The sequence below is a fragment of the Xenorhabdus siamensis genome (genome assembly GCF_037996745.1).
In the GTDB taxonomy this organism is placed as follows: Bacteria; Pseudomonadota; Gammaproteobacteria; order Enterobacterales; family Enterobacteriaceae; genus Xenorhabdus; species Xenorhabdus indica.
Genome location: NZ_JBBMXE010000005.1, coordinates 1 through 57,671, shown reverse-complemented (window position 1 = coordinate 57,671; position 57,671 = coordinate 1). Strand labels below are relative to the sequence as shown.

Genomic DNA, 57,671 nt, shown 5'->3' with positions numbered 1-57,671 from the left:
GGAGGTGGATTTCTCTTTGCACTTTCCTATTCAATGATTAATCTGGTATTTGCACAATCGCTTTGGCCACGAGCGATGGCATTAATTTCAGGGGTATGGGGGGGGTCAACCCTGATCGGGCCAGCTATTGGCGGTATTTTTGCTGAAATGAATGTGTGGCGTTATGCGTTTGGCATTATGTTGCCTATTATTTTGTTGTATGCCTTGTTCACTTATCGGATTCTTCCCCAGAAACAGGTAGATAATACAACGAAAACAGCGTTACCCGTTGTGCAGCTTATTCTGCTATCCGCTGCTGTACTCGCAGTTTCCTCCGGGAGTTTGTCACAAGATGTGCGTATCAATATTCTTGGCATTGTTACAGCAGTAATATTGGTATCCTTATTGGTTATCTATGAATCCCGAACTTCAGCAAAATTATTTCCAGAAAATGCGTTGAATTGGCACTCTCCTCATCTGATCTTATTCGCTACTATCTCGCTTTTAGTGATCGGGCTGGCGGGTGATGTTTTTGTTCCCTATTTTCTGCAAATTCTGCACGGGCAATCTCCTTTAGCTTCTGGTTATATGGTCGCTACTGCGGCAATTGGTTGGACGATTGGGGAAATACTCAGTGCTAGTTGGCAGGGTGAGAAAATTCGCTTTGCGATTGTAAGTGGTCCTGCCTTCATGTTTATTGGTATGTTGATATTGCTTGTAATGTTGCCCTATCAGTCAGCGGGAGAGTGGCAAATAATACTACCGATAATTTTGGGCCTGGGGCTATTTGGTTTTGGTGTCGGTTTTGGTTGGCCTCATTTGTTGACCCGCATTTTGCAGGTTTCCAGTGATACTGATAAAAACATTGCCGGTTCATCTATTACTACCGTTCAGCTATTTGCCACAGCATTTGGCTCTGCATTAGCTGGCATGGTCACCAACATATTTGGATTTTATCAACCCGGCGGCATTGAGGGCGCAGTTTCTTCTTCCCATTGGTTATTTTTACTTTTCGCTATTGCACCAATATTGGCGTTATTGACTGCATGGAAATCAGCAAGGATTACAGTAGAACAGCAGTAAAATAGGCAAATGGTATAATCTGTGCATTGGCTTTCTATGGAAAACCAATGCATAAAAAGTATTGGTTTTTGCAGAATATTTGCCATATTAAATTCTTTAATACCCATCAATTCATTTAAATAATTACGATATTAGACGTAACAAGATAGGTAAATATAATATGATGTGGAAAGATGTTATAAAATAAAACTAAGGATATTTGATGTTCATGATTTCCAATCTACCAATGGATGATTTAAGTACCAGCATAAAACATGCCCAAAGGTACAGCCGCTCAATAATAAAACATGTTTTGATACTACTTATGCTCTTCTTTAGCGTAGGCAGTGTATCAGCAAAAGAGAACCGACAAGAGACGACGCTCGTTGAAGTTCCGGCACTTACCCAGAGTGTAACGGATGTATCCAATGTCCTAACCAAGAATGAACACCAACGCTTGACTCGCAAACTGAAAAAATTGCAATCAGAACACAAAGTTCAAATGGCGGTTTTGATTATTCCGACGACAGGGAGTGATAGTATTGAAACCTTTGCTTCCCGCGTATTCACTGAATGGAAACTAGGCAGTAAACAACGTAATGATGGCATCCTATTTTTGGTGGCATCAGATGATCATAAGATGCGTATTGCCGTTGGTTCCGGGCTTAAAAAGCAGCTAACGGAAACTCAACTGGCAAATATTTTACGTAAGGATGCGAAGCTTGCTTTCAAAGAGGATGACTATTATGAAGGTCTCAATAATAGCATTGAGTCCCTTGAATCCTTGGTAAAACAACCCTGGCAAGAGAAAGCGTCGCAAGAAACGTCGAAGATTACGCAGGCTTTTGAAGACGACAACAGTGATTCTTCCGACAACATATCAGACAAAGATTTTTCGAATCTGCTGATTTTTTGGTTGATCGGTCTGATATCTTTACCACTGCTGGTTTTCCGCAAAGGTGGTCGGTTTAAGCGTTTCCTCAAGAGTGCATCAACGGTGGCTGTCTGTACTTTTGTACTTAGTTTGGTTGGCATTTTTCCTACTATCCCGCTGGGATACTATCTGATGATTTTCTTCTTACCCGTAATTCTGATACTTGTTGTGCTCTTTTTCGGTGCATCGTTACTGGGCAGTTTATTCAGTAGTCTCTTTGGTGGGTTATTTGGTGGTTCCGGTTCAGAATCTCCTACTACTGCTACTGAGCGTACGGCAAACCCTAACGATGACAGTTTTTCCGGTGGTGGCGGAAAAAGTGACAATGACGGTGCATCAGGGGATTGGTAACCTGTTTGGTTAGAACCTGATTGTTAAGCAGACATACTTTTTATATGTAATATAAGAACATGTCTGCTTTTTTCATTTTATTTTGTACGCTTAACTAAAATATCTTCTCCATTTGGTCGATAGAGTTTTAATCGTGAAGGGTTGGCATAATTATTTTCCTATATTTTAGTTTCTTATATGGCATATCGATATTTCCAACATTGAGTATTCAGGATTTTAAAATTTTATTGAAGGCGAAATCTGACCGGTTTTGTTGGTAATTCACACAACGTATTGCTATTTTTACTATTTGAATAATTCAAATCAAACCAAATAATTGAAATAGAATATTGTTAAAATACGCGATATGAGACTTCAGAAAGGAGTTATTCATATCGCGGTATCCATAGATCATCCACTTAATGATTTTGATCCAATTCTTTGTGCCCTTCATTGTTAATAAAGTAGGACAGACAAAGCACCATTGTTGCCAGAACCAGGCAATAAGCGACAATTGGCCAGGTAGTCGCATTGGATAAAAATGTAATGGTGAGCGTTCCGCCTATTCCCAACAATAACCCTCCCAGACAAGAGTAGAGTGCTGTTACAGTGCCGGCCATATGATCAAAACCTTGTAGTGCGCCATTAGGTGCAACAGAAATCGCCATAGAAACTCCAACACCGACGAACCACATTGGGACGATGAAGCCAAATACCGACTTAGGTATGAGCGTTTCTCCAACAGACAGCAATAATGCTCCTGTTATCACTTTGGTTGTTCAGGCCATACGATATCAGGGGCAATTGAGCAATCCACCCGACTGAGCAACACCCGGTATTTACGCCATGCAGTGAGTGCAGATTTTTCGGCATCAGTGGCAATACCTAAATCGACGGCATCCTGTAGTGGAGCAATCCGATGAAACACCTCAATCAGCAATTGCTGTTTCTGAGATTTTGCCTGCTGCACTTCATGTTGATGCTGTGCTTCAATATCCGTCACCCACTGTGTACCATTCCATTTATCAAAGGGAGTTTTCGGCTCCAGTAGCGTGAGTTCTGTGGGAAGATCCCCAATTTCCATTATCTCAATATGTTCACGAGTCTTAATATGGTATGCCTTTTTACCCCGGTAATCTGGGACATACTCCCATGATTTGCCGTCAACTGTCCGGCAAATCACTTTATTCGGCGCTTTAGACAGTTTGGGTTCATCCAGATACGACCCCGCAGATAAAGTAACACCAATAAAGGTTCGTTCCAGTTTTGTTCCGATGTATTCCCGGTTTACCGCATTCGTGCAATAAACCTGTATCCAGCCATAGGACAGGGCAAATCCATTTTCATCAAATTGTACCGGTGGTTCTGTTGGCTGAGTCATTACCTTCCCCTTACTAAAAATATCACTGCAACGTTTTTCATCCTATTTTCAGCCGATGTCGGGACAACGGAAGAAGCACGAAATTCTCGATCCTCATAAACGTAGCCATTGTCCCCAAATGCGCCACTGTAAACGTGACTTCCTATACCTTGGTCAATGGTGGAAAATACTCCAGTTGTATGATCGGAAATCTCATCTGTTTTTCGACTACCTGTCCTAATTACTCCTGTGATATCTCTGATAGTATCATCCTGAAATGATCCCAGTACCCTCCCAGTCTCTGGGTCAACACTTCCGGTTTTATCCCATCCACGAGGCACATAACCCCGCCAATCTGGCAGATTTCCTGAAGGGTAGTGTTTGAGTAATTCAGGATATTTATTAGGGTCAATTTTCCCGCCTTCCATCGGCAGGAAGTTATTGGGATGCGGCAGATCACTGCACCACATTAAAATTCCACCGATGGGAACTGCCAATAATTCAGCGTCTTCTTTTTTGATGAGCTCACTGATCAGCATAGTTGTCACATTTTGGCTCATCACAAGGTCATTAGATACTCCAGTTTGTTGAACAATAGCTGATTTTTGCAAGGCATTTTCCGCCTGATTGACTGTATCTCGTAATCCGAGATTATTTACAAAAGTGTCTTTATCAGGAATATCAGCTCCGTTCTGGTCTTTCGCTAAGCGGGTATTGGCATTGTTATTCGCGTTGTTGGCGTTTTGGTTGGCTGTATTGGCTAGGTCATAGGCTACTTTCACTGCTTTTGGTGTTGCTGCGTTAGCCTCGCTATCACTGCTGACATCATTGCTCAGGGTAACAAATCCTTTATCACGTAACGTTGCATCTGGATGGTTGCGACTTAGGGCGTGTTTTTCTACCGCTTCTTTGATTGAATCTTTGACATATTCCGGTGTTGTAACGATCACAAGACCGCTATCATCTAATGTTCTTGTCTCAGGTTTTTTATCTTGCATATTTATTCCCTCATTTCATCAACAATACATATTGCTAAATAACATGAAGGCGGTGGGAGACTTCTCCGCCTGTGAACATAAATAAGCTGGTTCATCAATACTGGAGAGTACGGCATGGCTAAATTTAGTCGGTCAATATTTGGTGAGCTGCATGTTTTGATGGCAGGATGACTTAAAATAACAGATAGAGAAATAACAAAATTCATCTTGCTGCGGATTAAAATTATACAATAAGAAGACCGCACAGATTGTTGAATTATCAGCTATGGGAATTCTCATAATGCAATAAATTTCAATGGCTAAAATAAATAGAGCCAGATAATTAATACTCTATGTTCAATAAAAAGTATTCACGCTCAATATTAATAGGGAGTTGGTAACTATAAAATAGAAACGCCGCCTTCATTTCTTAATCATCAAACTGTACCTCTTATCAAATATGAATGAGATATATCGATTGCATAGCTTCTGGCATTATTTGATATTGGCTCTAACAGTTTCTGTTCTACTAAATAGCTTATGTATTTGATATGTTATTTTCGCTGGTTTAAGTTTAGGTAAAACCTCTTTGTCGTTACCGGATTAGTAATATTCAATATTTTCTAAGGGTACATCCTTGGGTATACGTTAAATCGAGGTGTTCACTCATCCTCATAAAAAGTAAGTTGTGATTATGTCTTACAGCTTGGATAAGCATAGTCCACTAATTCGCGCAGGTGCTGCGCCAACTGACCAACGGTTTTCTCACCCGTAGCTGCATCTACCGTTAAGTTTTCCAATGTATTATCGTTATCACGGATCTTGATACTGTTGCGGTAAAGAAAAGTCATGGTAACGAAAAATGCCGTGCGCTTATTGCCATCATTGAAGATATGACCGCGAGCAATAGCAACCCAGTAGGTGGCTGCAAGTTCAAAAATGTCTGTTATGCCTTCGTAGTGGGTTCGGTTTTGCACCCGATAGATGAGTGCTTCGGCTCTGCCAGAGTCGGGCATTCCGGCAACGCCGGGAAGCCGCTGCAATATACGGTCATGAAAAGCGATAACTTCCAGTGCACTGACCCATATCATCGGTTTGTCAGTGCCTCTACCGTATGCCCGTGACGCTGCATAATCGAATTGAACTCTGCATCCAGTTTGGCGTTCTGGTATGCCTCGAATTCTGCTTTACTGATAACGACTGCTGAGCTGCCGTCCCGACGAGTGATTTCAACAGGTTCGCCGTGGGTAGCCGCATCCAACACTTCTGAAATATTGGCTCGTGCTTGGGTTGAGGTGTATGTACGCATAATATATCTCCAAAGATGTACATATGAATTGTACATCTTTTGGGTGTTTATTCAACGATAGGGATCTAGATACGGATTACCTTTAAGTGCGACTTTTTTATGTTCTCATACAACACAATCAGCCTCACGCTAAACCACGTCAGTGTCACCTAAGTGTACCCAATAATCATGCGCTACTGTGATTTACTCTGCAATGCTCTGATAACAAAAAAGCCAGAGATAACAATGTAAATACTGGCTTTGTGATTTGTTGTGAATCGCTAAGAAATGTTATTCAATATTGAATCTCTTCATTGAGTATCAGGCTTAAATCCGCATGAATACTGAGTTTGTATTACTTAACCTGTATATGGATACCGACTTAATTCAAGTGGGTGGGTGAATTTTTCTGACAGCGTAGTCGCAAACATATATTCGGCTTCAGAGAGTCGGTACTACCTGTCAATGACATCAACTTATGGACTTTTGCTACATAAAGGGTTACTCATCGCGCTTCATAACTCAATTGTTGGTTGACCAGTGCCCACGCTATTCGGGCATTTTTATTTGCCAGCGCTACTGCTGCCTTATTGAGTCCGCTACGGGTTATCACGCCTTTTAACCAACGCTGCAATCCATTACATCGTTCGTCGGGGAGTTTTTGCACCCGATAAGCCACTGAGCGGGCACCGTGGATCAGTATTCCACACAAATAGCTATCTCCACGTTTCGTGATATATTCAGCATGGCTCACTGAAGCCGTTTAGGGGTGGTGTCCATTTCATTAATTCAGGCTCAATAACAACGCCCCCAAACGACCTGCGATCCGAATACGGTCATGGCAGGTTTTATGGCTGCCGCCACCTTGCCAGGAAAAAAATTTTAATTCTTTAATCAATCGACTCATTAGATTCTTCTTGTTGATGCCTGACAACAGCAATCTCTGGCGCGCGTCAGTGCGACAAAACAGAAAGCACCGGTTTTGCCCTTGACGAATATCTGTGCGCCAGAGTGAACGCAAGTTGAGGTATTGCGGGGCATCGGTTGAGTACACGGTACTGCCACCTGTATGAACAGGTCATCCCCACCGGCATAAAGCCAGCCTCGATATCGTCAATCTCTCCTTTTTCAATCTATAAAAAGCAGTGTCAGATTCACTGCGTGGTTAAGCAGGCTTGGGCCTGTCAGGGTTGCGTGGTGCTTTGGCTGTGGCGTCACTTTCAGCGATAAATCCGCAAAAAGTGACGCCCTTGAGTTCTGTAAACAGTTAGCAAAAATCGTGCGAACATTGAAGTGCCATCAGGCATAGCAAAACGCCTTAAGGTTAAATGTCAAACGGTAGTTATGTTAATGGATTAGCTGTAGAAAAATTGTTTGTTGAATAATTCAAACAGAGATAGATAAATGTATGAACGGATGAGCAAAAGTTATCCCTTTGCTCATTGAAGATAAACAGGATTTATGTTGATTCGAAACACCAGTGTATGAACCCACGTTCACTACACTTTGGTAACAAGATAAAGATATCCTTTTGGGTTATCTATTAGTTTAAGAGACCTTCATTGCCAGACGATGGTTTAGGTGTCTTGACAATATCTGCTCCCAAAGGTGGGCAGATGTACCGCAATTCTTGCTCTCTCTTTCAGGCTACGAGAGTTTTGTTTCGCCGTTAAATATTGATCCTTGCAGGCGATGGATCACTGATGTAAATAAGATATTAACGGCTGTGGTAGGCAGGGTCAACTAATTATGCTTGGTGTAGTATTGAAATCCAATCTGTTAATTCTGATTAACTTATGTACCAGAGCGAGGGTGTGAACATTTTATGAACATAACTGGAGCAAAAACAACCCTTAGATAGATTAAATTTAAAGCAACTCAACACATGCTGTCATCACAATAGCTTAGATATTGTTCGTGTTATTTTTAATTTAAGCACTCACGCTCTCGCCCTGACTTATGTACCCGATTTGGTACAGAGGCAATACATATTGGCTCATAAACTATTCTTATTGAACACTATCCAGAAGAAACTTCTCACCCAAATAGAAAAAATGCTTAATTGCGCGCTTTACATCAGTTTTTTTATTTGCTATTCAAGTCTATAGTTGTTTAATAGACATCATATTTTTTATAGGTGAATAATTTGCATATCAAAAAACTGACAATAAAAAACTTCAATCTGAAAGCTTTGACTTTAACAAGAAGGTTAATATCCTTGTTGGAGATAACGATTCTGGAAAAACGACAATCCTAGAGGCACTAGAACTGGTAGCCAACAGCAGTTACAGAGGTAAAGCATTAAGTACTTCTCTATTACCTGAATTATTTAATAATGAAGTGGTCAAAAATTTTCTAGATGGTGACAAATCCGAGCAAACATTACCTGAAATACTCATCGAAATCTATCTATACGATTGCCCCGAATATCGAGGAAAAAATAATAGCTCAAACCAAGATGAAGACGGTGTTTTCATTAGAATTTGCTTTGATGATGAACTGACAAGCACCTATCAGGAATTTGTTAATAGAGCAGTTTCAATTGATAGCATTCCAACTGAATTCTACAAAATAGAATGGTTTAGTTTTGCATGGGAATCCATTAAGTTTCTTAACCGAAAAATTAAAGGTTTGCTGATAGACCCAACCAAGCTTCATCCCACTTATGGTAAGACACAGTATCTTTCAAACATCATTAATTCATCTCTTACTAAAGAGCAGCAGGCTCTACTGAACTTAAATTACCGTCAGTTAAGAAATACATTTGGGCAGCAGGCACAGATAGAACAGTTAAACAAAAATCTTGACTCTACAAATCAAGTAACTGAACAAAGTTTATCTATAATAGCAGATACAAGCTCAGTTAAGCAGGGCTTCAACTAGCGGTAGATGACATTTCTTTCTCACATATTGGAAAAGGGGAACAAAACAAAATACAAATAAAATTAGCACTATTGAATAAGGGAGGTAATGTTAATTTTGTAATGATCCCAGAAAATCACCTTTCACACACAAACTTAAGTGAACTAATTAAATTCATATCTGACAACAATAAAAATCAAGTTTTCATAACTACTCATAGCTCCTACGTACTTAATAAGTTAAGCCTAAACAATTTGTGCCTTCTTTCACAAAAGTACTTGAGACTTAGTGATATTGATAAAAAAACATCCAAAACACTTCAAAGATTACCAGGACATGACACTTTACGGATAGTACTATCTAAAAAAGTGATTCTTGTTGAAGGTTCATCTGATGAATTGATATTAAAGAAAATATATCTTCAGAAGAACAATAAATTGCCGGAAGAAGATGGAATAGACATAATTGTTGTTCATGGCCTTGGTTTTAAACATTATCTTAATATTGCTACACATATCAAGACTCAGGTTCATGTGGTCAAGGATAATGATGGATCTTACAAATCGAATATCGAAAATTACGAAAATAAATTCAAGTTCGACAACGACAATATAATTTTCTTTTCAGAAAAAGATGATTCATTAAAATCACTCGAGCCATCTTTAATTGCAGCTAATGCTAAAGATATTAGTTCGTTAGACGCACTAGCCAAAATTTCCTTATCTCCTAAAGCATATGAAAAATTTAATAGAATATCCGATTTAGATACGAAAAAAGCTTACTTTGTATCAATTTACATCGGTGAAAAAGGTGATAAGAACTATGGTTCAAAGAAAGTTGATTCAGCAATACGAATCTTTGATAGCAAAGAAACTATTAAGTATCCAAAATACTTATTGGAGGCATTGAAATTTGACTAAGCAACTCTTTATTGCCTGCGCTGGAGCTGGGAAAACCACGAAAATAGTAAAAGAAGCAATAGAGTTAACAAATAATAATTTTAAGGTACTTATTATAACTTATACTCGAAGCAATCAAAATGAATTAATTCATAAGTTCAAAGAGTTAGGTGGAGTTAGGAGAGAGCTTTTTATTGTTAAAGGTTGGTACTCATTTATTTTAGAAGATATAGTAAGACCTTATCAAGGCTGTATATTTCCCAATAGAATTACTGGAATAAATCTTAATAGTAGCAATCCTCACATAAAAAACAGATACATGATAAGTGGAAGGAAAGAAAAAAATGGTAACACGTATAATCCAAGGCACTTCTTCGATGCTAAGGGGCAAGCTCATACAGAATTTATATCCAAACTTGCCTGTCGCATAATTACAGAATCTGAAGCTGATATTGCTAGCAGGATAAAATCTATTTATCAACGAGTTTATCTTGATGAAACACAAGACTTAGCTGGATGGGATTTTGATCTTCTAAAACATATCGTTAAGGCTAAAGAATTCGAATTCCATGCAGTTGGTGATTTCAGACAAACTATTTATCATACTTCTTCAAATCCCAAAAAACCTTCAACAAGTGCTGATAAATTAGCTGAATATACCAAAATGGGGTTTGAGGTAAAATATATGAACGACTGCTGGCGATCCATTGATCTTATTTGCAAGTTGGCGGATACAGTTCACGAGGGAGAAAATTATGTGCCAACAATATCAAAGATTAGACCTCCGAAAGATATAGAACATCAAGGTATCTTCTACATTTCCCCAAACAATATCGCAAGTTACATTGAGCTGTATCAACCAATGATTCTCAGGTACTCCTCAGCCTCGGGTAAAGAATATGAGCAGTATAGCAACCTGAAAACCTTTGGTAACGCCAAAGGTCAAACAGCAGCACATGTCTTAATTCATCCTACTGAATCTATAATTAATTTTCTAAAAGGAAAGAAAAATGTATTTGCTAAAAATTCCACAGCTACAGTTCAAAATAAACTCTACGTAGCAATAACAAGAGCTAGATATAGTGTTGCTTTTATTGTGGATGACAAGTATTTTGCTAGAGATTTATGGCAACCACCTAAAGATTATTAGTTTTTCAAAATTCTATAATTTAATTGCCTAAAATTTTCTAACTGATCGAAGTACTAAAGCGCCTATTTAGTCGCTTTAGTATAATTAATGAATCACTTATTATTTATTACTATTCTTCTTTCGGGGTATAATTCCAACCAGACGAACCACCAAAAGTAGCACCACCGTAACCACTACTTTGAGTGCCTAACGTACCCGAAGATTTAGCACCAACACCAAGTACTCCTTGCACTTTTCCCGCTCCATTTAAAGGAACTAATCCTTTAGTATTCCTCATCTGCTGCTTAAAACTCCATGTAACATCAGTGATAATCATGCTTTTCTTAAGTGTATCAATATCATCCATATATATTCGCAATGAATACGGGATCGTAAAATCCTCAGTATAATTGATAGAAAATATATTTTTTCTTTTAAAAACTGCGCTGCCCGCGAAATTAAGTGCTTTAACGGAGTGAGTTGTACAGTTCACTCCAGTTACATCATAAGTATCAATTATTTTTCCAAATCTTTGAGTGGATTTGGGAGCGGAAGTTCTACCTATATTTTTACCTGTGTACCATAGCCCTTTAAAATACCTAGTTATTGCAAAAATATCAGCATCTCTAATATTATAAACTTGAGCTTCCATTCTATAAAGCTCGGTTGACATATATTCTATTGCTTCATTACCTTGCAACCAAATTAAAACACCATCACCAGTTATTCCTAATGGCCCAGTATCAGCGTAACGACCATAGGTAAATACATTTATCCCACTTTCTGCATGAACAGAAATAAATGTGTGGCCTGTTCCCTTTGTTTATGTGTTCTTCCTAGCAAGAATATAAATAATAATCATTGAGATAGGAAATGATATTAATATAAAATATATGTCATTGTCCTTAATGAATTTAAAAAAAATCGAAAAATTTAAGACGTAGAGAAATGTAAAGACATTATTTAATAAGGTAATTAAAAATATAAAAAAAATCATTTTCAAACTGTATTTTAATTTTTTTCTGAACAAGAGCATGGCAGCACACAAAATAAAGAAAAAATTATTAGCCAGCATTACGTAATCAACGGCATTAATAAAAAAAGATAATTCAGATGAGGTGTACTCATTACTTGTCCATAGGGTTATTACTTCTTTTGTAGTCAAATCAATAGAGATAAATCCTATATTACAAAAAATAAATAAAATTATTACTATCAGTATATTAAATAATGATTTAATCCACATTTAACCCTTCCTATCATTTTTGCCAGTTCTAAAACCAATCTAGCTGAAAAATTCTTTATCTTGCCCATGATAATTGCATGTTTTTGATACACCGCTGGACAGGATACACCAGAATTATTTATATATCCTAGTATAGGTGACAATAAAGCGGAAATATCGTGATTAATGTCGTATATTAAACAAATAGATATGGTTACCTGTGTTACATTTCGTTTAAGACGACAGATTAAGACCACACTGACGCGCTACGCTTGTCTTCTCCGAGTTACCGGGTTAATAAATTACCCCAGTAACTCGGAGAGCTGAAAGATCACCTGCCAGAGAAAACATTTTTACCTCCCCCCTCCCTATTAAAGAATTGTGGATAAAACTGTTCACCCTGTTCACCTTTGAGTATTTTTATTTAAATTCATGTTGTTAAAGGATGATGAGTTGAAATTAAACTCTTCACCCTATAATACATTGATATATATGGTTTAAATTATAGAGTGAACACTTTTTTATATTTCTTTGAAAACTTACTGTAATCAGAGAAAAATTATTCTTCTGGCAGGCTATTCCTTGTCAATTTCGGCATCCATTCGATTGCAGTATCAAGATTCAGGCTCAGATTGCTACGAATGCCCTGTTTGCTTTTCTTGCGTAAATATTGCTGATTGTACTCTGCCAGTGCGCTTGGCATATCCATGCCAAAATGAGTCACGGAAACAGGTTTATTCAGGTTATTGCCTTTCATATAAGCAAGGTAGGCGTGATAGCGATATTTGCGAGGATTGAACGGCATAATTTCCGCATTGCCAATTAACAGACCGTCAACTTCATAGGAAGCAATAAGATAACCGCAAAAGTCGACCAGTGGATCTGTACCGCGTTTGATATCCAGCGCCTCCGCAGATTTCTGTTGCTCCGCCTGTAATCGCCTTGATACCGGAACCATCGCCTACATAGCGGGTTTGGTCTGGCAGGATAATCAGCGAATAGCCGACAATCAATGCCCTTTCCCGTGGGTTTTCCAGTGCTGCCATACTTGCGGAAACGGTATTGCCTTTACCTGCCAGCATGGAACAAATTTCGGCAAAGATGCTTTTGCCACTGCCTCCAGCTCCGGTGACTTGGCAGGAAGACTTATTGCAAAAAGTTTTAAATTATTTAGCAAAAATGATGATCCTTTTTTACACCATGGCAAGTTAGTTTATTTTTATGTTTCGTCTTATTTAGAATCAAAACCTAAACTTTATTTACTACCATCATTAAATGAGAAAACTCAAAAAGATACTGTCGAATTTATCGAGCAACAAGCACAGTCGAAGACAGATCAGTTCAGGCAGCAAGAAATAAGTTCTCTATACCCAGATAATAATGAAAACTCTACTGATAAAGGGGGATTAGGAGCTTTAGATCATAGTAGTACCTTATATTCACGTTATATTGACCAGAGATTAAGAGAACTATGTGCACTTCCCCAGATAAAAAATTTCAAACACCTAATGAAGACTTATCATTTTTAGAAAGTGAACCAGCCTCCATTCGGGCAATGCTGGATAGGAAAAAGGTTAGAAAACATTATTTTTTAATGGAAATAGATAATCAGCTAGCAAGTACGCTAGAAGTTACTCGAAATGATAAAATAGGTTCAGTAGCCTTGCAACGTTATTCTGAAAAACGATAAAAAATAATGAGGGCTTATAGAAATGGCAATGAAATTTATGCTACTAACATTATTACCACTAACGCTGTGTTTGACCGGATGTGACTTTTTCGAGTATTATCTCGGAATCTTGGCATTCTTATAGAGATAATGCTAACCCATTCTTTCCGCCCCAAGAAAATAAATGGATCACAGTTGAAGGTATTGTTCCACCAAATACAAAACCGAGCTTAAAAGGAGGTTATACCTCAGTTAAGTGTCTTTCTGCTCATCATACCGCGGGTGGTACGCTTTATCATGAACCTAATCATCATTGGAATAAATTTAATATATTAGTTGATCCAAAGACAGGTTACTTTAAGGAGAAAATACCTTCATATGGAGGTGGATGGTGCCAATGGAGAATAGATACTATTACAATATCTCTTTCGTATATAAATGTTGAACATATAATGAAAGGAGCTATTCCCTACACTGGAACTGGTATAAAAGCGTTCATTAATGGAGCAAAAAAACCTGAAAGTATGAAGGAAATGCTAAATACGATTGATTACCGACCAACTATTTATCCTTTTTTAAGAAAAGATTACGATGTTCCTAATCAAATAGGTTTGTATGGTAAATCTGGTGGGTTAACATATTTTGGGTTAAAACTCATAGATGGAAACGAGTGAAAAATTATCTATAAACCTATTTTAGATGAAACTAAAATGCCTAAGATCATTATTCCTTCTGGTGATGAACCATCCAGAGTTGAATATCCTGATGGTAAGGTTGATTTAGGCAGGGATTCTATTGATTATTGGAAAATAAATAATACATCCCAATGGGAATAGTTATAAGTATCTATTAAACCATCTCAACATCAGAAGCTAATATAATTTATTTATAGTTTCTGATGTTGGTTTTGATATCAATTATTAAACACCGATTTTTTAGAAACAGGATTAAATATGGCAAAAAAGCCGTTATTTTATTAAATGACACAACCGATCACGGTGGAAAAGTGATTACTGCTGTGGGTGGCTACACTTATAAAGGTATTCCTGTTGCTGGAGAGACGGATTTAGTCGAATGCCCCAAATGTGAGGGTGTTTTTCCTATTGTTGAGGGCAGTGAGAATTCAAAAACCAAAGGAAAATCTATCGCCGTTGAAGGGATGCGCACAGCCTGTGGCGCAAAACTGATTGCCAGCCAGAAAGAGTTTCTCGCTTAATGGGATGACAAATTATTTTGGTTTGTTTGGCGTAATTCTGACGCGCTGCGCTTGTCTTCTCCATGTTACCGAGCTAATACATTAACCCGGTAACATGGAGAGCCAAAAAAATACCTGCCAGAAAGAATGTTTCCTCACCGTCTCCTCATTTTTTAATTTTCATTATTTCGGTTAACAATGGTGAGTTTCTGCCCGTTACGGGTAATCAGCCCGTCTTGCTCTAACTTGGTTAACCAGCGGCTGAAATTCTTCACATTCACACCCATATCTTTTGAATCATTTTCATCAGCCCCACCAAAACAGCGGGCGAGGGTATCCAGAATAATCAGGCGGACAGGTTTACCTGTTTCACATTTAACCTGTTGGGCGGTAATCACCAGTTTATGCACTTCAGCAGGCGAGACCGGAAATACTGGTTATTGATCAGATACATATTTTCAACCGTCTTAATCCATACCTAACTCAATCAGAGTTGTATTGGTGTGTTCTAAATAAGAAAGGTGCTCAAGCTGAAACTCGCTCATAGCATCACGGGGATCGCCAATAATGCTATGTTGTTGCTCCCACTGTTTAGCTGTCAATCCAGCCAGAACAATACGGCTCAGCATATTTGATTTATTGGTGTAATGGCGTGGCAATGTCGTTTTTCCCAGCTCGATACGTGCCATTTCCAACGCTGAACACATGGGCTTAAATGTATTAGTTCAGATTAGTTCTGACAGTGCGTCTAAGATCATGAATTGTGAAGTTAGGGATGCTAGCAGGTAATGTACGTCTTACTTTGGCAAGTGCAACGGGTAGGGTGGTTTCCTGGATATGTGGAATCATGCGGTGTTGCATTTCTTGCTGGTAGAACGTATTGGCTACCACAAGCCATTGGTCATGTTCCCAATGGTTAGATCGGTGATGAGATGTAGTATTCACGCTCAATGAACGTACCTATCACTTTGTCGTGCATTTCTTCGGATTTGGAATAACCTATTGTCTTTCTATTCAACCTCTTTATCCGGATACGAAGCGTAAGATTCGTTCTCTCGATACGTTGGGTAAATTTCTTTCCCGTGAGGTGTTTTTTCTTAGGCAGGTAATCGTAAACGGCATAATCATCTGTACAGTAAAACCGGATAGTAAAAAGAGATAGGAGTGCCAGCAGCTTTTTCTTCCTGCTGCGATCCCCAAACACATGTGCCACTACCCGTTTCCTATTCGGCTCCCACGCATACCAGAGCCAGCGCTGATTTCTTTTATTACCGACAAATGACCACTGCTCGTCTATTTCACAGACAATATGAATTTCACTGCCCGAAAGCGGCAGCGTAGTTACTTGTCTTGGCGTGAGTTTTTTAATGTGCGAATGACCGTGTTAATACCGACTTTCAGAACCCGAGCCGTGTCCCTGACACCAGCGTTATTCATGGACATATCAATAATTCGTTCTTTCATGCCGGGGTGGCAGGCTTGGTAGGTATAGTTCAGTTGGAAGGTTTTACGGCAAGCATAACAGTGATAGCGGGGGTGCCCAGTACGCCCTTTTCCATGCCCTTTAACCTCGTCTGTTTTATGACAGTAACGACAAACCACATCAACTTTAGCCATATCTCACCCAGAATAAAAAGTAAGGAGTTTATCACAATATCTAACCATTGGGAGCATGACCTCTTCAATATTCATATCACCAATGCGTGGGTTAATATCCTTATCGATACGTCTGCGCAATATGTCGGGGTGCTTCCAGCGAGGAAGTATCTGGCGCTCAAAGTATTCGGTTGCTAGATCTGAAACTTTGATAGTGTTCTTTTCAGCTTCAATTTTTGCCAGTGCTTCGGCTTTGCGTTCCTGTTTCTCCATCGCAACGTCATAGCCTAGTGACACACGGGCAGATAATTCTTTTGTTATCTCTCTGGCTTTAGCAAGGGATATATCAACATACGAACCAAGCAATACGGATCTGCGTTTACCCGCAAATTTATACCTGAAACGCCATACAGGAATAGTTTTCTCTATAACTCAGATATAAGCCATTCCCGTCTGTTCTACCTTCGAATCTTTCCCCTGACTTTATCCATGCCCTGATCTGCTTATCTGTGAGTTTTGGCATTGAGTTATCTCCCATTACTAAGTCGGGTACACCTAAAATAATTTCTAACATCCAAGGTGTACACCTAGGTGTACCCAATAATCATGCGCTATTGTGATTCGCTCTGCAATGCTCTGATAGTAAAAAAGCCAGATATAACAATATATATCTGGCTTTATGATTTTCTCTGAATTGCTAAGAAACACTATTCAATATTTTGAATCTGTTCCCTCATCTGCTCAATCAACACTTTTAATTCAATTGCAGAATTAGTCACATCCGCATTAATTGATTTTGACGCCAATGTATTCGATTCGCGGTTAAATTCCTGCATCATAAAATCGAGGCGACGGCCGACAGCTTCTTTCTTTTTCAGAATATTACGAGTTTCTTTGACATGAGCATCCAAGCGATCCAGCTCTTCTGCTACATCAATACGTTGAGCCAATAAGATCAACTCCTGCTCAAGACGGTTATTTTCCAACTGGATCTGGGCTTCTTCCAGCTTGGTTTGTAACCGTTCGCGTTGCCATTGCAAGATGGCTGGCATCTGTACACGGACTTTGCTGACTTCCTCAGTTACGGCATCCAAACGTTGTTCAATCAGTGCCTTAAGCGCTTGGCCTTCAGTTTCTCGGCTTTGGATAAAGGCATCCAGCGCCATATCGAGTTCTGCAAGCAATTGTGTGCTGATGGCATCCAGATCTTGTTCTTCGGCAGCCATTACACCCGGCCAGCGCAGAATATCTACAGGGTTAATTTCCCCTTCATTGCTCTGTTGTTTAATCCAGCCTGCTGCTTCAACAAGTTGTTTGGCCAGATTTTCATTAAGAATCAGTGTGCCCTGAGCGCGGATATCCAGCTCAAAACGTAGGTTACATTCCACTTTGCCGCGAGTCAGGCGGGAACGGATACGCTCACGGATGACTGGTTCCAGACTTCTGAATTGCTCTGGCAGACGAATATAAGTTTCCAGGTAACGTTGATTGACAGAGCGCAATTCCCAGGCTGCATTCCCCCAATCTCCCTTGATATCTCGCCGCGCAAAAGCGGTCATGCTACGGATCATAACTCATTCCCAATTTATAAAATGATGAATGATTATAACGCTCCAGGCAGATGCAGGATAGGCATTCGCCGCGTTAGGCCGTATAATGCGCCCCCAATAAAGTATTAACAGCGGAGAGAACACTATGAGCCTGGTAGGAAAGCGTCTGGCAGAAAGAGCGGCAGGGCAGGTTCGTCCTATTAAAATAACCCGTCATTACACTAAACACGCGGAAGGTTCTGTGCTGGTTGAGTTCGGGGATACCAAAGTGTTATGTAATGCCTCCGTTGAAGAAGGAATTCCACGTTTTCTGAAAGGTCAGGGGCAGGGTTGGATCACGGCAGAATATGGTATGTTGCCTCGAGCGACAAATACCCGTAACGCCCGTGAAGCCGCTAAAGGCAAGCAAACTGGCCGTACGATGGAAATTCAGCGTCTGATTGCCCGCTCACTGCGCGCTGCCGTAGATTTGAAAAAACTAGGTGAATATACCATCACGTTAGATTGTGATGTCATTCAGGCAGATGGAGGCACGCGTACTGCCGCTATCTCCGGCGCATGTGTAGCTCTGGTAGATGCGCTGGATAAGCTGGTTGCTAGTGGCAAACTGAAAGAAAGCCCATTGAAATCAATGGTAGCCGCAGTTTCTGTTGGTATCGTTGATGGCGAGGGGCGTTGTGATCTAGAGTATACAGAAGACTCCGCGGCTGAGACTGATATGAATGTCGTCATGATGGATGATGGACGAATGATTGAAGTTCAGGGCACGGCAGAAGGTGAACCGTTTAGCCATGATGAATTGCTGTCATTACTCTCCCTGGCGAAAGAAGGATTGGCAACTATTTTTGCCGCGCAGCAAGATGCGCTAACGCAATGTTTTCCAAAAGAAGATTATCTAAAACAAGATGAATTGAAAAAATAAATGGATCAGGCGGCTGAAGAGTCGCCTTTTTTATGTCTGAGATAATGGCGATAAGAATCAAATGATGCACAAGAGGAGAACCCCATGAAAACCTATCAGCGCGAATTTATTGAACTGGCACTGGAAAAACAGGTGCTGAAATTTGGCGAATTTACGCTGAAATCCGGTCGCCAGAGTCCGTATTTTTTCAACGCAGGGTTATTTAACACCGGACGTGATTTGGCATTGCTTGGCCGTTTTTATGCTGCGGCATTGCAGGATAGCGGTATTCCATGTGATTTGCTGTTTGGGCCAGCTTATAAAGGTATTCCAATCGCAACTACAACCGCAGTGGCGTTGGCGGAACATCACGATATTGATATGCCTTATTGTTTTAACCGTAAGGAAGTAAAAGATCATGGGGAAGGAGGAACGTTGGTTGGCAGCCCATTACAAGGAAGAGTTGTGGTAGTTGATGATGTGATCACAGCAGGAACCGCTATTCGTGAATCTATGGAAATTATCAAACAACATGGTGCAACGTTGTCTGGCGTTATTTTGTGTCTGGATCGTCAGGAGCGTGGACGGGAAACACTTTCGGCTATCCAGGAAGTTGAGCGTGATTATCACTGCAAGGTATTTTCTATCATTACTTTGAATGATTTGATTACCTATCTGCGTGAAAACCCAGAAATGCAGTCTTATTTAGAAGCGGTGGAAACTTACCGCAGAGAATACGGTATTTGATCGTTCGTTCTGGTTGATTGCTCTGTAGAAATGACAGACTAAAAAAAATCCCTCGCCCAATGGTGGGCGGGGTGAGTAGTAGAAATGACATCCCGCAGATAATGTGGAAGGAATGTCATTACTGAGCGATTGGGTAGTCAACTCAGCTAGCCAAAACATGTTAACACAAATTTATACAAAAAACGTTAGGGAAAAACGCATGTTATTATTTCCATATCCTGTAATGAAAAGATCCCCAGAATAAAAAATGGGCGTAACAGATTTGGGAAATTTATTGTAGTTGGTTCAATATCAAGGGCCAGCGTATTTCAAATTCTTTCGTTGGTCGATAGCGGAATTCAGAGCGAACAAAACGAGAGAGCATGCCTTCACAAAAAGCCAGTAATTGAGATGCTAATATCGTTTCGTCATAACTGAATCCTTGTCCATCCCGTATTTTTTTCTCTTTTAAGATTTGGCGAAGCTGTACCTCAATACGCTCAAACAGTTGATTGATACGGTTTTGTAATCTGTCTTGTTCAAACATCAGGGCATGGCCTGTCATAATACGGGTTAAACCTGGATTTTTTTCTGCAAAGCCCAAAATAAGGATCAGGATTAACCGAATTCGAGGAATGGTCTCTTTTTCATCTTGCAAAATCAGGTTGATGCGAGAAATTAAAGAGTCTTCAATAAACTCAATCAGGCTATCAAACATCCGGGTTTTGCTTGGAAAATGACGATAAAGTGCAGCTTCAGAAACTCCAACGTTGGCGGCAAGTTTTGCAGTTGTAATACGCTGGCTGCCATCGCTGGATTCAAGCATATGTGCCAGTGCCTGCAAGATTTCTTCACGTCTGTTTTTCTTTTTTGTACGTTCTTTTTCTGCCATATGTGGTAATACCCCTGCTAAGACAGCAAAACAAATCCAGCGATACCCTTTATCTTCCAAGTCTTGACTCGGAATTTATGGGTATACATTTTGCCCATGCTGATGATGGGCAAAAATATAAAAATTGGTTGACGGTATCAGGCTTTATGGAAAGTTATTGACGACCGGAATGACCAAAACCACCAGCGCCACGTTCTGTGCTCTCAAAATCTTCAACCAAATTAAATTCAGCCTGTACCACAGGCACAAAAACCATTTGGGCAATACGTTCGCCTGGTTCGATAGTGAATGTCTTATCACCACGGTTCCAAACAGAAATCATCAGTTGCCCTTGATAATCAGAGTCGATGAGCCCTACCAGATTACCAAGCACCACACCATGTTTATGCCCTAAACCAGAACGGGGAAGAATGATCGCCGCCAATTGTTCATCCGCGATATGGATAGCAATCCCTGTTGGCAGAAGTTCGGTCTGACCAGGTGCCAGTTCCACTGCGTTATCCAGACAAGCACGTAAATCTAAGCCCGCAGAACCAGGGGTAGCGTAGGTCGGTAAAGGAAATTCTTGCCCGATGCGGGAGTCAAGGATTTTAACGTCGATTTTTTTCATCATAGCGTTTGAATATCTCGTCTAATAAGCGGTGGCTGAGTTGTAATTTATCACTGTGCGGTAAATTAATACTGCCATCATGCCAGAACAGATGTAATGCATTAGTATCACTGTTGAAGCCATGTTCAGCCAGAGATACATTATTCGCGCAAATCAAGTCCAGATTCTTCTGCTTGAGTTTTACGCGGGCGTATTCTTCCACATTCTGGGTTTCGGCTGCAAATCCAACGACAAAGGGACGATGTTTTTCCATTGCGGCAACATTCGCTACGATGTCAGGATTTTTGACTAATGTATAGGTGATTTCATCACCCTGTTTTTTGATTTTTTCATCTGATATCTGCTTGAAACGGTAATCAGAGACGGCAGCACAGCCGATGAAAATATGTTGTGAAGCTGCGATTGCCTGCACTTGCTCGTGCATTTCCAATGCACTGGTTACGTCAATACGTTTGACATTTTGAGGAGTAGTCAGATTGACAGGGCCTGCAATCAGTGTGACTTCAGCTCCACGTTCTGCGGCTGCCTGTGCGATGGAGAATCCCATTTTACCGGAGCTATGGTTGGTAATAAAACGGACAGGATCTAAGGCTTCACGAGTTGGCCCGGCTGTAATTGTTATTTGCAGGCCCATTAAATCTCGAATAGGGTTAAAATGTTGCGTTGCTAGTTCGACAATCGCCATAGGTTCAATCATTCTTCCCGGCCCTACGTCGCCACAGGCCTGGCTTCCCTCATCTGGACCCCAAATCAACACATTACGTTCTCTCAGTATATTGAGGTTATGTTGGGTGGCTTGTGCACAGTACATTTGCTGGTTCATCGCAGGAACGACCGCCAGGGGGGCTGCTGAAGCTAAACAGATAGTTGTGACTAAATCGTTTGCCATACCAGTACTTAACCGAGCTAATAGATCTGCCGTCGCAGGAGCAAGAATAATCAAGTCAGCCCATTTTGCCAGCTCAATATGTCCCATCGCCGCTTCTGCTGCCGGGTCTAAAAGATCGTCAGAAACCGGATAACCTGATACAGCCTGTAATGTCAATGGGGTAATAAAAGCTTCTGCTGCTGGAGTCATCACGACGCGTACTTGGGCACCATAATCACGTAAGCGCCGTACTAACCCTGCTGTTTTATAAGCGGCGATACCTCCACTGATGCCGAGCACGATATGCTTACCAGAAAGCCCTTTGCCGGAAAGTTCTGCCATTCTGATTGTCCACCTGTAAGTTACAATTACTCAAGATTCTATCATAAGAAAATAGGGTGTTGAGAATATGGCGTTGAGAGCTCTTGTTCTGTTGCTGAGAAATACCAAGTTTGCGAAGCGCTACGCAAACCATACGCATAAGACTGGCGATGATTTTTTCATCATGGGATATTGATGATGTGGATACCAAAGTTATGGGGTGTCATCTTCATGGCTATTAGCCAGCAAAAGGTATTTAAGGGAGGAAGTAGAATGGATATCACAATAGTGGAAAAAGACGATGAATTGCATTCAGATCTTGCTCCGCGAGAGAAATTGCTGGCGTATGGTGCGGTTGCTCTGACGGATGCGGAGTTGTTGGCCATATTTTTACGTACAGGGACTAGAGGGGTGCCTGTTGTAAAAATGGCGGAACATTTACTGCAATCATTTGGCTCATTATATCATTTGCTTTCTGCCGATTATGCTGATTTTTGTGCGCATAAAGGAATGGGCGTGTGCAAATATGTTCAGTTACAGGCAGTGTCTGAATTGGCAAAGCGTTTTTTCTCCAGCCAATTTATCCATGAAGATGTTATGAGCAGCCCTGCTGCAACTCAAAGTTATTTGCAGGATTTATTATCCTGGCAGGATCGAGAAGTTTTTGTTGTGCTGTTTTTGACAAATCAGAATAAAGTGATTTGTCATGATGAGATGTTCAAGGGGACGATAAACAAAGTTGAAGTTCATCCGCGTGAAGTTGTAAGACAGGCGGTTAAAGTTAATGCCGCATCTATTATTCTTGCCCATAATCACCCTTCCGGTAACCCAGAACCTAGTCTGGCAGATAAACTGGTGACAGAAAAAATCATTGATGCGTGTAATTTAGTCGGTGTTAAGGTTTTGGATCATATTGTCATAGGCAAACAATATTGCGTCTCTTTTATGGAAAGGGGTTGGATTTAATACGGTTTTTTCACGAACCGGTCAGATCTTAGTTGTTCGGGACTTGAGCATCAGCGAATGAGGGCGTATACTACGCCACCTTTGAGGATCTTGGGCTTGGCGAGAAGAGCCTATCTCAGTGAGTTTTTGGCTGAGAAAATGTGATTCTTTTCAGTAACGTTCTTTATCAGTAAAAAAATTTGCTGAGATGGGCTCCTAAGCCTGACGAGGCGGCCATACCCAATACAAAGCTCGAGCTGATTTGATTTTTGGAGAATAGACATGTCCCGAGTCTGCCAAGTTACTGGCAAGCGTCCTGTGAGTGGTAACAACCGCTCTCACGCATTAAATGCGACCAAGCGTCGTTTTCTGCCTAACCTGCACTCTCACCGTTTCTGGGTTGAGTCTGAGAAGCGTTTTGTAACTCTGCGTGTATCTGCTAAAGGTATGCGTGTGATTGACAAAAAGGGTATCGATACAGTTCTTGCTGAACTGCGTGCCCGTGGTGAGAAATACTAAGGAGCTGAAAAATGGCTAAAGGTATTCGCGATAAAATTAAACTGGTTTCTTCTGCTGGTACTGGTCACTTCTATACCACTACGAAGAACAAGCGTACTATGCCTGAAAAACTGGAAATGAAAAAATTTGATCCAGTTGTTCGTCAGCATGTAATGTACAAAGAAGCTAAAATCAAATAATTTTAGTGGATTAAAAAAAACCCAGCAAAAGCTGGGTTTTTTTATACCTGAAATACACCAAACCCTCCTTAATCTTAAACCTGGTTATCGGTTACCCGTGAACGTCATATGACGTTCAGTTATACTGACCCTTTTTGGTATATGAACTGTTAGGCGTGGCTCAGAAAATGACTAGAAAGACCTTGAATATCTTACATACGGAATCGTCGTGTGGTTGGGGAGGGCAAGAGATTCGTATTCTGACGGAATCTCAGGGGATGATGCGTCGTGGGCATCATGTTGTTATCGTTTGTTGCCCAACCTCGACACTTTATCGTGAAGCTCACCATTATGGTGTTCCTGTCGTTGCGTTGCCAATTGAAAAAAAACGCCTTTCATGCTTTATAGCAATGCGCCGTTGGTTGAAGGTTGAAGGCCATCGGTTTGATATCATTAACACTCACAGTTCTACTGATTCTTGGTTGGTAGCTGCGGCATGTTCCACATTAAGAGGGATGCCACCAATAGTTCGAACCCGTCATGTTTCCACTCATGTTTCAACCTCCATAGCGACCCGTTGGCTCTATTTGAAATCCTGCCAGCACATTGTGACAACAGGGGAGAAATTACGCCAATATCTACATACGAATAATGGCTATCCGCTATCTCATATGACATCTGTACCGACAGGTATCGACTTGACACGTTTTCAGCCTGAAAACAAACAACAGTGCCGCCAGCGTATTGGAATTGCAGATAAACCGACGCTGGGTATTGTGGCGACGATGAGAACCTGGAAAGGGCATCGTTACCTGTTGGATAGCTGGAAAATACTCCATCAACGCTATCCTGATTGGCAATTACTGTTTGTTGGGGATGGCCCACAACGAAAAAATCTTGAACCCAGGGTTAAACAAGAAGGGCTGACGGATAGTGTCATTTTTCTTGGTAATCGTCAGGATGTTCCAGACTGTTTAAATGCGATGGATATTTTTGCATTGCCTTCGTTTGGAAATGAAGGGGTCCCACAAGGCATCATGCAGGCAATGGCGTGTGGATTACCAGTGGTCTCTACATCAGTGGGCGCTATCTCTGAAGCTGTGATTGATGGTGAAACAGGCTATATTATTGAACCTAAATGTATTGAACAGCTAACTGAGAAATTAGATCTGTTAATGAGAAATGCAGATGTACGTTTGCAGATGGGAAATGCTTCATTTAAACGAGCCACACGTTTGTTCGGTATGGATAATATGTTAGATAAAATGGAGTCTATTTTTGTTGTGAGTGACAATCATTGGTGACAGATTGTATTATTTTTCACTCATATTACCATTTTATCTAATATACTAATAGGTGAAATAGAATAAATGAAATAAAAACTCTTGTTTGGCTTTTTTACGGAACAATCTATACAAGGTGTCTTAAATAACTTTGATGTATGTTCTCTTGAGTCGGTCTCTGAATGGATAATTTTATAATTCATTATTATGCAACCTAAAAACATTTTGATTATCAATATTGCACGTTTTGGTGACACGTTACTTGTAACACCAGTAATTCGGGCATTAAAGTTAAACTGGTCAGAAGCCAATATTGATGTATTGGCGCATAAAAGAACAAAAGAGATCCTTGAGAATATTGATGAAATCAATTCAATAAGCGTTTTTTCAAAAGGAAAAGCGAAGTGGGCTGGTTGGTTTTCTCGTCGTAGTTATGATTTGGCATTAGTATATAATCATGATAAACCTTTACTACAATATGCCAGACGCAAAGCAAATCGGGTTGTTTGCTTTTCTGATACATCCCGCAGAACCCCAAATGAATTGTTTGTAGAAAAACCCCAAAAACTTATGCAGGCTCAGCAGGAAAGGGCATTGTTAGCTAATGCGTTAGGAATTGAGATTTATGATTGGCGGTTGCAGTATTGTGTGAGTCAAAATGAAGCAGAATATGCGAGTTCTTTTCTCCGGCATTATGGGTTGCAAGATAAACTAAGGATTGGTTTTCAACTACAAAGTTTTCCTGCGAAAGCTTACCGTGATTGGCCTGTAGAATCTTTTTATGAGTTAGCCCAGCGTATTTATGCTCGTTATCCTGCTGCCCACATTTTACTGTTGGGTAGCCAGGATGGGGCGGCAGCGGCAGAAAGATTATCTGAAATGTTGGGAGTACAGAGATGTACATCTCTGGCGGGTAAAACGACGATGCGCCAAAATGCGGCGATTATGAGCCAACTTAATTTGTATGTTGGTGTTGATACCGGGACGACACATTTGGCAGGAGCATTAGGGATCCCAATGGTTGCCATGTACCATAGTTTCCATCCTGGTCGTTTTCTTGCTCCACAACAGCATGCAAAATTGGCTGTGATTGAACATCCAATAGATTATCAACAGGCAACCCGTCAAGATAATATGTCAGACATATCAGTGGAACAAGTCTGGGATTCAGTGAAAAATATACTAGAAGTTCAATAAAAGGATAATGACAACGATGAAGATAGGATTTATTGATGTCACCGTTACCATGTCCTATGGTGGTATTCAAACGGCGGTCTGGGAATTGGCTAAGGCTTTGACAGATGCAGGACATGAGATCCATATTTTTGGCGGAATAGGTGATATCAGACCTGAGTTGAAGGATCGGAAGATCCGTGTGCATACTTTCCCATTTATCCCCAGAGAACGAGTAATCAATATTGGCCGTCGTTTTCAACGTATTATTGAACGCTACTCATTTGCCCGTCATGCCCGTGAAACAGTGATTGCTGAAAATTTTGATTGGGTAATATTGACTAAGCCTTTTGATTTCTTCTGGCCCAGAATGATGCCCGCCAACTCCCATACTAAGTTTTGTTATATGAGTGGGGGAACCAGCTTTTTTAAAGGCGACAGAATATTAGGGAAAAAAATATCGGCATGGGTTGCTTGCAGCCATTTTAATGCTTGGCAGATCCAGCATCATTTTAAACAATTTCCAAGTGTTATCTATAATGGTGTAGATGTTGATAAGTTCAAACCTGCTAATTCTGATGTCCGCAGCAGGCTAGGGATTCATGAGAATACGTTTCTACTGACTTTTGCTGGCAGGTTAGTCGGATGGAAAGGCATGAAAATTGCTGTTGATGCGATGGCCTTGTTACGTGATAAGGATGTAAAACTGTTAATTATTGGAGCAGGTGAAGAACTGAAGCGGCTTGAAAAAAAAGCGGCGGAATTGGAGTTAGGACAATCAATTATTTTTCATCCTCCCGTTAGTCATGATCAGTTACCTGAGTTTTATGCTGCCGGGGATGCCGGGATCTTCCCAAGCATTGGTGATGAAGCATTTGGTATTACTATTGCGGAGGCAATGGCATGTCAGCGACCTGTCATTGCCAGTTATATTGGTGGTATACCTGAAGTGGTAGGAAATGAGAATCAGTCCGGCATTCTGGTGACACCCGGTAATGCAGAGGCTATTGCCGGAGCTGTTAATCATCTCTTGTCTTTACCAGACAGAGGAAAAGAAATGGGTAAACATGCTCGCCAGAGAATTGAAACTATGTATACCTGGGAGCATTCGGCCGGCCGTTTATTGGATACGATAAAAAAGTCATGAAGATTGCTTATATTGATCCCTATCCTGTACCTGATTTTCGTGTTGCTTCACTGCAAATTTTGCAGAATGTGGATGCTTTTGCCCGTCAGGGACACCAAGTCAGTCTGATTACACCTGCGGGTCAAAATGGTGTTGAGGAGATCCTTGGTAGAAAGTTACCACCATCTGTTGCATTGATTGCTTTACGCGATATGCGCCGTAAGTGGTATTTCCCCATCAATACGCAAAAATTATTTTATTTGCAGGTTTCCCGTTGGTTGCAAGAACATCAGGTCGATGCCATTTTTACGCGTAATATTAAAATGGCAAATTATCTCTTGCATAAGCATCCTGATATCCCGCACTTTTTTGAAAGTCATGAAATTTTTTCTCAGTCTTTTAAAGAGTCTCATGACTTGAATAAACGTGCTAATAAGCGCAAATATTCTAGGCTCAGAAAAATTGAACAACAGGTTTATCATCGTGCCCGGACTGTTTTTGTTCTGACTTCATTACTACGAGACGATATTTATACAGAATATGGAGTTAAAACTCCGATTATCGTTGCACCTGACGGTGTTGATTTGTTAGCAGTTAAAGCGACAAAGATGACATCTTCGGGCAGGCAATACCAGAAAGGAGAAACAACACAGGTACTGTATCTAGGCAGTTTGCATCGCTGGAAAGGCGTACCTACTGCGATGAAGTCTATGTGTCACCTTAATAATGTTGTATTGAACATTGCTGGTGGAAATAGCACGCAGATTGAACAACTCAAATCTGTAGCCCAACAAATTGGCGTAAGTGATCGGGTTAATTTTCTGGGGTTTGTCCATCCTAAAAACCGTTTCCAAGTCATTGCAGATAATGATATTTGCATCTTGCCATTGACAAAAACCAGTATTGGCAGCCGCTATACTTCCCCTCTTAAACTTTTTGAATATATGGCGATGGGCAAACCCGTTGTTATTTCTGATCTTCCTTCCATTCGTGATGCGGTTGATGAAAACGCGGTCAGCTTTGCAGACAGTGAAAATGCGACAAGTTTTGCACAACAGATTCAACTACTGATTGATAACCCGACTGAAATAATGGCTAAAGCAGAACACTCTCAGAGATTAGTCGCGGAGCAATTTAATTGGGATCAACGGGCAAAGTTGATTATGCAAGTGATAGAAGAAAATCTGTTTTGATAAATGAAAGTCAAATCGTGGGACACCAGCCCATCTCATTTATTGGATATGGGCTGGTGTATTTGAAATTAGGGTTTTTTCTGTTCTATTCTGGTTTCTTGTTGGGCACTATATAGGGCGATCATTAATCCCAATAAGATACCTATTTCATTAATATAAGCATTTTCAAACATCCCCCTGACGATGAAAATGCCAAGAAATGCGGTAAGCATAATGAGACCCGCTTGTCGGATTATGCCACTATTTTGACGTATGATTTGGCTTCCGGTAAATATTGCTGAGAATGTCATTAATAGTGTGGTTATTAGGCCCAGAGCGCCACCAGCAAACCAAAGCGATAAAAATATATTATGTGGTCCAATGGAAGTTCTGTATGTCCAGTCAGGATAATCGGCAACACGACTATTATAGACTTGGTGATATATCTTATTACCGAAACCATAACCTTTGACAGGGTTTTCCATAATCAACTGCCACGCAGAGCCTTGGGTTCCATTACTATAGCGGTGGCTGCTATCAGTTTGAGTAAGCTTAAAAAGCAGTAATTTTGTGGCAGGATTTGATGCTGCCGACCAATGAGTGATCCCGGCCAATAATGCCAGACATATTGCAGCAGCAATGGTGATTTTCCATTCTCTATTAATCACAATAATAAACACTGTGGCTGCTACAATGGCAACCCAGGCACCACGAGAAAGTGTTCCAAGCAATAAGAATAGGCTGATGGCTGAAGCGATAAGCAACAATAACCAACTCAGTAAAGAATGTTTTTTCCATAATGCCCAAGTACATAACAACACAGGAAAATAGAAAATAAATCCGTATGAAAACTCCCGATGATTATAATTAGTAAATGGCATTTCACCTGTTGAATCGTAATTGATAATGTATTTCGCGAGATCGGTCAGTGAAATAGCTAACATACCAATAATAAAAGCAATCAAGATCATTTTTGCAATGTGTTGTTTACTTTCCTGATAGAGCACAATGGGAAGTGTGAAACTAAACAGCAACAGGCCATTTAAGATAGGCTTATTCATCTCTTTGAAACTCAATGCAGGATCAATCGAAATTCCAATAGAGTAGAACATTGCCAGTATAAATAGCAAAATGGATAAGAAGAGAGAATTTCTCAGTGAGTTTACTACTTGACGAAAATCCGTTACCAGATAACACAGTGCTGTTATGCAGATCAGGATCATGACAAGATTTTTATATCTTGTAATATCTGGCAGATAAACAAGAATAATGTACAGTCCAATAATAGATAAGTTCCACAGGGACTTTTTATTTTCGATTATGTTTAGCCTATTTCTGATATCAAGAAGCATGGTGCGGCCTATTCTTTCAACGATTTTGACTGGATTTAGCTATAAATAATACATGAAAACGGTATCGTAATCTGCTAAATAGGATGCTGTAGATAGTTTATTCAAGGAGTCAGTATGCCGGAACTACCAGAGGTTGAAACCAGTCGCAGAGGAATTGAGCCACATTTAGCTGGTAATGTGATTCAATATGTTGAGGTAAGGAATTCACGTTTGCGCTGGCCTGTTTCTGAACAGATCATGACATTATCAGATCAAGCTGTGCTCAGTGTGCAGCGTCGGGCAAAGTATTTATTGCTCGAATTGTCTGATGGATGGATTATTGTCCATCTTGGAATGTCCGGTAGCTTACGTATCTTATTGCATGAATTTCCTCCTGCAAAACATGATCATATCGACCTGGTGATGACAGACGGTAAAATTCTCCGCTATACGGATCCACGGCGTTTCGGAGCCTGGCTATGGAGCGATGATCTTGAGAAATGTTCTGTACTGGCTCATTTGGGCCCTGAGCCCCTGTCTGATGTATTTGATGGCTCATACCTTTACACTCTTTCGCGTAATAAGAAAACGGCTATTAAACCCTGGTTGATGGATAACAAAGTGGTTGTTGGTGTTGGCAATATTTATGCCAATGAAGCTTTGTATGTGGCTCATATCTTGCCTGAGCGCCCTGCTCATTCCCTGACACAGGAAGAGGCATATCTATTAGCAGATACGATAAAGCAGATTTTACGTCGTTCTATTGAACAAGGGGGGACTACGCTGAAAGATTTTCTGCAATCTGATGGAAAACCGGGGTATTTCGCGCAGGAATTATTTGTTTATGGCAAAAAAGGCGAGCTTTGCCCAATGTGCGGAGAAAAAATAGAGAGTATAAAATTAGGGCAGCGCAGTACGTTTTTTTGTCGGCAGTGCCAGCATTAATTGTATCTTTGGGGGCTGAATTGCCCCCGATGACTATATATTTATATTTACCTAATTTTTTTATTTACCTAATTTTTCTAACATTGCCAGAGCAACAGGCTCCGGCAGGAATGATGAAACATCACCATTATGACGAGCAACGTCTTTGATTAAGGATGATGAGACAAAGGATAAACTTTGAGAGGGCAACAGGAAGACACTTTCCAACTCAGACATAAAATGTCGATTCATATTGGCGAGTTGCCATTCATATTCAAAATCAGAAACTGAACGTACTCCACGAATTAAGATCGTCGCCTGTTGTTTTTTAGCAAAATTAGCCATCAACTCACTGAATCCTGCAACCTCAACATTATCCAAATGAGCAGTGACTTTTTTGGCTAATGTGACACGTTCTTCAAGGTTGAACATAGGGTTTTTTCTATCACTACTGGCAATGGCAAGTAAAACATGATCAAACATATTTGCAGCGCGGGTCACTATATCGAGATGACCATAGGTAATAGGATCAAATGTACCGGGGTAAATGGCTTTTTTTTTCATTGTCTTTGACTCTCTGCTTGGGTCAGCTCCCAGAGTGCTGCATATTTATTGAAGGTGTATTGAGCATTGACAATCGCTAACATTAGCCCTTGTTTACCATCAAGGAAACCCGCTCTTAACAGCCATGTTTTGAAAAATGCACCCAGTGTGTGGCTGATAATGGAAGAATAACGGGCTGTTTTACCCTGTTTGTAGCGATGTTTGGCCCAATCTTTCGCATAATTCAATTGTTTCTGCTGGAATTCCATCAGATTGCGGCAGGTTAAATGACGTAAATCACCTTTCAATGTCACAATATGGGCGCCTTGGGTATCCAGTGATTCATGAACCTGATTATCGTTATATTGATAACGTTCACGGCAATAGAGACGAATGACTTTATCAGGATACCAGCCGCTGTGCTTCATAAACCGGTGCATGAATAAATTAAGGCGTGCACAGGCATAGACTTTATTGTCGTTGGGATTTTCCAGAACTTGTTCAATTGAAGCTTTTAACTCAGGAGTGACTCGCTCATCTGTATCAATCATGAAAATGTAATCACCACTGGCATAGGATTGTGCGAGTTGCCGCTGAGGGCCAAAACCAGGCCACTGAGTATTCGTGTAAACTTTGGCTCCCATTTCTTTAGCGATTTGACAGGTTGCATCAGTACTACCAGCATCCAGAACGATAATTTCATCTGCCCAGTCTACAGATAGCAGGCAATCACCAATCAAGTCGGCGGCATTTTTGGCAATCATGACGACGGATAGACGTTTTCTCGTGCTCATCAATGGCTCCGTGGTGGGAGATAAGGTTCCAGTAATTTTAACAATCGTTGCAGTGCGCCCTGATTCTCGTGTAGGACTTCCGCGGCATGACGACCGTAATAAAGGCGATAATCTTCATCCGTCAGCAGGCTATTGACAGCGGTACTTAAAGATTGGCTATCTGTCACAGTAATAAGCCCATCAGCTTTATTCAGCTTGGCACAGATATCCTTAAAATTGAAAGTGTGTGGCCCCATAATGACAGGGATCGCATGAGCCGCAGCTTCCAGTGGATTATGACCACCACGTTCGATTAAGCTGCCTCCGACAAAGGCTAGATCTGCAATACCGTACAGTAGCATGAGTTCACCCATAGTATCACCAATAACAACCTGGACATTAGCATCGGGTATGGTAGCAGAACTCCTTAATACTGAACTTAGCCCAGCTTTTTGAGTTAATTCTTCCGCTTTAGCAAAACGTTCAGGATGGCGGGGAACCAAAATCAGCAATAAATCGGGATGTTGTTTCAATAAATTTCGATGCGCATCCAGTATGATAGTTTCTTCACCATCATGGGTACTGGTTGCAATCCATACAGGCCGATGTGCAGCCCATTGACGACGCAGAGTCACCGCCTTAGCGGCCAATTCAGGTGTAACAGAAATATCGAATTTAAGACTGCCTGTGACAGCCAGTTGGGTACGTTTCAGCCCTAATTCAATAAAACGTTCGCCATCTTCCTGATTTTGTGCAGCGATCAACGTGATTTTGTTTAAAATGGCTTTAATAAAACTATTAATTTTCTGATATCCGGCGGCGGAACGGGCTGAAAGCCTTGCATTGGCAATAACCAGCGGTATACCACGTTGGTGTAATTGGGCTATCAAATTAGGCCATAGCTCAGTTTCCATAATAATCATTAATTTGGGGTTGACGTTATCAAGGAAACGACTCATAGAGCCAGGCAAATCATACGGTAGGTAAACGTGGTTAACATCATCTCCTAGTGCGGAAAGTACCCTTTCGGAGCCAGTTGGCGTCATGGTTGTTACAGTAATTGGCAGAAAAGGATAGTGATGCCGTAAAATCCTGACGAGAGGAATAGCAGCTAATGTCTCTCCAACCGAAACCGAATGGAGTAATATCCCTCCTGGAGTAACTTTTTGGGCACAAAAACCATAGCGTTCACCCCAGCGCTTACGGTATGCCGGAGACTTACGGCTGCGCAGTAATAAGCGCAACCAGATAATAGGTTGGATAAGGTAGAGAAGTACCTGATATAAGCGAAGCAACATTCTATCAAATTCACTAAAATAGATTGCGGCTATAGTATCACATTGGCTTGAAGAAAGTGTGCAAAATGCAGATAAGTTGTTCGTATTTCCTTAAAAAGAGTATGCCTATTTTATGGCAAGTATTGGAAATCGAAGATACGATCTGGTCATTAATTTAGCCTATCAGTGAAGTAGCGCTTTGATTTCTCTATTTACAGATTCTGTTACAGGTTCTGTACAACTTATAGGATTGGATTCCCTAAAATTATTGGCGTTGATTCTGTTCCTGTGCCTATGGCTGCTGCATTAAAAACACTTTGTATTGCGTTAATGGGGCCATCTAAGATGATCTTTTGGCGCCCATGTCAGGGCAATGGGGAAGTGATCTGGGCAGGAAATTACGGTAAATTACCGGACCCTGATGAAATTGATATTAAAACAGATAATCGCTATTTAAGTTTGATCCCGACAGATGTTGTGATTAAAACGGCTCGGAGATATTTATCATGAAACCTGTTCGTCTTGCCATTGTTCGGCAAAAATATCGCCCTGATGGTGGTGCTGAACGTTTCATTTCCAGAGCTTTAGAAGCATTGGGTAATGAAAATCTACAATTAAATGTTATTACCCGCTCTTGGCAGGGAAGCATAAATCCAAACTGGCATGTGCACTTGGCCAATCCGTTGAAATGGGGACGCATTAGCCGTGAGAAGGGGTTTGCTGATGCATCCAGAACTCTTTGGCAAAAGGAACAATTCGATATCGTCCAAAGTCATGAACGAATAGCGGGATGTGATATTTATCGGGCTGGTGATGGCGTACATCAGCGGTGGTTGCAGCAAAGATCAAGAATCCTGCCAGCTTGGAAAAGTAAACTGCTTTTTGTCAGCCGTTACCATCGTTATGTCATGGATGCGGAGAAGAGAATGTATTTGTCTCCAGAGTTGAAGAAAGTTATCTGTAACTCTGAGATGGTCAAACAGGAAGTTATGGAAGATTTTGAGCTACCAGAAGAGAAAATTTCTGTGATTTATAATGCTATTGACCAGTCACAGTTTTTTCCTGCCGGAGAAGAGGAACGAATTGTGTTGCGACAGCAATATGCCATCCCAGCACGAGCTAAATGTCTGGTATATGTTGGGTCAGGTTTTGAAAGAAAAGGGCTGAAAGCCGCAATTAAAGCAATTAGTAAGACGGAAGCGTATCTATTGGTGATCGGGCAGGACAAGGAAGAAAATAAATATAAACAACTTGCTCATTCTCTTGGTTGCTATACTCGCATTAGGTTTCTAGGTGTACAAAAAAAGACGCTGCCATTTTATCAAATGGCTGATGGTTTATTACTACCGACATTATATGATCCTTTCCCGAATGTCATACTGGAAGCAATGGCATGTCGCTTACCAGTTATAACCAGTAAAACCTGTGGAGGAGCTGAGTTCATTGATTCGGGAGTAAATGGCTTTGTCTGTGATGCTTTGGATATAAAGGGATTATCTGAAAGAATTTCCTTAATACCTTCGGATCATTTGACCAGTAAGATCGCTATGTCAGCAAAAGAAAAGATAACGGGTTATACTCCGGCTTATTTATCTCAGCAGCTTACTGAACTGTATAGCAAGGTGCTTTCTTTATGAAAGGGCATATCCTGTTTATCATTGATGGATTGCCGGGTGGTGGTGCTGAAAATGTCGTAGTTCGCCTGTGCCGTGGATTGCAACAGAGGGGCTTTGATATCACATTATTATCATTGTCTGATAAATGCGAATATTCGATTCCTGAACATGTTGATTTGGTTATTGATGCTGATAAGTATGCAGGTCCTTTTAGAAGACAGACTGAAATTTTTCGTAGAGCGAAATCAATGGATAAGGTTTTGGGAAAAATCTTGCGGCAAAAAGGAATTCCTGCGCTGGTAATATCCAATTTACACAAAACCGATCGTATAGTTGCAAGGTCTAAAGTATTAGAAAATTTGAATGTATGGTTTTGTATTCATGGTGTATTTTCTAAATCTTACCTCGAAAATAAAACAGGTCTGGCACGTTGGCTTAAAAAGCATAAAATCCAGCGTGTTTATCAGAATCGTAATTTAATTTGTGTTTCTGATGCAGTTGGCTTGGATTTACAGGAAAATCTATCTGTTGCTGCCAGAAGAATGGTCACTATTTACAACCCATTCAACATAACTGAAATTAAATTGAATTCCTTAGAAAACAATCCATATTCAGGTCAAAATTATATTCTCCATCTTGGACGATTTCACGAGGTGAAACGTCATGATCGCTTGTTAGAAGCATTTGCCATGGCTGCTATTCCTTGCAACTTATTAATTGCTGGTCATGGCGATGAAAAAATGACTGATAAAATTAAACAGAAAATTGTGGAACTTGGTTTACAATCCAGAGTTAAGCTAATTGGGTTTTTAACAAATCCTTTACCCGTAATACGTGAAGCTAAAGCTGTTGTTCTGAGTTCAGATAGTGAAGGATTAGGTAATGTATTAATTGAGGCGTTGATCTGTCAGACTCCAGTTGTCAGCACAGATTGTCCTGGTGGAATCAGTGAAATTATGGTGGGGGAATTAGAACAATATAAATCAGAACTTACTTCAGAATCATTGGCAGAAAAAATGCGTTTGGTTTATCAGAATCCCCCTTTAATTACGGAAAAAATGTATAAGAAATTTGATTTGGATATTGTACTTGATGAGTATTTTTCCTTGATAAAGCAGTAAAATTTTTGATGTTATCCTTTGAGATGTTCTAATGACTGAAAAAAAATTTAAAAAATTACGTGAAATAAATAGAAGAAAAAATTATTTTTTCAAAAAAATAAGGTTTAGTATAGGTAAAATATTTATTGATAAATGGAAAAAAAGAGAATTTTCTCTTATAGGTGTCAAAAAGGTTCTTTTTTTACGAGATGATAATAAAATTGGTGACATGATTGTATCCACACCAGTTTTAAAAGCATTGTCTCAGCAAGGTTATGAATTACATGTATTATCAGGCCGAACTAATTATTGTGTGATAGAAAATAATCCACATATAGATAAGGTATATTTCTATCCTGATAAAAATACAGATATACTTAAGTTAGGATTGAAATTGAAACAGGAAAAGTATGATCTTATTATTGATATGGGTGATCAAATTCCTGTTATCTATCTTTTGTTTATAAGACTAATTAATTCTAATCATGTAATTGGGTTTAATAAAGATAAAATAAATATTTATAACAAAAACATAACTTATTTAGGTTATAATTTACATATTACAGAAAGATATAAATCTTTGATGAATCATATGGAGATTTATAATTATAATATGCAGTATGACATATATGTTCCTGATGGTATCAAGGATAAAGTGCGTGATTTTTACTCTCGTTTGCCAGGAGCGGTAACTGTTGTCATTAATCCCTTTGCTGCTGATGAAAGGAGAAATATTTCTAAAGAACAATTGATTGGAATAACTTCTCATATTGGTTATTCATATCAGTCAGTCAATATTATATTGATTGGTAGTCCTGAAAAAATAAGTATGATTTCATATTTAGATAACTGTATTTTCAACCCATTTTGCGATTTTCTCAGTGCTGTAGAAATAATAAAATATGCTGATTTGATTATTTCGCCAGATACCTCAATTGTACATGTTGCTGCTGCATATGAGAAAAATACAATCGCACTATATGGTAATGATAAGCATGGAAATTATATCAATAATGATGTATGGGGACCGGGAAATAAAAACGCTATCCAATTAGTTCAGAAAAATATTAATAGCAAAATCAGTGAAATGCCTCTAGAGGTTATCTTAGAAAAGATAGATGTCTTTTTGTCCTTGTATACTTTTACTGAGTAATAATATTTCATATTTCTGTAATAAGGTATCTTTCTTATGACCAAACCAGCATTCATCATCACAATTGATACTGAAGGTGATAACCTTTGGCAAAATAGCGATAAAATTTCTACCGAAAATACTCAATATCTGCCCAGGTTCCAAAGCCTTTGTGAACGTTTTGGATTCAAACCCGTCTGGCTAACAAACTATGAAATGGCGATAGATGATAGCTATATCGAATTTGCTAAGGATGTCATTGCCAGAAACACAGGTGAAATCGGTATGCATTTGCATGCCTGGAACAATCCACCTATTATTCCTCTGACTGATGATGATATGTGCTATAAGCCTTATCTGATTGAATATCCTAAAAATCAGATAAAGGCAAAAATTGATTTAATGACAAATCTTCTTGAAGAAAAACTTCAGACTAAGATGCTGAGTCACCGTGCTGGACGCTGGGCATTTAACGAATATTATGCGCAATTATTGGTCGAGTATGGTTATCAGGTAGATTGTTCTGTTACTCCGAAAGTTAACTGGCGTTTTACCAAGGGAGATCCGAATGGAAATGGCGGAACAGATTATAGCCGTTTTCCATCTCATGCTTATTTTATGAATTTGCAGAATATTGCTAAAGAAGGCAACTCTTCTTTATTACAAGTGCCAATGAGTATTCAGCATAAGCATTCTCCGATCATGAATTTTATTAAACAAAAATATGATCATTTGCGAGGCAAGCAACGTTCTCCATCGGTTAATTGGTTACGCCCAAAAGGTGGGAATTTGAAACAAATGAAAGCTGTCGTTCGGCAAACTTTGGCATCTGGTAATGATTATGTTGAATTTATGCTGCATTCATCCGAGTTTATGCCGGGAGGAAGCCCGACTTTTCAGACGGAAGAAAAAATTGAGTTGCTTTATCAAGACTTAGAAGAATTGTTTGAATTCTTGAAACCACGGGTTCATGGTATGACATTGTCGGAATTTTATGACTATAAAAATAATGCATTTTTATAATTAACGGTCATAACTATTATTGGAAATAAAAAATATTTTTTTATAAAGTTGTAAAAAAATTAACTTAATATTAAAAAGCCATTTTATGGAATAGGATATGGAAAAAGTAAAATCATTTTTTTGGGGATGGAAAAAATGTAATTTCGAACAATATAAAGAAGTTCACGCTCTTTTTGGCGGTTGTGTATTAACACATCCCAACATCGTCTCTTTTTTAAATAGGCATATTGAAGGTAACCCGCTCTCCTTCTATTTTAAAGAAAAAGGCACTGCCGTTAAGGGAGCTTGCTTCTTTGTTAAAAACCAAAAATTAGTAGAAAAAATCCAGGGCACCTATCCACTGCCTTATGATGAAGTGATTTTCCCTATCGCAGCCGATGCGAAGTTATTTTTACCTATAAAATCAAAGAGATTATCTCCTATTCATAAAAATAATTTTATAAATGCCAGCTATAAGCCTCCTTTTAGTAAGCGTCAAATCTGCCTGATTAAAGAGAATTTCTCCTACAAAACCCGCCGCAACCGCAAGAATGAGATAAACAAATTCACTCGCGCAGGCGGAGAAATTCGTCTTTCAAGTGAATTCAGCGCTGAAGAATTGGTTGATATTTACATCAATTTATACCAAAAGCGTTGGAATTATCGTCATTCGCCAAAAGAACGTCAGTGTTTGCTTGAGATATACACAGAGCTTCGAGAGCATATATTTGGTTACGTGTTACTTATTAATGGTTCACCTTGTGCGTATGATTTTGTATTACGTGCCGATAGTCCTAAATGGATTTCATTTGATGCTATTAATGGAGGATATGATCCTGAGTATGCACATCTCAGTGTTGGTAGCATTTTGATGTGGGTTAATATCCAGTCAGCAAAAGCATTATGTCAGGCAGCAGATAAGACTATGCGTTATTCGTTGGGTAATCCTACTCTTGAATATAAAAGCCGCTGGTGTGAGACCTTCCCACTAGGCAAGGTTCTTATTTAATATCTTTTGCAAGAACAGCATTACTTCTGCCGGAGTAATACTCTGCATCGTATTATCCACTGATTTTAAGGTATGCTGTTCTTTTCCATACCCGCCAATCAAGCCAGGATCTGTCGGGCCAAACAGCGTAATATTTGGACGATCCAGGGCGGCAGTGAGATGGCTTAATCCTGTATCAACAGATACCACCGCTTTTGTGCCAGCAAGAACTTGTGCGACTTCTGCTAATGTTAATTTTGGTAACACATCAACATGAGGAAAACCATCTGCCAGCCGTAATGCCCGCTGATATTCATATTCAGTTCCCCAGGGGAGCTTGATGCGCATACCCGTTGGTTGAATCTCTGCGATCAGTTGGCGCCAATGGTTTTCTGGCCAATGTTTCTCATCACGAGTGGTGGCATGCAGGAATACCAGATAATCATTTCCATTTTCTGATTGTTGGTTCAGAAAGTGGCGGGCGATAGAATAATCACCTGTTTCTGTAGGCTTTTGATAACCAAGACTCTCTGCAAACAATGCACGAATTCGTTCTACAGCATGTTGCTGTTTGCTCACAGAATGGTGTTGATTGTAGAAAAAGCTGGCGAGTGGCTCACGAATGCTTTTTTTGTCATAGCCATGTTTTGGACCATGGGCTAGGCGTGTCACTAAAAAAGCACTTTTTAACAGCCCTTGAGCATCAATAATTACATCATATTTTCGTTGCTGTAACTGTTCCCTGAAACGTGCGCGTTCTTCACGGATATCTTTCCTGAACCAACTTTTTCTCCAGCGACGAATGGCAACAGGGATAACATTTTCAACTGCACTGTGCCATGTGGGTATTTGGGCGAATCCCTCTTCAACGACCCAATCAAATTGAATACCCGGTATGTACTGCATGGCATCTGTCAGTGCGGGCAGGGTATGTAACACATCGCCCATTGAAGACGTTTTTACCAGTAAAACACGCATTAACCCTGATTCTCCGCCTGTAAAAGCTTTTCCAATGAAGCTAAAACTTGCTCTGGTTGAATATCAATAAGACTCTGATGATAACCACCCGCACTGTCACCTTTCCTGATTTTATGAAAACCCGTAATCAGACGGATCACTTCGGCTTTGTCCGATAGTGGAGGAGTGAAGTCAGGGCTACTTGGCCCATATAATGCCACCAGAGGGCGGTTCAGAGCTGCTGCGATATGCATCAAACCTGAGTCATTTGTAACAATGGCATCACACGCTGCGATAATATTGACTGCCTGTTCAAGGGAAGTTTGTCCTGCGAGATTAAGACAGTTTTCCCGTGCATCTTCACTTAGAAGTGCCCGGATATCTTCACCAGCTTCATTATCCTTAGCTGAACCAAATAACAATATTTGATAACCCTTTTGAGTAATTAACTGTTCAGCCAATGCGGCGTAATGATAATGTGGCCAACGTTTAGCCGGGCCAAACTCCGCACCGGGGCAAAAACCGATAATCGGACGATGATCGGCGATGTTAAAGGCTGTTGTTGATTCAGCAATGTCTTCATCACTGACAGCTAACTGAGGCCATAGCAGTGGTTGAGGAAGATCTTCAGCACTGTGTACAGTTTTCCTGTCATAGGCGAGAGCAACATAGCGCTGAACCATGAGTGGAAAAGCACTTTTATTCAGGACGCGGATATCATTCAGGAAACCATAGCGCATTTCACCACGCCAGCCTGTACGCAGAGGGATATTGGCAAAGAAAGGCACCAAAGCAGATTTGAAAGAGTTGGGGAGTACGTAAGCGTGATCATATTCACTTTCACGCAGTGCTATCCCAAGGCGGCGACGTTCACCAAGCGCAAGCGCTCCGTGTCCCAGCGGCATTGCCAGCGCCTGATTAACTTCTGGCATCTTTGCCAGTAACGGGCGGCACCATGCTGGTGCCATCACATCAATTTCTGCATTTGGGTACAAAGCCTTCAAGGTGCGGTAGAGGCTTTGAGACATCATCATGTCACCCACCCACGATGGGCCGATCACCAATATCTTCATAGAGGTCGATTAATTATCCTGATTGAGCCATTGCATATATTCAGTAACACCTTCAGCAACGGTTTTGAATGCGTTGTCATAACCTGCTGCGCGAAGTTTTGTCAGATCAGCCTGAGTAAAGCTCTGGTAGCGACCTTTTAGCTTTTCTGGAAATTCAATGTATTCTACGGCAGGCGATTTTTCCTTATGGAATTCAATAACGGCGTCAGCAACGTCCTGGAAAGACTCCGCCCGGCCTGTACCGCAGTTAAAAATGCCGGAAACACTATTTTTCCAGAACCACAGGTTTACTGCTGCAACGTCACCAACATAAATAAAATCGCGTTGGAAATGTTCGCTGCCTGCAAATAATTTCGGGTTCTGGCCTTGGTTAATTTGGGTGTTCAAATGGTAGGCGACACTGGCCATACTGCCTTTATGCCCTTCACGTGGCCCGTATACATTGAAATAACGGAAGCCACAAATTTGAGAATCTGCGTGTGGCAAAATATCGCGAACATACTGATCAAAAAGAAATTTTGAGTAGCCGTAAACATTGAGAGGTTTCTCATACTGGCGTTCTTCAATGAAATTATCACTGCGACCACCATAAGTTGCGGCAGAAGAGGCGTACAGGAATGGGATCTGACGATCGAGGCAGTAATGTAATACATCTTTAGAGTACTGATAATTATTGTCCATCATATACTTGCCATCCCATTCAGTTGTGGATGAACAAGCACCTTCATGGAAAATAGCATCAATATCGCCCAAATCATCACCTGCAACGATACTGGCAATAAAATCTTCCTTATCCATATAATCGCTGATATCTAAATCAACCAGATTAACGAACTTTGTACCGTCTTTCAGATTATCAACAACCAGAATATCCTTATAGCCTTCGTCATTCAGTGCTTTGACAATATTGCTGCCAATAAACCCTGCGCCGCCAGTGACAATAATCATTTGGCCCACCTCTAACTAGTCAGTTCACTTTATTTTAATGTGTATCATATCACTTAACCCTACTAACGACAGCAGGTGAAATAGGGGAATATCCTGAAATCCTGCTGCATCGTAGTCTCAAGGCCGTGATCAGCTTTACAAAGTTGATATTATCTTTCTGGCTGTGTCGTCACTGTCAGGATCTATAAGTAAAATACACCATACCTTTCACTTATTCAGGTAATCAGGAGAGAAAAATGTCAGCGTCGTTTTATCAGAAAATTAATGATCAGTTGGAACAAACCCGTGCGGAAGGGCTATTCAAAAGTGAACGTATTATTACTTCTGCGCAAAATGCCGATATTGCTGTTGCGGATGGCAACAACGTCATTAATTTCTGTGCCAATAACTACTTAGGGTTGGCTAATCACCCTGACCTGATCGCTGCCGCAAAAGCAGGAATGGATAGTCATGGATTTGGTATGGCATCCGTACGTTTTATTTGTGGTACGCAAGACACCCATAAAGAATTAGAAAATAAAATAGCTGAATTTTTGGGCATGGAAGATGCTATTCTGTATTCCTCATGTTTTGATGCTAATGGGGGGCTGTTTGAAACATTATTCGGTCCAGAAGACGCCATTATTTCAGATGCACTGAACCACGCTTCTATTATTGATGGTATTCGCCTATGTAAAGCAAAACGTTATCGTTATGCCAATAATGACATGCAAGAATTAAGAGCACAGTTGGAGAAAGCGAAAGCAGAAGATGCTCAGAATATCCTGATCGCAACTGATGGTGTGTTCTCAATGGATGGTGTCATTGCGGATCTGAAATCTATCTGTGATTTGGCGGATGAATTTGGTGCTATGGTCATGGTTGATGATTCTCATGCGGTAGGGTTTGTTGGCAAGCACGGCCGTGGTACTCATGAATATTGTGATGTCATGGGGCGTGTTGATATCATCACTGGCACACTCGGTAAAGCGTTAGGTGGGGCGTCCGGTGGTTATACCGCCGCACGTAAAGAAGTTGTGGAATGGTTGCGTCAGCGTTCACGCCCTTACCTGTTTTCCAATTCTTTGGCTCCGGCTATTGTTGCGGCCTCCATCAAAGTATTGGATATGTTGAAAGATGGAGACGAATTGCGTGAACGTCTCTGGAAAAATGCCAACTTGTTCCGTGAAAAAATGACGGCAGCGGGTTTTACACTAGCGGGTGCAGATCACGCCATTATTCCGGTTATGTTGGGGGATGCGAAGCTGGCGCAGGAATTTGCCTCTGAGCTGCTGAAAGAAGGCATTTATGTGATTGGCTTCTTCTACCCTGTGGTCCCTAAAGGTCAAGCACGTATTCGTACCCAAATCTCTGCTGCTCATACCGAAGAACAAATTGAACGTGTTGTGGCTGCATTTACACGTATCGGTAAGCAGTTGAATATCATTACATAAGGTATCACTATGAAAGCGTTGTCAAAATTAAAGCCAGAAGAAGGTATTTGGATGACGGATGTGCCTACACCGGAACTGGGGCATAATGATGTGATGATTAAAATCCGTAAGACGGCAATTTGTGGAACGGATGTGCACATTTACAACTGGGATGATTGGTCTCAGAAGACTATTCCTGTGCCGATGGTAGTAGGGCATGAATACGTGGGAGAAGTGGTCGCAATTGGTCAGGAAGTCAAAGGATTCAAAATTGGCGATCGTGTATCTGGTGAAGGTCATATTACCTGTGGTTATTGCCGCAATTGTCGTGGTGGACGCACACATTTGTGCCGTAACACAACAGGAATTGGGGTAAACCGGGCTGGCTCATTTGCTGAGTATTTAGTTATTCCGGCATTCAATGCTTTTAAAATTCCAGACAATATTTCGGACGAACTGGCTGCGATTTTTGACCCATTTGGCAACGCTGTTCATACTGCACTCTCCTTTGATTTAGTTGGAGAAGATGTACTGGTATCGGGTGCCGGTCCTATCGGTATCATGGCTGCGGCTGTGTGTAAGCATGTCGGTGCACGTCATGTTGTGATCACCGATGTAAATGAATACCGTCTTGATTTAGCACGTAAAATTGGCGTTACTCGTGCTGTGAATGTCAGTAAGGAGAACCTGACGGATGTTATGTCAGAACTGGGCATGACTGAAGGCTTTGATATTGGTTTGGAGATGTCTGGTGCTCCGCCTGCATTCCGTACCTTATTGAACACGATGAATCATGGCGGGCGTATCGCTTTATTGGGTATACCTCCTTCAGATATGGCGATCGATTGGAGTCAGGTCATTTTTAAGGGACTGTTTATCAAAGGCATTTACGGACGTGAAATGTTTGAAACATGGTACAAAATGGCGACACTTATTCAGTCCGGTTTGGATTTAACTCCAATTATTACTCACCAATTCCCGATAGATGACTATCAGAAAGGCTTTGATATCATGCGCTCAGGGCAATCTGGTAAAGTTATTCTGAATTGGGATTAATTGAATTTCTGACAAAATTTTAAGCAAGCTGTTAAAATAGATTGCTAAAAATCAGGGCAGACGCTCATCTTTTTATGAGCGTCTGTTTTATTTTCCCGTATCTTATCTTTTTGTGGTCTCAAATGGCCCGTGCTATGCCGTTTCTCTTGTTTTGATGTGGAGTTCTGTAATTTTTCAAGCCCCTGATTTAAGACATCGACAATGACACTGGGAACCAATGTTTCCCCAACTATCCTGAAATAATCCAATTTGGATTCTAATACCGTTACCGATTTGATTTCAGCGGATTTCATGCATTTTTGTTTGGTGAGCGGGCTGATTTGTGAGTTGTTTTGTTTACTGGTTAGAGAATGATTGAGCAGCATACTGGGTGTTACCAGTTCAATATCATCTGGCAACGTTGCTAACCCTTGCTGTAATGCCCGAATAGTAGTTGGGTAAGGATGCCCGATGGCGATGGCAGAGCCTTGTTTGCGAGCCAGAGTAATAGCCCGGTTGAGTTGGTGCAGCACTTCTGCTTCTGTTTGTACATCGTCCAAGAAGATATTCCGGCGGAGTACTTGTACAGGTGTTCCCATTGAGGCTTTAGCGACCTGAGTATTACCGATAGTTACGCTGTCCAGAAAATAGAGACGATATTGAGATAATGCATTCATCACTTTTTTCATACCAGCGAGATTGGAGGTCATTGCGCTACCCATATGGTTGTTCACACCAATCGCATGAGGAACTTTTTTTATGGCATCGTGAATAATGTTTTCAACTTCCTTACTGCTCATGGCAGGATGCAGGGTATTTTTTTCTAATGGTTGTTTACTCATTGGTGCCATTGGCAGATGGATCAAGACCTCTCTACCTTGCTTATAGGCTTTTTGCGCCATTTCTCTGCCATATGGAGAATCAGGAAGTACTGCGATGGAAATTGCAGCAGGCATCTGCAATATCTTATTTTCATTGTAGACACGATAGCCAAAGTCATCAATGACAATGGCTAAGCGTGCGGCACGGGCATCCAGAGTAAATAACAAGAGAGTGATAAACAGCAGAACCCAAAACTTTGGTATCCGAAAGCGCAATATCCCAAATAATAGAGTGAATGAGTGAACGCACTTTATTAATAGATATTGCACAATTATGTCCTTCTCTTATTTTCCTAACCACGGTAATGGATTGACGGTACGCCCCTGACGGCGGATCTCAAAGTATAATGAAGGGTGCTGTTGCCCGCCGCTGCTACCAACCAGAGCTATCGGCTGACCTGCCCGGACTTGCTGGCCAACACTAACCAACAGGCTTTGGTTATAGCCATAAATACTCATATCTCCTTTACCGTGTTCAAGCACGACAACCAGACCATAGCCTTGTAACCAGTCTGCCAGTAATACCCGGCCATCTGAAATTGCTTTAACTTCCGTGCCTTCGGCTGCGGAGATAACCATGCCTTTCCAGCGTAACTCGCCTTGTATTGTTTCCCCAAAGCTGTGAATAACCCGCCCACGCACAGGCCAGATTGCTTGCCCGGCAGGGCGACCAAGCCCACCTGTTCGCGCCATAAGTGCGCGTTCATCTTCTGTAGGTTTATAGCTGGAGCCTTTTTGTTGAGCCTGTTTCTGCTTGGCTGCTATTTGCGCACGGACACGTGCAGCCTCACGCGCTTCACGCTCAGCGCGGGCTTTGGCTTCCCGTTCTGCTTTAGCAATTTTATTACGCAGACGAGTTTCGTTTTGCCGAAGCTCAGCCAGGCTTTGTTGATCTTTCTTCAATGAAGATTCAAGTACAGTCAGTGTTTTTTTCCGGGCAGAACGGGCAACTTCCATTTTTTGCTTTTGTTGCTTTTGGTTGCTGAGTACCGTTTGCTGTTCATTCAGTTTTTCTTGTTGCAGCTTTTTTTGTTGGTTAAGTTTGTCAGTTGTTTTTTGCAATTTAGTGATAGTTTCCTGACGAGCCTGATTCAGATAGCTGTAATAAGCCAGTATACGTTCTTTACGCTGTGTTTCTGGGCCATTAAACAATAATTCTAAACCCTGATGATTCCCTTGCCGGAATGCGGCATCTAATTGGCTGGCAAGTAGCTTACGCTGCTCTTTTTGCTGTATTTGCAGATGGTTAATACCTTTCGTCAATGACGAAATTTCATTTCCCAGTTTATTCAGGTGGACTTGTGTACTGTGGAGGGAACGCCCGACTTCTGAAATCGTCCCCTCTTGTTCCTTGAGTTGCTTGAGGAGCTCTGTATGTTGTTTTTGTTGTTGTTTGACGCTTTTCTCTTTCTCGGCAATATTCTGTTGAATATCTTTAAGTTGGTTTTTATTTTCTGAAATTTGATTGGCAAAGGCTCCCGTGCAGAAAAAAGCAAACAGTAGGGCACAGAACAGTAATACACTGTTTCTTGGTTGCCACTGTTTCTGCTGCTGGTGATGACAGCTTTTGGAATCCTTATTATCAGCCATTTGATTCAATACCTTGCCACGCTCTACTATATGTATAGTGCTTGATTTATAGCGCTTGCCTACATCCATCTGTCTGTCGCGCCCGATTATTTCATGTGAAATTGCCTCTGACCAGAGAATGGTCTATTTTTTTATCTTTTTGAACCACAATATAAATTTTAGTTAACTTAGCTCATTTATTATCGAAGATCCCGTATATGTCCAGTTTGACATGAAATATTTTAATGATGTATGACAATCAAGTGATTAATGAGGATTTTTTATTTTTTCTCGAAACTCTCCGCAAAATCTGCATTAGGTTGATGCTAATTGGCTGTAATTGACACAACACACAGGTATACTCTGTTACCTTAGATTTTTGTTATTAACTAATGGGAGTTGTTGCCCTCCATGCTGCAAGAAATCATGCAATTTATTAGTCGGAACACGATCCTGAGCCTTGTTTGGATTGCCCTGTTGGTGGCTGTCATTGTCCTGACAGTAAAAAGTGTATTCTCCAAGAGTAAAGATATCACTCGCGCACAGGTGATCCATTTAATCAATAAGGAAGATGCTATCGTCGTTGATTTACGCTCTCGTGACGATTTCCGCAGAGGGCATATCATTGGTTCTGTTAACCTGACACCCTCTGAGATTAAAGAGAATAATCTGGGTGAATTGGAAAAACATAAAAAGCAGCCTGTGATCATAGTCTCAGCGAATGGACTGGAATCTAAAACACCGGCAGAGAATCTGGTGAAGGCAGGCTTTGAACAAGTTTATACCCTGAAAGAGGGAATTGCCGGGTGGACGGGTGAAAACCTACCATTATCCCGAGGCAAGAAATAACGAATGCAGATGTAAGCAGTATATACCCAATACATTTCCAGATGCAGTGCGACGGCAAGGGAGTGAATCTCTGGGAGCATAGATAACGATGTGACTAGGCTGAATGAGCATAGCCAACAAAGCTGCAACTTGAAAGATGAAGGGTATACTTACATTATCAAGGTTTAATAAGGACGTATCAAAAGGTAAAAATTATTATGTCAGAACAAAACAACACCGAAATGGCTTTCCAGATCCAACGTGTATATACGAAAGACATTTCTTTCGAATCACCTAAGGCACCTCAAATTTTCCAACAAGAATGGCAGCCAGAGGTTAAATTAGATCTGGATACCGCTTCCAATGAATTAGTTCAGGGAGTCTATGAAGTTGTTCTGCGTGTCACTGTCACGGCGACACTAGGAGAAGAAACCGCATTCTTGTGCGAAGTTCAGCAGGCTGGTATTTTCTCTATTGATGGTATTGAAGGTACTCAACTGGCGCACTGCTTAGGTGCATATTGCCCGAACATTTTGTTCCCATATGCCCGTGAGTGCATCACTAACTTGGTGGGTCGTGGTACTTTCCCACAATTGAACCTGGCACCAGTTAATTTTGATGCTTTGTTCATGAATTACTTGCAACAGCAGTCTGATTCTCAGTCTGATGAGGCAATACAGGAAGCCTAATGAATACCGCTTCTATGACAGTAATCGGTGCCGGTTCATACGGCACCGCTTTAGCCATTACACTGGCCCGTAATGGACATGATGTTGTGCTTTGGGGCCATAACCCTGCACATGTCCATGCCTTGCAACAAGCCCGTTGTAATCAGGCATTTTTACCGGATGTTTCTTTCCCTGATAGCTTACAGCTTGAAACCGATCTAAAAAGTGCTGTTTCAGCCAGCCGTAATATTCTGATTGTGGTTCCTAGCCATGTTTTTGGCGATGTCTTACAGCAGATAAAACCGCATTTACAACCAGATTCTCGTATTGTTTGGGCCACTAAAGGTCTTGAAGCGGAAACAGGGCGTTTATTGCAGGAGGTGGCGCGTGAGATATTAGGTAATGAAATCCCATTGGCGGTAGTCTCTGGCCCGACATTTGCGAAAGAACTGGCAGCGGGTTTACCGACAGCGATTGCCGTATCAGCGACAACACCTGAATTTGGTGAAGAACTCCAGCAGCTTTTCCATTGTGGCAAAAGCTTCCGGGTATACAAAAATCCTGATTTTATTGGCGTGCAACTTGGGGGAGCGATCAAGAACGTTATTGCCATTGGTGCAGGGATCTCAGATGGCATGGGGTTCGGTGCTAATGCTCGCACTGCATTGATTACCCGTGGATTAGCGGAAATGAGCCGCCTTGGTGCAGCTTTGGGGGCTGACCCTTCCACATTTATGGGAATGGCCGGATTGGGTGATTTAGTGTTGACATGTACTGATAATCAATCCCGTAATCGTCGTTTTGGTATGATGTTAGGGCAAGGAGTCAATGTTGACGCTGCGCAGCGTGAGATTGGACAGGTTGTTGAAGGATATCGTAATACAAAAGAAGTCCGGGCATTAGCCAAGCGAGTTGGGGTTGAAATGCCTATCACAGAACAAATCTACCAGATATTGTATCGCAACAAAAATGTAATCGAAGCAGCTCAGGCATTATTGGGAAGAGCTACAAGGGATGAAGGAGAAAGTTCCCGCGCTTAATTAGATTAAAACCGCCATAAATATTTTTTCCGGCATATGTCCAATAGATTCCAAGATGAAAGGCATAGTTCTGGGATAAATCAGGTGCGAATCCATTCGCGATGGTGAAAAACAATCACATGAGAATGATTGATATGTCTCAAGAAGAACTGAATGAAGTTTGGAAAAATATAAAAAATGAGGCGAGAGCGCTGGCAGATTGTGAGCCTATGTTAGCCAGTTTTTTTCACGCGACATTACTTAAACATGAAAACCTTGGCAGTGCTTTGAGCTATATGCTCGCAAACAAATTGGCGACCCCGATTATGCCGGCGATTGCGGTCAGGGAAGTCGTTGAAGACGCTTACCGCAGTGAGCCAAAGATGATCGAATCGGCCGCTCGTGATATTAAAGCTGTCCGGTTACGGGACCCTGCTGTCGACAAATACTCCACTCCTCTGCTTTATCTGAAAGGTTTTCATGCGCTACAAGCGTATCGCATCGCACATTGGCTGTGGAAACAAGATCGCAAAGCATTAGCGATTTATATGCAAAACCAGATTTCTGTTTCTTTTGGCGTAGATATCCATCCTGCGGCGAAAATTGGCTGTGGCATCATGCTTGACCACGCAACAGGAATTGTCATCGGTGAAACCGCAGTAGTTGAGAATGATGTTTCTATTCTGCAATCCGTAACACTCGGTGGTACAGGTAAAGCGTGTGGAGATCGGCACCCGAAAGTGCGTGAAGGAGTAATGATTGGCGCGGGTTCAAAAATTCTCGGCAACATAGAAATTGGCCGTGGTGCAAAAATTGGGGCGGGTTCAGTCGTATTAAGACCCGTTCCGCCGCATACCACTGTGGCAGGAGTACCCGCACGGATTGTTGGTAAACCGGAAAGTGATAAGCCGTCTCTGGATATGAACCAGCATTTTAACGGAATGAATAATGGATTCGAGAATGGGGATGGGATTTAAGTTTTCTTCTCTATTCGTTAATAAAGAATTAAATACATTCAGCGCGGTTAGGCGCTGAATGCTTGTGTTTTAATCCCGCAACAGTGCACCCGGATAACCCAGTTGCCGCCACGCTTCAAACACGACCACCGATACAGAGTTAGAAAGATTCATGCTACGACTATCCGGTAGCATAGGAATTCTTATTTTCTGTTCAGGGGGCATGTTATCCAGCACATAAGATGGCAAGCCACGGGTTTCTGGGCCAAACATCAGATAATCCCCATCACGATAACTTACATTACTGTGCGCCGGAGTACCTTTTGTTGTTAGTGCAAATAGGCGTGCTCCAGAAGGGGATTGTGAATTGGTTGGACTAAGCCCTTCACTTTCCAAGAATGCATTGTAGTCGTGGTGTTGTTTGATATTGGCAAACTCATGGTAATCCAGCCCTGCACGACGCAGACGTTTGTCATCCCATGTGAAACCCAATGGTTGGATGAGATGAAGCTGACAACCTGTGTTGGCACACAGGCGGATAATATTACCCGTATTAGGCGGGATTTCTGGTTCGAATAGGACGATGTTTAGCATGTTTTGATACTTTCATTACAATAATATTAACTGCATGAAGAGAGTTCATAAAAATTGGATTAGAAATATAAAAACTGTTTACAATCACTAAAGCATTTTTATTCAAAGACTAATAAGCACCATCTCTTTTAAGTACTACATTAATTGTCTTAAATAAAATTGTAATATCATTCCAAAGCGCCCAGTTCTTTACATACCAGCTATCAAGATATACACGTGTTGCATAATCCACATCATTACGTCCACTTACTTGCCAGAGACCTGTCATTCCAGGTTTTGCCATGAGGTAATACGATTTGTCATCTCCATAACGCTCAAGTTCTTCTTGAACTATGGGTCTTGGACCAACAAGACTCATTTCTCCTTTAAACACATTTATCAACTGTGGAAGTTCATCAAGACTAGTTTTACGTAAAAAATGGCCGATAGGCGTGATTCTTGGATCATTTTTGAGTTTGAAATCTTTCTGCCATTCAGCTAAAGCATTTTGATCTGTTTTAAGTAAATTTTCCAAAACTTCCGCTGAGTTGCTAATCATGGAGCGAAATTTCAGACATTTGAATCGGTGTTCTCCTTGCCCTATGCGTTCATGCCCATAAAAAGGAGATGCTCCATCACGGGAGACTTTCCAACCGATGAAAAGAAATAGAGGAGAAAGAAGAATCAGTAGGAGAGAAGAAACGACAATATCAAATGTACGCTTAAGAATTATGGATGAACGCTTAGCTAGATTATTTTTAACTCTAAGCATTAAAAGTTCATGACTAAAGAAGTGGGACATATTTGTGCTATAGAGAGGAACACCACGTAATGTTGGGACTATCGATATATTTCGAACTCCATGAGCGGAGAGATAGCGCAACCATTCATCTTGCAATTCGTGTTGTTCATATTCAAGAGCGATAAAGATTTTATGCTGATGATATTTTTCCAGTAACTGCTCTGGAGTGATATGGAATAGAGGAAGTGTACTGACTGGACTGGTAGAACAATTATCGTTTGGAGCTACAAAACCAATGACTCCAAATCCAAGTAATTGTTCGCTGCATATAGCTAAGTAAGCGTCGCGAGCATTATTTCCGTTGCCAATGATGATGGTAGGCATACTCCAATATTTTAGTTTAATTAATAACTTCTTTGTCAACCATCGAAATAATGGCAGGGTAAATATGGTAATCAGCCAAAACATTGCCCATTGATGGCGAGAAAAATTCCACTTAGAGATAGCAACTATAGCCAAATCAGCTATAGCCAGCCCGATTAGCATTAGGAGTGTTTCTTTCAGTTCATTCCAGAATGGCTTGCGGTAAGTGTAATGTCGTAAATGTCCCCAGGACCAAAAACATGTGATTAAGACAATAATCAGAAAACTCCAAGCTCTGGCTATATCTGATCCACTTTTGAAAACTAGAGAAAATAGAACATCTGTGCGAGTACTTTCAATCCACCATGAAAAAATAAAAGCTCCTGCCATAGCCAATAAATCGCTTGCTATCAGAGAGAAGCGATTAACAGATGCTGAATAGTTTCTATATTCAAGATGTTCTTCTTTTGAATGATGGAACATTTCCGTTAATGCCATAATATTTACCTAAATTTAAAAGGGTGTTCGGTAGGGCACTGAAGTGATTTCTCTACCGAAGTTGTTATTATTTTTGCGTTGCAAGTGTATCTAAGCAAGTTTTAACAATTTCTTTTGCTTTGTTTATATCATCAGCCTCAACATAGCAACGTAGCTCAGGTGCATTACCGGATGGTCGCAGATGGACAATGGTGTTGTTACTAAGAGTCATCCTTAAACCATCAGTGAGATTAATATGAATAATTTGATGGTTACCTAACCCTAATAAAGTCAATAGCTGTTTCGGATCCTTAATCCCCTTATTTAAAAGTGCCTTACTTAATGTCGTTGGAAATTCTTTAAGTCTGTCAGAATGGGTATAACGTGAAGGTAGTGCATTTACTAGTGAAGAAATTCCTTTATCTTTACTTGAAATCAATACGATAAGTGCGGGTAAAAGCGCATCACGAGTGGGTAAAGCGGTCAATTTACTGCCTTCTACATCAATATCACTACCGAGTAAGAAGCCACCATTAGCCTCAAAACCAGCAATACGTTTAAATTGATGTGAAAGGTGGGCAAATTCGGCAATAACATAGGGGGAGCCGATTTTAGTTGAGACAACATCAATGAAGCGACCACAACTCTGTACTACGCTGTTGCAGCTCACAGGAACAGCCAGGGCTTCAATATCTAATGCATCAGCACATAGTAATCCAAGTATGTCACCCCTCAGCCATTCTCCGTGTTCATCTGCCAGTAGTGGGCGATCTCCATCACCGTCGGTAGAGAAGATAGCGTCCAGATCAAATTCTTCTGACCAGTTTTTAGCTTTGAGCCTATCTTCTTCTGCTACAGCTTCTGTATCAATAGGAACAAATTCATCGGTACGTTCAAGTGAAATAACTTCTGCTCCTAGTGATTTGAAGAGAGGAGCATAAAGATCACGCCCAGCACTGGAGTGTTCATAAATACCTATACGTTTCCCTGTCAGCCGATTTGCGGAAAACAGAGAATGATAGCGATTTATATAGGCTTCTGCTGCATCTGGTAAGACGGACAGAGTTGTCATTTCAGTAAGTGGTTCAAAAATAACCTCGGCTAATAGGATAGCCATTTCATCGTCCTTAGAAATTTCTCCATCAGGCCGATAAAACTTGAGTCCATTACGGTCAAAAGGAATATGGCTACCAGTAACCATGATGCACGGCATTCCATCTTGCATTGCTTTATAGGCAAGTGCAGGTGTAGGGACCACACCATAATAAATGGGCTCAACGCCAGCTTGTCGGAGGGCAGTTGCACAAGCTACCGCTATGTCAGGACTGCTCGGACGATTATCGATCGCTAGTGCAATCTGAGAAGTTGCGTATCGCTTTTGCATTACGGATATAAAAGCATGAATAAAAGCCGCACATACATCTGGGATGAAATCAACAACCAGGCCACGGGCTCCGCTAGTACCAAACGCGATACCACTACCAGAAATAACTTCTCGACTATTTAGCTTCTTATTATTCATTTTCTTCTATTTCTACTCTGCCATAACGATCACTGAGACGAACGATATCATCTCCTCCAAGGTAATCGCCTGATTGGATTTCTATTACTTCCAGCGGAACCTTACCAGGATTTTCCAGTGTATGGACAACACCTACTGGTATATAGGTAGATTCATTCTCAGTAACCAAATAGGAGTTATTTCCTTGAGTCACCCGCGCTGTTCCTGCCACAACAATCCAATGTTCGGCACGGTGGTGATGCATTTGGGTAGATAAGCTTTCACTTGGTCTTACGGTAATTCGCTTAACTTGATATCGTTTCCCTTTATCTATGGAATCGTATTTTCCCCAAGGGCGATAAATCTCCCGATGCAAACGATGTTCTGAACGACCAGATTGTTTCAGATTTTCGACAATCTTTTTGACATCTTGAACCTGAGTTTGATCTACAACCAACACAGCATCTTTGGTCTGAACTACAACCAGATTTTTTACACCAACGAGACTGACAAGGCTGTTTTCAGAATAGACATAATTACCGTTGCTGTTGTACTGTAGGACATCACCCTTAAATACATTACCATCTTCGTCTTTTTCTGATATATCCCACAAAGAAGACCATGAACCGACATCAGACCAGCCAGCCGATAAAGGAACGACAACGGCATCCGTTGTGTTTTCCATCACCGCATAATCAATTGATTCACTTGGACAGGCAAGAAATGCTGACTTATCTACCCGGACAAAATCGAGATCGGGATTAACAGTTCCTACAGCAGTAACACAAGCTGAATAAATATCGGGTCGGAACGTTTTAAGTTCTTGCAGAAAGCAACTGGCGCGAAACAGAAACATGCCACTGTTCCAGTAATATTCACCACTTTGTAAATACTGTTCTGCGGTAACGGTATCTGGTTTTTCAACAAATTGTGCTACTGTAAAGGCACCTTCCTGCTCGGCTCCACGTTGAATATAGCCATATCCAGTTTCTGCATGAGTAGGAACTATACCGAAAGTAACAAGTTTTCCTGCAGTTGCATGGGGAATTGCTTGCTGTACTACCTGTGTAAAGGTTTTTTCATCTCGAATTACGTGATCTGCTGCCAGAACTAATAACAGAGGGTCTTCATCTTTGTCTACGGTTTGAAGAGCGGTAAGTGCTGCTAAGGCAATTGCTGGCGCCGTATTACGCCCGATTGGTTCGAGAATGATGTTGTGTGCTAGCTTGTCCAGTTGACGCAACTGTTCAGCTACAAGGAAACGATGATCCTCGTTGCAAATCACTAAAGGAGATTCTGTTGATAGTTCACTTAAACGCAGCACTGTTGTTTGCAGCATGGTGAACTCACCATCAAGTTTAAGAAATTGTTTTGGATATAACTCACGGGAAAGGGGCCATAACCGACTGCCTGAACCACCAGCCATGATGACGGGCAATAACATTTATTAGATCCTATGAAAAAGTAGGACTTTATATAATTATGAGCATGACGAAATATTACAAGCTCAACAATTTAAGTTAGAAGTGATCTATGGTCTACTTGTTTATTAAACAGGTAGACTGGGTTGAATAGTGTCTTGAATTTTTTATCTTAGCAATATTTTTAGCTGCCCCATAATAAATTCTCTCACAAAATATTTTTTAACATTAAATTATTTCAAAGTGATAAAGTTTTGGTTTTTATATTGCGAAAAATAACTTTTTTCTAAAAAATCATTTAATCTATTCACCAAATTTTTAACTGATTGACGGTACTTCATGTTAGTTTGACCGCCAAAATTTCTCCCGTATTCATTGATAAGCAAATGAGGTTTAGAGTCATGAAATTAACCTGTTCTGATTTTTTCTTAATGTGACGAGCCATTGAAGACTGTAGTTGCTCATATTAATAGGGAGGGCATAGTTATTAATTTTGTTCAAAGGAAAGGGGATGATAATTAAGCTGCCGCAATCCACTTTCAATTAACTATATACCAATCTAACTTGAAGATGCCGGTTTCAAAATCTGGAAATTATCATTCAATCGACAAGCGAGTCCACCCGCTTTTTCCCGGAGTGTGACACGAAAAAAGGAGTGAATTGCCTCGCGAAACACTTTCGGTGTGGCGAAGTAGACATTGTTACGCACCTGCTCGTTCATATATTTCCATAATCGCTCTATGGGATTGAGATTAGGACTGTAAGGTGGCAAGTAATGCAACTCAATGTTGAGGATCTCGGCGATATCTTTCACCAAATCGGTACGGTGATAACCCGCCCCATCCAAGATGAGATGAATTTTCTGCGAAAGCGGATAGGTTTCTCGAATGGCACCGAAAAAATACGCCACATTTTCCGCGTTAATGCTCGGATATTCACGAATAATAGTCTCTTCAATACACTGTAAATTAAGGGCGCCCATGATGTTGAGTCGGGTACGGCTGCCTGTAGTTTCAATCATTTTGACGTGCTTTACCCCTGATTTTATCCAGCCATAGCTTAATTTTGTAGACTGTGAGGGATGCACAGCATCAATAAACAGAATCGGCTCATTCTGACCGAATTCGTCTTTCAGGGCGTGGTAGGCCTCAATAAATTGTTGCTGTTTATCCGCATCAAATTTATGAGGAACCCCTTTCGGCTTCTTGTAACTGAACCCTTGACGGTGAAGCCATTTGGTCATCCCGGCCACGGTGAACGAAACCTGCCAGCGTGCCTGGACATAGGCCACAATGTGTGCGGTAGTATGCATCAGATTCACCGTCAAATAATCCACCAGTTCAGCGGTTTGCCGGGCAGACAGATGGCTTTCAGAACCGCCATTTTCAGGGGCGAGTTTTTCCTGACTGAAATAATCTTTCAGATGACGACTGACAGTGCTTTCATGAATACGTAAGGCCTGAGCAATCATCTGAGCAGTCCAGCCCTCGGAAGCCAAAAGAACCGCTTTGATGCGGTCGCGAACGCGTCCATCACGCGTTGTATCATGCATCAGTTCGAGGGCGTGTTTTTGGTCTGGTGTCAGATGAATTTTCATGGTTGCAAGCATGATCTGATTCGGATAAGAAATCAAGCATCTTCAATGATGATTGGTATAGATACAAAGAATAAATGGATTTTGTTAACATCTCCGAAACAGTAAAATTTTTCTAAAATAGTTATGGCCTGAGAACTACTATTATTTTGTATTCTTTGATAAAAAATTCTATAGTGCCTCAGGCTCCTTTATTAAACGAATCTCAGCTTACATTAC

54 protein-coding genes and 9 pseudogenes (1 of these 63 running past the window's edge) are annotated in these 57,671 nt (G+C 40.8%); 31 read left to right on the top strand and 32 right to left on the bottom strand.

Going from position 1 to position 57,671, the window contains the following annotated elements:
* Window positions 1-1,062, top strand: a pseudogene (locus tag AAC852_RS04235) (MFS transporter) (it extends 280 nt beyond the left edge of the window).
* Between the two features lie 202 nt (window positions 1,063-1,264).
* Complete coding sequence (locus AAC852_RS04230) at window positions 1,265-2,326, top strand: TPM domain-containing protein (RefSeq protein ID WP_340619947.1); 1,062 nt, start codon at window positions 1,265-1,267, stop codon at window positions 2,324-2,326.
* Window positions 2,327-2,724: 398 nt separating this feature from the next.
* Here AAC852_RS04230 and AAC852_RS04225 read toward each other — a convergent pair.
* From AAC852_RS04225 to AAC852_RS04195, 7 genes and pseudogenes are all read right to left on the bottom strand, one after another.
* Window positions 2,725-3,075, bottom strand: a pseudogene (locus AAC852_RS04225) (CmlA/FloR family chloramphenicol efflux MFS transporter); the annotation flags it as partial.
* Window positions 3,072-3,686, bottom strand: a complete 615-nt coding sequence (locus AAC852_RS04220; protein WP_340619946.1) for a tail fiber assembly protein — start codon at window positions 3,684-3,686, stop codon at window positions 3,072-3,074. The pseudogene AAC852_RS04225 and the gene AAC852_RS04220, both read right to left, overlap by 4 nt.
* Entirely contained in the window at window positions 3,686-4,663 is a 978-nt protein-coding gene (locus tag AAC852_RS04215) for a tail fiber protein (protein ID WP_340619945.1), read from the bottom strand. Before AAC852_RS04215 ends, AAC852_RS04220 begins: the two co-directional genes overlap by 1 nt.
* Before the next feature lie 671 nt (window positions 4,664-5,334).
* Window positions 5,335-5,733, bottom strand: a complete 399-nt coding sequence (locus AAC852_RS04210) for a type II toxin-antitoxin system death-on-curing family toxin (RefSeq protein WP_340619944.1) — start codon at window positions 5,731-5,733, stop codon at window positions 5,335-5,337.
* On the bottom strand, window positions 5,730-5,951 hold the full coding sequence (locus AAC852_RS04205) for a type II toxin-antitoxin system Phd/YefM family antitoxin (protein WP_047686540.1): 222 nt from the start codon (window positions 5,949-5,951) through the stop codon (window positions 5,730-5,732). The genes AAC852_RS04210 and AAC852_RS04205 overlap by 4 nt, the downstream gene beginning before the upstream one ends.
* Window positions 5,952-6,435: 484 nt before the next feature.
* Window positions 6,436-6,666, bottom strand: a pseudogene (locus AAC852_RS04200) (IS110 family transposase); the annotation flags it as partial.
* Between the two features lie 51 nt (window positions 6,667-6,717).
* Window positions 6,718-6,837, bottom strand: a pseudogene (locus tag AAC852_RS04195) (phage integrase N-terminal domain-containing protein); the annotation flags it as partial.
* A 1,307-nt stretch (window positions 6,838-8,144) separates the two neighbouring features.
* On the opposite strand from AAC852_RS04195, the gene AAC852_RS04190 reads away from it, so the two are divergent.
* The 3 genes from AAC852_RS04190 to AAC852_RS04180 all read left to right on the top strand — a co-directional run bounded on the left by AAC852_RS04190 (window position 8,145) and on the right by AAC852_RS04180 (window position 10,841).
* Window positions 8,145-8,813: an AAA family ATPase gene (locus AAC852_RS04190; RefSeq protein ID WP_340620233.1), complete on the top strand. Its 669-nt coding sequence runs from the start codon at window positions 8,145-8,147 to the stop codon at window positions 8,811-8,813.
* A 101-nt stretch (window positions 8,814-8,914) separates the two neighbouring features.
* Window positions 8,915-9,712 (top strand): ATP-dependent nuclease, encoded by a 798-nt coding sequence (locus tag AAC852_RS04185; RefSeq protein WP_340619942.1) that lies wholly within the window; start codon window positions 8,915-8,917, stop codon window positions 9,710-9,712.
* Window positions 9,705-10,841, top strand: a complete 1,137-nt coding sequence (locus AAC852_RS04180; RefSeq protein ID WP_340619941.1) for a UvrD-helicase domain-containing protein — start codon at window positions 9,705-9,707, stop codon at window positions 10,839-10,841. Before AAC852_RS04185 ends, AAC852_RS04180 begins: the two co-directional genes overlap by 8 nt.
* Before the next feature lie 109 nt (window positions 10,842-10,950).
* Here AAC852_RS04180 and AAC852_RS04175 read toward each other — a convergent pair whose 3' ends face one another.
* Together AAC852_RS04175 and AAC852_RS04170 are read right to left on the bottom strand one after the other, a co-directional pair.
* A complete protein-coding gene (locus tag AAC852_RS04175) occupies window positions 10,951-11,520 on the bottom strand; it encodes a hypothetical protein (RefSeq protein WP_340619940.1) in 570 nt (189 codons plus the stop codon).
* 1,084 nt (window positions 11,521-12,604) lie between these two features.
* Window positions 12,605-13,181 (bottom strand): annotated as a pseudogene (locus AAC852_RS04170) (primase-like DNA-binding domain-containing protein); the annotation flags it as partial.
* A gap of 335 nt (window positions 13,182-13,516) precedes the next feature.
* Between AAC852_RS04170 and AAC852_RS04165 the strand changes: the two are divergent.
* From AAC852_RS04165 to AAC852_RS04150, 4 genes are all read left to right on the top strand, one after another.
* Window positions 13,517-13,735 (top strand): hypothetical protein, encoded by a 219-nt coding sequence (locus AAC852_RS04165; RefSeq protein ID WP_340619939.1) that lies wholly within the window; start codon window positions 13,517-13,519, stop codon window positions 13,733-13,735.
* Window positions 13,736-13,815: 80 nt separating this feature from the next.
* Window positions 13,816-14,388 (top strand): hypothetical protein, encoded by a 573-nt coding sequence (locus tag AAC852_RS04160; RefSeq protein ID WP_340619938.1) that lies wholly within the window; start codon window positions 13,816-13,818, stop codon window positions 14,386-14,388.
* 36 nt (window positions 14,389-14,424) lie between these two features.
* Complete coding sequence (locus AAC852_RS04155) at window positions 14,425-14,550, top strand: hypothetical protein (RefSeq protein WP_340619937.1); 126 nt, start codon at window positions 14,425-14,427, stop codon at window positions 14,548-14,550.
* Between the two features lie 110 nt (window positions 14,551-14,660).
* Entirely contained in the window at window positions 14,661-14,930 is a 270-nt protein-coding gene (locus tag AAC852_RS04150) for a PAAR domain-containing protein (RefSeq protein WP_340620232.1), read from the top strand.
* Window positions 14,931-15,082: 152 nt separating this feature from the next.
* Here the strand turns inward: AAC852_RS04150 and AAC852_RS04145 are convergent, their stop codons facing one another.
* The 6 genes and pseudogenes from AAC852_RS04145 to AAC852_RS04120 form a co-directional block, all read right to left on the bottom strand.
* Entirely contained in the window at window positions 15,083-15,319 is a 237-nt protein-coding gene (locus tag AAC852_RS04145) for an AAA family ATPase (protein ID WP_422824251.1), read from the bottom strand.
* 60 nt (window positions 15,320-15,379) lie between these two features.
* A pseudogene (locus AAC852_RS04140) lies at window positions 15,380-15,631 on the bottom strand (antA/AntB antirepressor family protein); the annotation flags it as partial.
* A gap of 4 nt (window positions 15,632-15,635) precedes the next feature.
* A pseudogene (locus AAC852_RS04135) lies at window positions 15,636-15,807 on the bottom strand (tyrosine-type recombinase/integrase); the annotation flags it as partial.
* A gap of 18 nt (window positions 15,808-15,825) precedes the next feature.
* A protein-coding gene (locus AAC852_RS04130) for an IS1 family transposase (protein ID WP_340619936.1) occupies window positions 15,826-16,526 on the bottom strand; the annotation gives its coding sequence in 2 pieces (ribosomal slippage) (window positions 15,826-16,277 and window positions 16,277-16,526; 702 coding nt in all).
* A gap of 57 nt (window positions 16,527-16,583) precedes the next feature.
* Window positions 16,584-17,028, bottom strand: a pseudogene (locus AAC852_RS04125) (Arm DNA-binding domain-containing protein); the annotation flags it as partial.
* A 184-nt stretch (window positions 17,029-17,212) separates the two neighbouring features.
* Window positions 17,213-18,076 (bottom strand): YicC/YloC family endoribonuclease, encoded by an 864-nt coding sequence (locus AAC852_RS04120; RefSeq protein WP_340619935.1) that lies wholly within the window; start codon window positions 18,074-18,076, stop codon window positions 17,213-17,215.
* 124 nt (window positions 18,077-18,200) lie between these two features.
* On the opposite strand from AAC852_RS04120, the gene rph reads away from it, so the two are divergent.
* Window positions 18,201-18,977 (top strand): ribonuclease PH, encoded by a 777-nt coding sequence (rph, locus tag AAC852_RS04115; RefSeq protein ID WP_340619934.1) that lies wholly within the window; start codon window positions 18,201-18,203, stop codon window positions 18,975-18,977.
* A gap of 84 nt (window positions 18,978-19,061) precedes the next feature.
* A complete protein-coding gene (pyrE, locus tag AAC852_RS04110) occupies window positions 19,062-19,703 on the top strand; it encodes an orotate phosphoribosyltransferase (RefSeq protein WP_340619933.1) in 642 nt (213 codons plus the stop codon).
* A gap of 271 nt (window positions 19,704-19,974) precedes the next feature.
* Here pyrE and slmA read toward each other — a convergent pair whose 3' ends face one another.
* The 3 genes from slmA to coaBC all read right to left on the bottom strand — a co-directional run bounded on the left by slmA (window position 19,975) and on the right by coaBC (window position 22,394).
* The gene (gene slmA, locus AAC852_RS04105) at window positions 19,975-20,574 is read right to left on the bottom strand and encodes a nucleoid occlusion factor SlmA (protein WP_340620231.1); all 600 of its coding nucleotides are present in this window, start codon (window positions 20,572-20,574) and stop codon (window positions 19,975-19,977) included.
* 154 nt (window positions 20,575-20,728) lie between these two features.
* A complete protein-coding gene (dut, locus tag AAC852_RS04100; RefSeq protein WP_340619932.1) occupies window positions 20,729-21,187 on the bottom strand; it encodes a dUTP diphosphatase in 459 nt (152 codons plus the stop codon).
* Entirely contained in the window at window positions 21,165-22,394 is a 1,230-nt protein-coding gene (coaBC, locus tag AAC852_RS04095; RefSeq protein ID WP_340619931.1) for a bifunctional phosphopantothenoylcysteine decarboxylase/phosphopantothenate--cysteine ligase CoaBC, read from the bottom strand. The genes dut and coaBC overlap by 23 nt, the downstream gene beginning before the upstream one ends.
* Window positions 22,395-22,646: 252 nt before the next feature.
* On the opposite strand from coaBC, the gene radC reads away from it, so the two are divergent.
* The 7 genes from radC to AAC852_RS04060 all read left to right on the top strand — a co-directional run bounded on the left by radC (window position 22,647) and on the right by AAC852_RS04060 (window position 28,770).
* Window positions 22,647-23,339 (top strand): RadC family protein, encoded by a 693-nt coding sequence (gene radC / locus AAC852_RS04090; protein ID WP_340619930.1) that lies wholly within the window; start codon window positions 22,647-22,649, stop codon window positions 23,337-23,339.
* Window positions 23,340-23,600: 261 nt separating this feature from the next.
* Window positions 23,601-23,837 carry a 50S ribosomal protein L28 gene (gene rpmB / locus AAC852_RS04085; protein ID WP_038239873.1) on the top strand — a complete coding sequence of 79 codons (237 nt, stop codon included), beginning with the start codon at window positions 23,601-23,603 and terminating at the stop codon, window positions 23,835-23,837.
* 11 nt (window positions 23,838-23,848) lie between these two features.
* Window positions 23,849-24,016 (top strand): 50S ribosomal protein L33, encoded by a 168-nt coding sequence (rpmG, locus tag AAC852_RS04080; RefSeq protein ID WP_010847629.1) that lies wholly within the window; start codon window positions 23,849-23,851, stop codon window positions 24,014-24,016.
* 167 nt (window positions 24,017-24,183) lie between these two features.
* Window positions 24,184-25,299: a glycosyltransferase family 4 protein gene (locus tag AAC852_RS04075; RefSeq protein WP_340619929.1), complete on the top strand. Its 1,116-nt coding sequence runs from the start codon at window positions 24,184-24,186 to the stop codon at window positions 25,297-25,299.
* 186 nt (window positions 25,300-25,485) lie between these two features.
* Window positions 25,486-26,475 carry a glycosyltransferase family 9 protein gene (locus AAC852_RS04070; RefSeq protein ID WP_340619928.1) on the top strand — a complete coding sequence of 330 codons (990 nt, stop codon included), beginning with the start codon at window positions 25,486-25,488 and terminating at the stop codon, window positions 26,473-26,475.
* Between the two features lie 16 nt (window positions 26,476-26,491).
* Window positions 26,492-27,598 (top strand): glycosyltransferase family 4 protein, encoded by a 1,107-nt coding sequence (locus AAC852_RS04065; protein WP_340619927.1) that lies wholly within the window; start codon window positions 26,492-26,494, stop codon window positions 27,596-27,598.
* The gene (locus tag AAC852_RS04060) at window positions 27,595-28,770 is read left to right on the top strand and encodes a glycosyltransferase family 4 protein (RefSeq protein ID WP_340619926.1); all 1,176 of its coding nucleotides are present in this window, start codon (window positions 27,595-27,597) and stop codon (window positions 28,768-28,770) included. The genes AAC852_RS04065 and AAC852_RS04060 overlap by 4 nt, the downstream gene beginning before the upstream one ends.
* A gap of 68 nt (window positions 28,771-28,838) precedes the next feature.
* Here the strand turns inward: AAC852_RS04060 and rfaL are convergent, their stop codons facing one another.
* A complete protein-coding gene (gene rfaL / locus AAC852_RS04055) occupies window positions 28,839-30,101 on the bottom strand; it encodes an O-antigen ligase RfaL (protein WP_340619925.1) in 1,263 nt (420 codons plus the stop codon).
* 114 nt (window positions 30,102-30,215) lie between these two features.
* Here rfaL and mutM point away from each other — a divergent pair, with 114 nt between their 5' ends.
* Window positions 30,216-31,025: a bifunctional DNA-formamidopyrimidine glycosylase/DNA-(apurinic or apyrimidinic site) lyase gene (gene mutM / locus AAC852_RS04050; RefSeq protein ID WP_340619924.1), complete on the top strand. Its 810-nt coding sequence runs from the start codon at window positions 30,216-30,218 to the stop codon at window positions 31,023-31,025.
* Between the two features lie 60 nt (window positions 31,026-31,085).
* Here the strand turns inward: mutM and coaD are convergent, their stop codons facing one another.
* The 3 genes from coaD to waaA are packed head-to-tail and all read right to left on the bottom strand — an operon-like array spanning window position 31,086 to window position 33,618.
* A complete protein-coding gene (gene coaD, locus AAC852_RS04045; RefSeq protein WP_340619923.1) occupies window positions 31,086-31,568 on the bottom strand; it encodes a pantetheine-phosphate adenylyltransferase in 483 nt (160 codons plus the stop codon).
* Complete coding sequence (locus tag AAC852_RS04040) at window positions 31,565-32,341, bottom strand: glycosyltransferase family 2 protein (protein ID WP_340619922.1); 777 nt, start codon at window positions 32,339-32,341, stop codon at window positions 31,565-31,567. Before AAC852_RS04040 ends, coaD begins: the two co-directional genes overlap by 4 nt.
* Window positions 32,341-33,618 carry a lipid IV(A) 3-deoxy-D-manno-octulosonic acid transferase gene (waaA, locus tag AAC852_RS04035; protein ID WP_187650023.1) on the bottom strand — a complete coding sequence of 426 codons (1,278 nt, stop codon included), beginning with the start codon at window positions 33,616-33,618 and terminating at the stop codon, window positions 32,341-32,343. Before waaA ends, AAC852_RS04040 begins: the two co-directional genes overlap by 1 nt.
* A gap of 246 nt (window positions 33,619-33,864) precedes the next feature.
* On the opposite strand from waaA, the pseudogene AAC852_RS04030 reads away from it, so the two are divergent.
* From AAC852_RS04030 to AAC852_RS04005, 6 genes and pseudogenes are all read left to right on the top strand, one after another.
* A pseudogene (locus tag AAC852_RS04030) lies at window positions 33,865-34,107 on the top strand (glycosyltransferase family 9 protein); the annotation flags it as partial.
* Window positions 34,104-35,234: a glycosyltransferase family 4 protein gene (locus AAC852_RS04025; protein ID WP_340619921.1), complete on the top strand. Its 1,131-nt coding sequence runs from the start codon at window positions 34,104-34,106 to the stop codon at window positions 35,232-35,234. The pseudogene AAC852_RS04030 and the gene AAC852_RS04025, both read left to right, overlap by 4 nt.
* Window positions 35,231-36,334, top strand: coding sequence for a glycosyltransferase (locus AAC852_RS04020; protein ID WP_340619920.1), 1,104 nt, complete (start codon window positions 35,231-35,233; stop codon window positions 36,332-36,334). Before AAC852_RS04025 ends, AAC852_RS04020 begins: the two co-directional genes overlap by 4 nt.
* Window positions 36,335-36,365: 31 nt before the next feature.
* Window positions 36,366-37,466 carry a glycosyltransferase family 9 protein gene (locus AAC852_RS04015; RefSeq protein WP_246432508.1) on the top strand — a complete coding sequence of 367 codons (1,101 nt, stop codon included), beginning with the start codon at window positions 36,366-36,368 and terminating at the stop codon, window positions 37,464-37,466.
* Window positions 37,467-37,502: 36 nt separating this feature from the next.
* Complete coding sequence (locus AAC852_RS04010) at window positions 37,503-38,468, top strand: polysaccharide deacetylase family protein (RefSeq protein ID WP_187650019.1); 966 nt, start codon at window positions 37,503-37,505, stop codon at window positions 38,466-38,468.
* 97 nt (window positions 38,469-38,565) lie between these two features.
* Window positions 38,566-39,456: a GNAT family N-acetyltransferase gene (locus tag AAC852_RS04005; protein ID WP_340619919.1), complete on the top strand. Its 891-nt coding sequence runs from the start codon at window positions 38,566-38,568 to the stop codon at window positions 39,454-39,456.
* On the opposite strand, the gene rfaC is transcribed toward AAC852_RS04005, so the two are convergent.
* The 3 genes from rfaC to rfaD are packed head-to-tail and all read right to left on the bottom strand — an operon-like array spanning window position 39,436 to window position 42,413.
* Window positions 39,436-40,413 (bottom strand): lipopolysaccharide heptosyltransferase RfaC, encoded by a 978-nt coding sequence (rfaC, locus tag AAC852_RS04000; RefSeq protein ID WP_340619918.1) that lies wholly within the window; start codon window positions 40,411-40,413, stop codon window positions 39,436-39,438. The genes AAC852_RS04005 and rfaC overlap by 21 nt on opposite strands.
* Window positions 40,413-41,465 carry an ADP-heptose--LPS heptosyltransferase RfaF gene (gene rfaF, locus AAC852_RS03995; RefSeq protein WP_340619917.1) on the bottom strand — a complete coding sequence of 351 codons (1,053 nt, stop codon included), beginning with the start codon at window positions 41,463-41,465 and terminating at the stop codon, window positions 40,413-40,415. The genes rfaC and rfaF overlap by 1 nt, the downstream gene beginning before the upstream one ends.
* A 9-nt stretch (window positions 41,466-41,474) precedes the next feature.
* Window positions 41,475-42,413 (bottom strand): ADP-glyceromanno-heptose 6-epimerase, encoded by a 939-nt coding sequence (gene rfaD, locus AAC852_RS03990; RefSeq protein WP_340619916.1) that lies wholly within the window; start codon window positions 42,411-42,413, stop codon window positions 41,475-41,477.
* 236 nt (window positions 42,414-42,649) lie between these two features.
* Here rfaD and kbl point away from each other — a divergent pair, with 236 nt between their 5' ends.
* Window positions 42,650-43,846, top strand: a complete 1,197-nt coding sequence (gene kbl / locus AAC852_RS03985; protein ID WP_340619915.1) for a glycine C-acetyltransferase — start codon at window positions 42,650-42,652, stop codon at window positions 43,844-43,846.
* Window positions 43,847-43,855: 9 nt separating this feature from the next.
* Complete coding sequence (gene tdh / locus AAC852_RS03980; protein WP_187650013.1) at window positions 43,856-44,881, top strand: L-threonine 3-dehydrogenase; 1,026 nt, start codon at window positions 43,856-43,858, stop codon at window positions 44,879-44,881.
* 44 nt (window positions 44,882-44,925) lie between these two features.
* Here the strand turns inward: tdh and AAC852_RS03975 are convergent, their stop codons facing one another.
* Window positions 44,926-46,014, bottom strand: a complete 1,089-nt coding sequence (locus tag AAC852_RS03975; RefSeq protein WP_340620230.1) for a divergent polysaccharide deacetylase family protein — start codon at window positions 46,012-46,014, stop codon at window positions 44,926-44,928.
* 12 nt (window positions 46,015-46,026) lie between these two features.
* On the bottom strand, window positions 46,027-47,331 hold the full coding sequence (envC, locus tag AAC852_RS03970) for a murein hydrolase activator EnvC (RefSeq protein ID WP_340619914.1): 1,305 nt from the start codon (window positions 47,329-47,331) through the stop codon (window positions 46,027-46,029).
* 390 nt (window positions 47,332-47,721) lie between these two features.
* Between envC and AAC852_RS03965 the strand changes: the two genes are divergently transcribed.
* The 4 genes from AAC852_RS03965 to cysE all read left to right on the top strand — a co-directional run bounded on the left by AAC852_RS03965 (window position 47,722) and on the right by cysE (window position 50,802).
* Complete coding sequence (locus AAC852_RS03965; RefSeq protein ID WP_047682729.1) at window positions 47,722-48,159, top strand: rhodanese-like domain-containing protein; 438 nt, start codon at window positions 47,722-47,724, stop codon at window positions 48,157-48,159.
* 197 nt (window positions 48,160-48,356) lie between these two features.
* Window positions 48,357-48,827, top strand: a complete 471-nt coding sequence (secB, locus tag AAC852_RS03960; protein WP_187650011.1) for a protein-export chaperone SecB — start codon at window positions 48,357-48,359, stop codon at window positions 48,825-48,827.
* On the top strand, window positions 48,827-49,846 hold the full coding sequence (gpsA, locus tag AAC852_RS03955) for an NAD(P)H-dependent glycerol-3-phosphate dehydrogenase (protein ID WP_340619913.1): 1,020 nt from the start codon (window positions 48,827-48,829) through the stop codon (window positions 49,844-49,846). The genes secB and gpsA overlap by 1 nt, the downstream gene beginning before the upstream one ends.
* Before the next feature lie 134 nt (window positions 49,847-49,980).
* Window positions 49,981-50,802, top strand: coding sequence for a serine O-acetyltransferase (cysE, locus tag AAC852_RS03950; RefSeq protein WP_047682812.1), 822 nt, complete (start codon window positions 49,981-49,983; stop codon window positions 50,800-50,802).
* A gap of 69 nt (window positions 50,803-50,871) precedes the next feature.
* Here cysE and trmL read toward each other — a convergent pair whose 3' ends face one another.
* From trmL to AAC852_RS03925, 5 genes are all read right to left on the bottom strand, one after another.
* Window positions 50,872-51,375, bottom strand: a complete 504-nt coding sequence (gene trmL / locus AAC852_RS03945) for a tRNA (uridine(34)/cytosine(34)/5-carboxymethylaminomethyluridine(34)-2'-O)-methyltransferase TrmL (RefSeq protein WP_187650007.1) — start codon at window positions 51,373-51,375, stop codon at window positions 50,872-50,874.
* Between the two features lie 109 nt (window positions 51,376-51,484).
* A complete protein-coding gene (gene wbaP, locus AAC852_RS03940) occupies window positions 51,485-52,957 on the bottom strand; it encodes an undecaprenyl-phosphate galactose phosphotransferase WbaP (protein ID WP_340619912.1) in 1,473 nt (490 codons plus the stop codon).
* Between the two features lie 67 nt (window positions 52,958-53,024).
* Window positions 53,025-54,458, bottom strand: coding sequence for a phosphomannomutase (locus AAC852_RS03935; RefSeq protein WP_340619911.1), 1,434 nt, complete (start codon window positions 54,456-54,458; stop codon window positions 53,025-53,027).
* On the bottom strand, window positions 54,451-55,881 hold the full coding sequence (locus AAC852_RS03930) for a mannose-1-phosphate guanylyltransferase/mannose-6-phosphate isomerase (RefSeq protein WP_340619910.1): 1,431 nt from the start codon (window positions 55,879-55,881) through the stop codon (window positions 54,451-54,453). The genes AAC852_RS03935 and AAC852_RS03930 overlap by 8 nt, the downstream gene beginning before the upstream one ends.
* A 536-nt stretch (window positions 55,882-56,417) precedes the next feature.
* Complete coding sequence (locus AAC852_RS03925) at window positions 56,418-57,455, bottom strand: IS630 family transposase (RefSeq protein WP_340619667.1); 1,038 nt, start codon at window positions 57,453-57,455, stop codon at window positions 56,418-56,420.
* Window positions 57,456-57,671: the final 216 nt, after the last annotated feature.

Coding starts and splice junctions, on each gene's coding strand:
- coaD (WP_340619923.1), bottom strand. CDS start 31,568: ATGAAAAAAAAAGCCATTTACCCCGGTACATTTGATCCTATTACCTAT.
- gpsA (WP_340619913.1), top strand. CDS start 48,827: ATGAATACCGCTTCTATGACAGTAATCGGTGCCGGTTCATACGGCACC.
- dut (WP_340619932.1), bottom strand. CDS start 21,187: ATGATGAAAAAAATCGACGTTAAAATCCTTGACTCCCGCATCGGGCAA.
- radC (WP_340619930.1), top strand. CDS start 22,647: ATGGATATCACAATAGTGGAAAAAGACGATGAATTGCATTCAGATCTT.
- mutM (WP_340619924.1), top strand. CDS start 30,216: ATGCCGGAACTACCAGAGGTTGAAACCAGTCGCAGAGGAATTGAGCCA.
- AAC852_RS04015 (WP_246432508.1), top strand. CDS start 36,366: ATGACTGAAAAAAAATTTAAAAAATTACGTGAAATAAATAGAAGAAAA.
- AAC852_RS04075 (WP_340619929.1), top strand. CDS start 24,184: ATGACTAGAAAGACCTTGAATATCTTACATACGGAATCGTCGTGTGGT.
- AAC852_RS04230 (WP_340619947.1), top strand. CDS start 1,265: ATGTTCATGATTTCCAATCTACCAATGGATGATTTAAGTACCAGCATA.
- AAC852_RS04205 (WP_047686540.1), bottom strand. CDS start 5,951: ATGCGTACATACACCTCAACCCAAGCACGAGCCAATATTTCAGAAGTG.
- secB (WP_187650011.1), top strand. CDS start 48,357: ATGTCAGAACAAAACAACACCGAAATGGCTTTCCAGATCCAACGTGTA.
- rfaF (WP_340619917.1), bottom strand. CDS start 41,465: ATGAAGATATTGGTGATCGGCCCATCGTGGGTGGGTGACATGATGATG.
- AAC852_RS03925 (WP_340619667.1), bottom strand. CDS start 57,455: ATGAAAATTCATCTGACACCAGACCAAAAACACGCCCTCGAACTGATG.
- AAC852_RS04040 (WP_340619922.1), bottom strand. CDS start 32,341: ATGAGCACGAGAAAACGTCTATCCGTCGTCATGATTGCCAAAAATGCC.
- AAC852_RS04155 (WP_340619937.1), top strand. CDS start 14,425: ATGCCTAAGATCATTATTCCTTCTGGTGATGAACCATCCAGAGTTGAA.
- AAC852_RS04215 (WP_340619945.1), bottom strand. CDS start 4,663: ATGCAAGATAAAAAACCTGAGACAAGAACATTAGATGATAGCGGTCTT.
- AAC852_RS04185 (WP_340619942.1), top strand. CDS start 8,915: ATGATCCCAGAAAATCACCTTTCACACACAAACTTAAGTGAACTAATT.
- rpmB (WP_038239873.1), top strand. CDS start 23,601: ATGTCCCGAGTCTGCCAAGTTACTGGCAAGCGTCCTGTGAGTGGTAAC.
- trmL (WP_187650007.1), bottom strand. CDS start 51,375: ATGCTAAACATCGTCCTATTCGAACCAGAAATCCCGCCTAATACGGGT.
- rfaL (WP_340619925.1), bottom strand. CDS start 30,101: ATGCTTCTTGATATCAGAAATAGGCTAAACATAATCGAAAATAAAAAG.
- coaBC (WP_340619931.1), bottom strand. CDS start 22,394: ATGGCAGAACTTTCCGGCAAAGGGCTTTCTGGTAAGCATATCGTGCTC.
- AAC852_RS04005 (WP_340619919.1), top strand. CDS start 38,566: ATGGAAAAAGTAAAATCATTTTTTTGGGGATGGAAAAAATGTAATTTC.
- AAC852_RS04120 (WP_340619935.1), bottom strand. CDS start 18,076: ATGATCCGTAGCATGACCGCTTTTGCGCGGCGAGATATCAAGGGAGAT.
- rfaC (WP_340619918.1), bottom strand. CDS start 40,413: ATGCGTGTTTTACTGGTAAAAACGTCTTCAATGGGCGATGTGTTACAT.
- AAC852_RS03965 (WP_047682729.1), top strand. CDS start 47,722: ATGCTGCAAGAAATCATGCAATTTATTAGTCGGAACACGATCCTGAGC.
- rfaD (WP_340619916.1), bottom strand. CDS start 42,413: ATGATTATTGTCACTGGCGGCGCAGGGTTTATTGGCAGCAATATTGTC.
- AAC852_RS04210 (WP_340619944.1), bottom strand. CDS start 5,733: ATGATATGGGTCAGTGCACTGGAAGTTATCGCTTTTCATGACCGTATA.
- AAC852_RS04070 (WP_340619928.1), top strand. CDS start 25,486: ATGCAACCTAAAAACATTTTGATTATCAATATTGCACGTTTTGGTGAC.
- rph (WP_340619934.1), top strand. CDS start 18,201: ATGAGCCTGGTAGGAAAGCGTCTGGCAGAAAGAGCGGCAGGGCAGGTT.
- AAC852_RS04025 (WP_340619921.1), top strand. CDS start 34,104: ATGAAACCTGTTCGTCTTGCCATTGTTCGGCAAAAATATCGCCCTGAT.
- cysE (WP_047682812.1), top strand. CDS start 49,981: ATGTCTCAAGAAGAACTGAATGAAGTTTGGAAAAATATAAAAAATGAG.
- wbaP (WP_340619912.1), bottom strand. CDS start 52,957: ATGGCATTAACGGAAATGTTCCATCATTCAAAAGAAGAACATCTTGAA.
- AAC852_RS04020 (WP_340619920.1), top strand. CDS start 35,231: ATGAAAGGGCATATCCTGTTTATCATTGATGGATTGCCGGGTGGTGGT.
- AAC852_RS04065 (WP_340619927.1), top strand. CDS start 26,492: ATGAAGATAGGATTTATTGATGTCACCGTTACCATGTCCTATGGTGGT.
- AAC852_RS04060 (WP_340619926.1), top strand. CDS start 27,595: ATGAAGATTGCTTATATTGATCCCTATCCTGTACCTGATTTTCGTGTT.
- AAC852_RS04165 (WP_340619939.1), top strand. CDS start 13,517: ATGTGCACTTCCCCAGATAAAAAATTTCAAACACCTAATGAAGACTTA.
- AAC852_RS03935 (WP_340619911.1), bottom strand. CDS start 54,458: ATGAATAATAAGAAGCTAAATAGTCGAGAAGTTATTTCTGGTAGTGGT.
- AAC852_RS04010 (WP_187650019.1), top strand. CDS start 37,503: ATGACCAAACCAGCATTCATCATCACAATTGATACTGAAGGTGATAAC.
- envC (WP_340619914.1), bottom strand. CDS start 47,331: ATGGCTGATAATAAGGATTCCAAAAGCTGTCATCACCAGCAGCAGAAA.
- rpmG (WP_010847629.1), top strand. CDS start 23,849: ATGGCTAAAGGTATTCGCGATAAAATTAAACTGGTTTCTTCTGCTGGT.
- tdh (WP_187650013.1), top strand. CDS start 43,856: ATGAAAGCGTTGTCAAAATTAAAGCCAGAAGAAGGTATTTGGATGACG.
- waaA (WP_187650023.1), bottom strand. CDS start 33,618: ATGTTGCTTCGCTTATATCAGGTACTTCTCTACCTTATCCAACCTATT.
- slmA (WP_340620231.1), bottom strand. CDS start 20,574: ATGGCAGAAAAAGAACGTACAAAAAAGAAAAACAGACGTGAAGAAATC.
- kbl (WP_340619915.1), top strand. CDS start 42,650: ATGTCAGCGTCGTTTTATCAGAAAATTAATGATCAGTTGGAACAAACC.
- pyrE (WP_340619933.1), top strand. CDS start 19,062: ATGAAAACCTATCAGCGCGAATTTATTGAACTGGCACTGGAAAAACAG.
- AAC852_RS03930 (WP_340619910.1), bottom strand. CDS start 55,881: ATGTTATTGCCCGTCATCATGGCTGGTGGTTCAGGCAGTCGGTTATGG.
- AAC852_RS04220 (WP_340619946.1), bottom strand. CDS start 3,686: ATGACTCAGCCAACAGAACCACCGGTACAATTTGATGAAAATGGATTT.